Annotated in this window: 50 protein-coding genes and 1 pseudogene (1 of these 51 cut by a window edge); 28 read left to right on the top strand and 23 right to left on the bottom strand. The window is 69.5% G+C overall.

The window, feature by feature from the left end:
• The 6 genes in view from AB0L65_RS49995 to AB0L65_RS49970 are tightly spaced (at most 57 nt apart) and all read left to right on the top strand, a layout consistent with a single transcriptional unit that may run on beyond the window.
• Positions 1-701 carry the 3' portion of an acetylxylan esterase gene (locus tag AB0L65_RS49995; RefSeq protein WP_364261842.1) on the top strand. It extends 226 nt beyond the left edge of the window, so only the last 701 of its 927 coding nucleotides appear in the window; its start codon lies off the left edge, out of view; the stop codon is at positions 699-701.
• Positions 702-705: 4 nt separating this feature from the next.
• Complete coding sequence (locus AB0L65_RS49990) at positions 706-1551, top strand: acetylxylan esterase (RefSeq protein ID WP_364261839.1); 846 nt, start codon at positions 706-708, stop codon at positions 1549-1551.
• Positions 1548-2687, top strand: a complete 1140-nt coding sequence (locus AB0L65_RS49985) for a hypothetical protein (RefSeq protein ID WP_364261836.1) — start codon at positions 1548-1550, stop codon at positions 2685-2687. The genes AB0L65_RS49990 and AB0L65_RS49985 overlap by 4 nt, the downstream gene beginning before the upstream one ends.
• 57 nt (positions 2688-2744) lie before the next feature.
• Entirely contained in the window at positions 2745-6401 is a 3657-nt protein-coding gene (locus AB0L65_RS49980; RefSeq protein WP_364261833.1) for a CHAT domain-containing protein, read from the top strand.
• On the top strand, positions 6398-6796 hold the full coding sequence (locus tag AB0L65_RS49975) for a hypothetical protein (protein ID WP_364261830.1): 399 nt from the start codon (positions 6398-6400) through the stop codon (positions 6794-6796). The genes AB0L65_RS49980 and AB0L65_RS49975 overlap by 4 nt, the downstream gene beginning before the upstream one ends.
• Positions 6797-7690, top strand: a complete 894-nt coding sequence (locus tag AB0L65_RS49970; RefSeq protein WP_364261827.1) for a hypothetical protein — start codon at positions 6797-6799, stop codon at positions 7688-7690.
• A 27-nt stretch (positions 7691-7717) separates the two neighbouring features.
• Here AB0L65_RS49970 and AB0L65_RS49965 read toward each other — a convergent pair whose 3' ends face one another.
• On the bottom strand, positions 7718-8731 hold the full coding sequence (locus AB0L65_RS49965) for an AraC family transcriptional regulator ligand-binding domain-containing protein (RefSeq protein WP_364261824.1): 1014 nt from the start codon (positions 8729-8731) through the stop codon (positions 7718-7720).
• 328 nt (positions 8732-9059) lie between these two features.
• Here AB0L65_RS49965 and AB0L65_RS49960 point away from each other — a divergent pair, with 328 nt between their 5' ends.
• Positions 9060-9893 (top strand): oxidoreductase, encoded by an 834-nt coding sequence (locus AB0L65_RS49960; protein WP_364261821.1) that lies wholly within the window; start codon positions 9060-9062, stop codon positions 9891-9893.
• Positions 9894-10347: 454 nt separating this feature from the next.
• Here the strand turns inward: AB0L65_RS49960 and AB0L65_RS49955 are convergent.
• The 5 genes and pseudogenes from AB0L65_RS49955 to AB0L65_RS49935 all read right to left on the bottom strand — a co-directional run.
• A pseudogene (locus AB0L65_RS49955) lies at positions 10348-10458 on the bottom strand (IS5/IS1182 family transposase); the annotation flags it as partial.
• 70 nt (positions 10459-10528) lie between these two features.
• On the bottom strand, positions 10529-13747 hold the full coding sequence (locus AB0L65_RS49950) for a BTAD domain-containing putative transcriptional regulator (protein ID WP_364261818.1): 3219 nt from the start codon (positions 13745-13747) through the stop codon (positions 10529-10531).
• A gap of 229 nt (positions 13748-13976) precedes the next feature.
• Positions 13977-16007 carry an alpha-N-acetylglucosaminidase gene (locus tag AB0L65_RS49945; protein ID WP_364261815.1) on the bottom strand — a complete coding sequence of 677 codons (2031 nt, stop codon included), beginning with the start codon at positions 16005-16007 and terminating at the stop codon, positions 13977-13979.
• Entirely contained in the window at positions 16004-16519 is a 516-nt protein-coding gene (locus tag AB0L65_RS49940; RefSeq protein WP_364261813.1) for a GNAT family N-acetyltransferase, read from the bottom strand. The genes AB0L65_RS49945 and AB0L65_RS49940 overlap by 4 nt, the downstream gene beginning before the upstream one ends.
• Positions 16516-17214 (bottom strand): NAD(P)-dependent oxidoreductase, encoded by a 699-nt coding sequence (locus tag AB0L65_RS49935; protein ID WP_364261810.1) that lies wholly within the window; start codon positions 17212-17214, stop codon positions 16516-16518. The genes AB0L65_RS49940 and AB0L65_RS49935 overlap by 4 nt, the downstream gene beginning before the upstream one ends.
• Before the next feature lie 175 nt (positions 17215-17389).
• On the opposite strand from AB0L65_RS49935, the gene AB0L65_RS49930 reads away from it, so the two are divergent.
• Positions 17390-18595: a glycoside hydrolase family 16 protein gene (locus AB0L65_RS49930; protein WP_364261807.1), complete on the top strand. Its 1206-nt coding sequence runs from the start codon at positions 17390-17392 to the stop codon at positions 18593-18595.
• A 30-nt stretch (positions 18596-18625) separates the two neighbouring features.
• Here AB0L65_RS49930 and AB0L65_RS49925 read toward each other — a convergent pair whose 3' ends face one another.
• The 7 genes from AB0L65_RS49925 to AB0L65_RS49895 all read right to left on the bottom strand — a co-directional run bounded on the left by AB0L65_RS49925 (position 18626) and on the right by AB0L65_RS49895 (position 26871).
• Entirely contained in the window at positions 18626-19936 is a 1311-nt protein-coding gene (locus AB0L65_RS49925; RefSeq protein WP_364261805.1) for a serine/threonine-protein kinase, read from the bottom strand.
• Positions 19937-20086: 150 nt separating this feature from the next.
• Positions 20087-20764 (bottom strand): PIG-L deacetylase family protein, encoded by a 678-nt coding sequence (locus AB0L65_RS49920; protein ID WP_364261802.1) that lies wholly within the window; start codon positions 20762-20764, stop codon positions 20087-20089.
• Positions 20761-21582, bottom strand: a complete 822-nt coding sequence (locus AB0L65_RS49915; RefSeq protein ID WP_364261799.1) for a carbohydrate ABC transporter permease — start codon at positions 21580-21582, stop codon at positions 20761-20763. Before AB0L65_RS49915 ends, AB0L65_RS49920 begins: the two co-directional genes overlap by 4 nt.
• 31 nt (positions 21583-21613) lie before the next feature.
• Complete coding sequence (locus AB0L65_RS49910; protein ID WP_364261796.1) at positions 21614-22582, bottom strand: sugar ABC transporter permease; 969 nt, start codon at positions 22580-22582, stop codon at positions 21614-21616.
• A 225-nt stretch (positions 22583-22807) separates the two neighbouring features.
• Positions 22808-23944: an ABC transporter substrate-binding protein gene (locus AB0L65_RS49905; protein WP_364261793.1), complete on the bottom strand. Its 1137-nt coding sequence runs from the start codon at positions 23942-23944 to the stop codon at positions 22808-22810.
• Positions 23945-24087: 143 nt separating this feature from the next.
• Entirely contained in the window at positions 24088-25755 is a 1668-nt protein-coding gene (locus AB0L65_RS49900) for a hypothetical protein (RefSeq protein ID WP_364261790.1), read from the bottom strand.
• A 99-nt stretch (positions 25756-25854) separates the two neighbouring features.
• Positions 25855-26871: a LacI family DNA-binding transcriptional regulator gene (locus tag AB0L65_RS49895; RefSeq protein ID WP_364261787.1), complete on the bottom strand. Its 1017-nt coding sequence runs from the start codon at positions 26869-26871 to the stop codon at positions 25855-25857.
• A 122-nt stretch (positions 26872-26993) separates the two neighbouring features.
• On the opposite strand from AB0L65_RS49895, the gene AB0L65_RS49890 reads away from it, so the two are divergent.
• The 3 genes from AB0L65_RS49890 to AB0L65_RS49880 all read left to right on the top strand — a co-directional run bounded on the left by AB0L65_RS49890 (position 26994) and on the right by AB0L65_RS49880 (position 29189).
• Entirely contained in the window at positions 26994-28124 is a 1131-nt protein-coding gene (locus AB0L65_RS49890) for a mandelate racemase/muconate lactonizing enzyme family protein (RefSeq protein ID WP_364261784.1), read from the top strand.
• 10 nt (positions 28125-28134) lie between these two features.
• On the top strand, positions 28135-28359 hold the full coding sequence (locus AB0L65_RS49885) for a hypothetical protein (protein WP_364261782.1): 225 nt from the start codon (positions 28135-28137) through the stop codon (positions 28357-28359).
• 185 nt (positions 28360-28544) lie between these two features.
• Positions 28545-29189, top strand: coding sequence for a hypothetical protein (locus AB0L65_RS49880; protein WP_364261780.1), 645 nt, complete (start codon positions 28545-28547; stop codon positions 29187-29189).
• A 294-nt stretch (positions 29190-29483) separates the two neighbouring features.
• Here the strand turns inward: AB0L65_RS49880 and AB0L65_RS49875 are convergent, their stop codons facing one another.
• The gene (locus tag AB0L65_RS49875) at positions 29484-29993 is read right to left on the bottom strand and encodes a signal peptidase II (protein WP_364261777.1); all 510 of its coding nucleotides are present in this window, start codon (positions 29991-29993) and stop codon (positions 29484-29486) included.
• A 359-nt stretch (positions 29994-30352) separates the two neighbouring features.
• Here AB0L65_RS49875 and AB0L65_RS49870 point away from each other — a divergent pair, with 359 nt between their 5' ends.
• Positions 30353-30535: a Tn3 family transposase gene (locus AB0L65_RS49870; RefSeq protein ID WP_364261774.1), complete on the top strand. Its 183-nt coding sequence runs from the start codon at positions 30353-30355 to the stop codon at positions 30533-30535.
• Positions 30536-31159: 624 nt separating this feature from the next.
• Here the strand turns inward: AB0L65_RS49870 and AB0L65_RS49865 are convergent.
• Entirely contained in the window at positions 31160-31702 is a 543-nt protein-coding gene (locus AB0L65_RS49865) for a methyltransferase domain-containing protein (protein WP_364261771.1), read from the bottom strand.
• A gap of 424 nt (positions 31703-32126) precedes the next feature.
• Between AB0L65_RS49865 and AB0L65_RS49860 the strand changes: the two genes are divergently transcribed.
• Genes AB0L65_RS49860 through AB0L65_RS49830 form a run of 7 tightly spaced genes read left to right on the top strand, consistent with a single transcriptional unit; the run spans position 32127 to position 39607 of the window.
• Entirely contained in the window at positions 32127-32786 is a 660-nt protein-coding gene (locus AB0L65_RS49860; RefSeq protein ID WP_364261768.1) for a glycosyltransferase family 2 protein, read from the top strand.
• 1 nt (position 32787) lies between these two features.
• A complete protein-coding gene (locus AB0L65_RS49855) occupies positions 32788-33438 on the top strand; it encodes a TIGR04282 family arsenosugar biosynthesis glycosyltransferase (protein WP_364261765.1) in 651 nt (216 codons plus the stop codon).
• Complete coding sequence (locus AB0L65_RS49850) at positions 33438-34451, top strand: NAD-dependent epimerase/dehydratase family protein (protein WP_364261762.1); 1014 nt, start codon at positions 33438-33440, stop codon at positions 34449-34451. Before AB0L65_RS49855 ends, AB0L65_RS49850 begins: the two co-directional genes overlap by 1 nt.
• Positions 34448-35914, top strand: a complete 1467-nt coding sequence (locus AB0L65_RS49845) for a glycosyltransferase 87 family protein (protein ID WP_364261759.1) — start codon at positions 34448-34450, stop codon at positions 35912-35914. Before AB0L65_RS49850 ends, AB0L65_RS49845 begins: the two co-directional genes overlap by 4 nt.
• Before the next feature lie 38 nt (positions 35915-35952).
• The gene (locus AB0L65_RS49840) at positions 35953-37299 is read left to right on the top strand and encodes a molybdopterin-dependent oxidoreductase (protein WP_364261756.1); all 1347 of its coding nucleotides are present in this window, start codon (positions 35953-35955) and stop codon (positions 37297-37299) included.
• Positions 37296-37802, top strand: coding sequence for a hypothetical protein (locus AB0L65_RS49835; protein ID WP_364261753.1), 507 nt, complete (start codon positions 37296-37298; stop codon positions 37800-37802). Before AB0L65_RS49840 ends, AB0L65_RS49835 begins: the two co-directional genes overlap by 4 nt.
• Positions 37799-39607: a glycoside hydrolase family 15 protein gene (locus AB0L65_RS49830; RefSeq protein ID WP_364261750.1), complete on the top strand. Its 1809-nt coding sequence runs from the start codon at positions 37799-37801 to the stop codon at positions 39605-39607. The genes AB0L65_RS49835 and AB0L65_RS49830 overlap by 4 nt, the downstream gene beginning before the upstream one ends.
• A 139-nt stretch (positions 39608-39746) precedes the next feature.
• Here the strand turns inward: AB0L65_RS49830 and AB0L65_RS49825 are convergent, their stop codons facing one another.
• From AB0L65_RS49825 to AB0L65_RS49815, 3 genes are all read right to left on the bottom strand, one after another.
• Complete coding sequence (locus AB0L65_RS49825; RefSeq protein ID WP_364261747.1) at positions 39747-39878, bottom strand: hypothetical protein; 132 nt, start codon at positions 39876-39878, stop codon at positions 39747-39749.
• Between the two features lie 97 nt (positions 39879-39975).
• A complete protein-coding gene (locus AB0L65_RS49820; protein WP_364262059.1) occupies positions 39976-41187 on the bottom strand; it encodes an MFS transporter in 1212 nt (403 codons plus the stop codon).
• Positions 41177-42004 (bottom strand): HEXXH motif-containing putative peptide modification protein, encoded by an 828-nt coding sequence (locus AB0L65_RS49815; protein ID WP_364261744.1) that lies wholly within the window; start codon positions 42002-42004, stop codon positions 41177-41179. The genes AB0L65_RS49820 and AB0L65_RS49815 overlap by 11 nt, the downstream gene beginning before the upstream one ends.
• 479 nt (positions 42005-42483) lie before the next feature.
• Here AB0L65_RS49815 and AB0L65_RS49810 point away from each other — a divergent pair, with 479 nt between their 5' ends.
• A complete protein-coding gene (locus tag AB0L65_RS49810) occupies positions 42484-42852 on the top strand; it encodes a hypothetical protein (protein WP_364261741.1) in 369 nt (122 codons plus the stop codon).
• Positions 42853-43013: 161 nt separating this feature from the next.
• Here the strand turns inward: AB0L65_RS49810 and AB0L65_RS49805 are convergent, their stop codons facing one another.
• Positions 43014-43862, bottom strand: a complete 849-nt coding sequence (locus AB0L65_RS49805; protein WP_364261738.1) for an oxygenase MpaB family protein — start codon at positions 43860-43862, stop codon at positions 43014-43016.
• Positions 43863-43916: 54 nt separating this feature from the next.
• On the opposite strand from AB0L65_RS49805, the gene ubiA reads away from it, so the two are divergent.
• Both ubiA and AB0L65_RS49795 read left to right on the top strand, forming a co-directional pair.
• Complete coding sequence (gene ubiA, locus AB0L65_RS49800) at positions 43917-44795, top strand: 4-hydroxybenzoate octaprenyltransferase (RefSeq protein WP_364261735.1); 879 nt, start codon at positions 43917-43919, stop codon at positions 44793-44795.
• A gap of 47 nt (positions 44796-44842) precedes the next feature.
• Positions 44843-45193: a hypothetical protein gene (locus AB0L65_RS49795; protein ID WP_364262071.1), complete on the top strand. Its 351-nt coding sequence runs from the start codon at positions 44843-44845 to the stop codon at positions 45191-45193.
• A gap of 225 nt (positions 45194-45418) precedes the next feature.
• Here AB0L65_RS49795 and AB0L65_RS49790 read toward each other — a convergent pair whose 3' ends face one another.
• The gene (locus AB0L65_RS49790) at positions 45419-46021 is read right to left on the bottom strand and encodes a response regulator transcription factor (protein ID WP_364261732.1); all 603 of its coding nucleotides are present in this window, start codon (positions 46019-46021) and stop codon (positions 45419-45421) included.
• 719 nt (positions 46022-46740) lie between these two features.
• Here AB0L65_RS49790 and AB0L65_RS49785 point away from each other — a divergent pair.
• The 5 genes from AB0L65_RS49785 to AB0L65_RS49765 all read left to right on the top strand — a co-directional run bounded on the left by AB0L65_RS49785 (position 46741) and on the right by AB0L65_RS49765 (position 50707).
• Positions 46741-47637, top strand: coding sequence for an ABC transporter ATP-binding protein (locus AB0L65_RS49785; protein ID WP_364262056.1), 897 nt, complete (start codon positions 46741-46743; stop codon positions 47635-47637).
• 24 nt (positions 47638-47661) lie between these two features.
• Positions 47662-48381, top strand: a complete 720-nt coding sequence (locus AB0L65_RS49780; protein ID WP_364261729.1) for an ABC transporter permease — start codon at positions 47662-47664, stop codon at positions 48379-48381.
• A 141-nt stretch (positions 48382-48522) separates the two neighbouring features.
• The gene (locus tag AB0L65_RS49775) at positions 48523-48792 is read left to right on the top strand and encodes an alpha/beta hydrolase (RefSeq protein ID WP_364262053.1); all 270 of its coding nucleotides are present in this window, start codon (positions 48523-48525) and stop codon (positions 48790-48792) included.
• A gap of 20 nt (positions 48793-48812) precedes the next feature.
• Positions 48813-49349 carry a GPP34 family phosphoprotein gene (locus tag AB0L65_RS49770; protein ID WP_364261726.1) on the top strand — a complete coding sequence of 179 codons (537 nt, stop codon included), beginning with the start codon at positions 48813-48815 and terminating at the stop codon, positions 49347-49349.
• Positions 49350-49564: 215 nt separating this feature from the next.
• A complete protein-coding gene (locus AB0L65_RS49765) occupies positions 49565-50707 on the top strand; it encodes a histidine kinase (RefSeq protein ID WP_364261723.1) in 1143 nt (380 codons plus the stop codon).
• A 39-nt stretch (positions 50708-50746) separates the two neighbouring features.
• Here AB0L65_RS49765 and AB0L65_RS49760 read toward each other — a convergent pair whose 3' ends face one another.
• Positions 50747-51058 carry a hypothetical protein gene (locus AB0L65_RS49760; protein ID WP_364261720.1) on the bottom strand — a complete coding sequence of 104 codons (312 nt, stop codon included), beginning with the start codon at positions 51056-51058 and terminating at the stop codon, positions 50747-50749.
• Positions 51059-51065: 7 nt separating this feature from the next.
• Here AB0L65_RS49760 and AB0L65_RS49755 point away from each other — a divergent pair, with 7 nt between their 5' ends.
• A complete protein-coding gene (locus tag AB0L65_RS49755) occupies positions 51066-51470 on the top strand; it encodes a hypothetical protein (protein WP_364261717.1) in 405 nt (134 codons plus the stop codon).
• 47 nt (positions 51471-51517) lie between these two features.
• Here AB0L65_RS49755 and AB0L65_RS49750 read toward each other — a convergent pair whose 3' ends face one another.
• Together AB0L65_RS49750 and AB0L65_RS49745 are read right to left on the bottom strand one after the other, a co-directional pair.
• Positions 51518-56689, bottom strand: a complete 5172-nt coding sequence (locus AB0L65_RS49750) for a DNRLRE domain-containing protein (protein ID WP_364261714.1) — start codon at positions 56687-56689, stop codon at positions 51518-51520.
• 67 nt (positions 56690-56756) lie between these two features.
• The coding region (locus AB0L65_RS49745) for a hypothetical protein (protein WP_364261711.1) at positions 56757-57127 on the bottom strand (371 nt) is incomplete at its 5' end.

Below are 57127 nucleotides of genomic sequence, written 5' to 3'. Positions count from 1 at the left end.
CGCATCCGGCGTTGGTGACGATCCCCGGCTACATGTCCGAGCCGACGATCCCGAAGGAATGGTCCGAGCTCGGGTACGCCGCGCTCGCGGTGGCGCCGCGCGGAAAGCTGCGGTCGAACGACGTGTTCAACCCGGGCTACCCGGGATTGCTGACGCACAACATCGTCGACCACAACACGTACGGGTATCGCGGGTTCTACCTCGACGTGGTGCGTGCGGTCGAGGTGTTGCTCGATCGTCCGGAAGTCGACGATCTGCGGATCGGACTGCAGGGGTCGAGTCAGGGCGGTGGCCTCGGGATCTCGACGGCCGCGCTCATGCCGGACGTGATCCGGTGCGTCGCGGCGGGAGCGCCGTACCTGTGCGGAATCATGACCGCGCCGACACTGACCCGGTCGTATCCGTACGAGGAGATCAACGAGTACTTGCGGGTGCACCCGAAGGACGTCGACCGGGTGCGGGAGACGGTCGCGTACTACGACGGGCTCAACTTCGCGCCGAAGGTGCGGGCGCCGACGCTGCTGTACCTCGGGCTCGAGGACGACGTGTGCCCGCCGGAGACCGGGTTCGCGCTGCGGCGGGTGCTGACGTGTGAGACCACCTTGCACACCTACCCGCACTGCGCGCACCACGCCGGGCTGCCGGGCGTGATGCGGATCGTGGAGGACTTCCTTGCCGAACACCTCACCCCGGGATCGTGAACCGATGAACTTCGACAGCTACTGGTCCGCCGTCGACGAAGAGCTGACCGCGATCCCGGCCCGGCCCGTGCTCGACCTGGTGCCGGCGCGGACGACGGACGAGGCGACCAGCTACACCGTGCGGCTCACCAGCACCGGGCCGTACCGCGTCTTCGGTCGTCTCAGCATCCCGGCCGGTGACGGGCCGTTCCCCGCGCTCCTGCAGACGCCGCGCCACGGGAGCGTCAACGACATGCCGCACCCGAACGATCGGAGCCGGTACGTCGTGTTCGGCCTGGTGCACCGTGGTCAGCGGCTGGCCGACGAAGGGTTCTCGGCGGCGTACCCGGGATTGTTGACGATGGGCATCGACGACCCGGCGTCGTACATCTATCGCGGGATCGCGGCGGACTGCCTGCGGGCCGCGGAGTTCCTGATGAGCCTGGACGAGGTCGATCCGGCGCGGGTGGCCGTGCGTGGGAACGACCTGGCGGTGCTGACGGCGGCGCGGCGGCCCGGGTTCAGCGCGGTCCGGGTCTCGGAGTTGCTGTTCTACCGGGCGGCGGAGGCACGCCTGAAGTCGAGCCGCTATCCGCTCGAGGAGCTCAACGATCACCTGCGTGCCGGATCGTCGGCGCAGATTGTCGACAACACTCTCGCCTACTTCGATCCGGTCCGGCATGCGTCCGCGGTGACCGCCCGGACGTTGCTCGCCGTCGACGATCCCGACTGGTGTGCCGCACTGATCGAGGCGTTGCCCGCTGCGAGCGTCTACAAGCTGACCCACCTCGATGGCACCGACAACGACTTCCTGGATGCCTGGCTGGCCGAACTCTCCGGGGTGCCACCGATGTCGAAGTTCCTCGTATGACCAATCCGTTCGGGGTCCGGCCCGTCGTCAACGCCTCCGCGACACTCACCGCCCTGGGCGGCTCGCTGATGCCGCCTTCGGTGCTGAAGGCGATGACGGAGGGGGCGGCCCACTTCGTCGACCTGCCCGAACTCCACGACCACGTCGGTGAGCGCCTGGCCGCGCTCACCCGCAACGAGGCGGCCTGCGTGACGTCCGGTGCCGCGGCGGCGATCACCCTCACGGTCGCGTCGTGTGTCGGTGAGCCCGCGCAGGCGTTCCCGGCCGATGCCGAGGTCGTCATGTTCGCCGGCCAACGCAACGGCTACGACTACGCGGCCCGCCTGACCGGCGCCCGCATCGTCGAAGCCGGCCCGTCGGTCGAGGAGCTCCGGGCCGCGCTGGTACGACGCCCCGCCTGCGTACTGTGGTTCGCCGGCGCCCACTACGCGGCGGATGCCTTGCCGATCGAGGACGTGATCCGAGTCGCCCGGGAGCTCGCCTCGGCCGGCCCGACCCCCGCCGGTCCACCGGCTGTGCCGGTGATCGTGGATGCGGCGGCCCAGATTCCACCGGTCTCCTCGCTGTGGCGATTCACCACGGAGCTCGGTGCGGATGCCGTGATCTTCAGCGGTGGGAAAGGGCTGCGCGGACCGCAGTCCAGTGGGCTGGTGCTGGGGAAGCGGTGGATCGTCGACGGGTGCCGGGCGCATGCGTCGCCGAATCAGCAGATCGGGCGCGGGATGAAGGTCGGGAAGGAGGAGCTGCTCGGGCTGTACGCCGCGGTCGAGTGGACGTTGGAGCAGGACGAGGAGGCACTGCTCGCGGGCTATGAGCAGATGGTCGACCGGTGGATTGCCGGCTTGCGCGACGTTCCGGGTGTCGTTGCCGAGCGCGGGTACCCGAGTGAGGCGGGCCAGCCGCACGGGCGAGCCGTTGTCCGAGTGTTGACAACCAGCGGCTGGACCCGGGACGCGTTGGTGCAGGCTTTGTGGGACGGGGACCCGCGGATCGCGGTCGGGGTGTCCGGCGTACCCGACGACGCGATCGCGCTGAACCCGCAGACGATCGAGCCGGGGGAGGACCTGGTGGTTCTCGATGCACTGGTTCGGCACCTGAGCTCTGGATCGGCCGAGGAGGCGTCGAAGAGCCGATAATGCAATCAGGCCCCGCGTCGATCGTGGGGCGCGCGACGGTAGCCCCGGGAGGTCGCGATGTCAGCGGAGTCGTCACCCGAGGAAGGCGGCGAGCAGGACCCGGCTCTCGACGAGCAGGATCCGATTCTCGCCGAGCTCGCCGAGCTCATGAGCAGGCCCGACCTGGAGCGTGCCATCGCCTACCTCCAGGACCACCTCGGCCTGCTCGATCCTGCGCTCGACACGTGGCTGGTCCATGCCCTCGACCGCTGCGCGGCTGAGGGCATGGACGACTACGTCCCTCTGCTGACCTACTGGCGGGACCTCCTGCGCGACTGCCGCGAGCGCGGCTTCGTGGCCGCTCTGGAGGCCCGGGGGGCCGTGGTGCAGGGCACCGACTGGATCGTCCCCTACCTGGAGCGCATCGAGGAGCTGACGCCGCTCGCGGACCGTGGCGACGCCGCCGCGCTGGCGGAGACGGCAGGGATCTGGCTGCGCGTCGCCGAGACGGCCGAGGCCGGCGAAGACCACCCGGATCTGTGCGCGGCAGCCCGCAACAACGCCGCCCAAGCCATGATCCGCGGCTCCGGCGACCCGGCCGAGGCCGCCGCGCTCCTGCACGGAGCATTGGACCTGCTGCCTCCACGCTCTCCACAGAGACCAGGCATCCTGCTCAACCTGGCCCGCGCGACCGCCGCGCGCGACCCCGCCCGCGTGGCCGAGGCGATCGAACTGGTGCGGGAGGCGGTACGCGCTGACCCCGGCCTTCGCGAGGCGGCGGGAGATGCCCTGCGGGACGTCGCTTTTCACGTCTCCGCGGGCGACGGGCGCGGGCCGTCGATCCAGTCGATCGACGCCGCCCTCGCGATCGAGCGCAGGCTGCTGGCCGGCGAATATCCCACCGCGGGCGGGCCGGGTCTCACCGCCGCGATCATGGCCGGGTACCTGACCCGACGGCACGCCCTCTCCGGCGACGAGGACGACATCCGGCAGGCCGTCCTTGCGGCCGAGCAGGCCGTGGACCACACCCCCGAGGGGTCGGAGGACCGCGTGGAACGGCTCCACCGCCTGGCCGTCGTCCTGCGCGACCTGTCCGACGCCACCGGCGACGCCGACGCGCTCGACCGGGCCATCCGGCTGCACGAGGAGAGTCTCGACGGGCTCCCTCCCAGTGAGATGCGCGTTTACCACCTGCACGGTCTGGGCGTGGCCCGCCGCTACCGGTACCTATCACGGGGCCGTCGAGAGGACCTCGACGCCGCCGTGCGAGCGCACGAGGAGATGCACGCTCTCGCCGAGCCCGGCGTCGAACCGTATGACGCCGTACTCAACGTCTACGGCAACACGCTGCGACAGCGGTACCTGGCCTCGGGCGACGCCGCCGATCTCGACAAGGCGGTGCTCCTGCACCGCGAGGACGTCGCGAGGACCCGCGGCCCGGCACGGGTGACGTCCGTCAACGCCCTGGCCACGGACCTGCGGCACGTGTACGAGTCCACGGGGGACGTCGGGGCGCTGGAGGAGGCGGTCGAGTCCCTGCGGGAGGCCATCACCGCGAGTGTCGCCGGCCAGGAGCGGGACCGTGCGTGGATGACCCTCGCCAGCTGTCTGGTCCACAAGTTCCAGGCGTTCGGGGACGCCGGGTCCGGTGCCGAGGCGATCCGGATCATGGAGGAGGTTCTGAGCCGTACTCCGAGGTCCGCAACCGAACGCGCGGTGCGTGCCGGCAACCTGGGGGCGTTCCTCCTCGGGCAGACCCGGGAGGAGGAGCGGCCGGACGAGGCGCGGCTCGACCGGGCTGAGGAGCTCCTGACGGAGGCTGCGGCGAGTGCCGTCGGCATGGAAAGGGCCAGGCATCTGGTCAATCTGGGCACGTGCGTCAGCCGGCGCGCCGGCCACTCGGACTCCGAGCCGAGCGCGCGGCGTTTCGTCGGACTCTTGGAAGAGGCGCTCGACCTCTGCCCGCCCGACGCCCCCTTCGCCGCCGGCGCCCGGCTGAACCTGGCCGCCGCCTACCGGGACCTGCACCGGATCACCGCCGACCCCGCCGCCCTGACCCGCGGACTCGACCTGCTGCGCGACGGATGCGCGCTGGGCACCGCCCGGCAGCCGGAGGCCGTGCTGATGACGAGCAGGGGCTGGGGCGAGTACGCGGTCGCGAACGGTCTGCTGGAGCCGGCGGCGGAGGCGTACGGGTTCGCCTTGGACGCCCTTGACCGGGTCGTCGGCGGCAGCGTGCTCAGGGAGCACAAACAACGGTGGTTGTCGCAGGTGGAGGGGCTGGCGACGGCCGCCGCGGCGGCGTACGTGGAGGCGGGTGACGCCTGGAAGGCCGTCGTGGCGCTGGAACGCGGCCGGGCGCGGCTGCTCGCCGACGCGATCGCCGGTGACGCCGCCGAGACCGGCGTGCTCACCCTGAGCCATCCCCGGCTGGCCGGGGCGTACCGGGAGGCCGAGGCGCGGCTGCGCGATCTGCAGGGCCAGGCGCTCCAGCCGGTCGCCGGCGACTGGCTGCCGATGGCCGCCGGGTTCGACCGGGCGCGCCGCGACCTGGACGAGGCGCTGGCGCGCATCAGGGAGCAGCCCGGGTTCGAGCGTTTCCGGCTGCCCGATCCCGCGGGCGACGTCTTACGGGCTGCGCGGTCCGGCCCGCTCGCGTACCTCATGGCGGGCGACCGCGGCGGTTACGCGCTGCTGGTCGACGGCGGTTCTGTCACCGCCCACCCGCTGCCCGTCCGGCGGCAGGACGTCGTCGCGCGGCTGTCCGGCTACTTCGACGCCTACGAGCGGGCGGGCACCGACGTACGGCTCTGGCATCGGGTGCTCGACGAGACCACCCGCTGGCTCTGGGAGGCGGCGATGGGGCCGCTGCTCGACCTGGTCCCCGGCGAGCGACCGCTGACCGTGGTCCCGACCTGGGTGCTGGCCCTGCTGCCCTTCCACGCCGCCTGGGCGCCCGATCCTGAGGCCCCCACGGGACGGCGTTTCGCGATCGATCGCCGTCCGCTCACGTTCGCGCCGAACGCCGGGATCGCCGCCCGATCCGCGCCCGACGGTGCGAAGACCGAGCGCCTGCTCGCCGTCGAGGACCCGCAGCCGGTCTCCGCCCCTCCGCTGTCGTTCGTGAAGTACGAGATCGACGCCGCCGTCCGGGCCTTCCCCGAAGCCCGCCGCCTGTCCGGGCGCGAGGCCACCCGAGAGGCGGTGCTCGCCGGCATCGACGGCCACGGCCTGCTGCACTTCGCCTGCCACGGCTACGCCGACTGGGGGCAGGTGCTGAACAGTTACCTGCTCCTGTCCGGCGACCGGCCGCTGACGCTGCGTGACCTGCTGGTCAGGCAGGCACGCGGCCGGCTCGTGGTGCTGTCGGCGTGTGAGACGGCGTTGCCGCAGGCCGCGCTCGCCGACGAGGTGATCGGCCTGGCCACCGGCTTCCTGCAGGCCGGTGCGGCCGGGGTCGTGGGCTCGATGTGGCGGGTCTCCGACGCGAGCACGGCGCTGCTGCTCAGCCGGTTCTACGCGCTCTGGAAAGGCAGGGGCCACCCGGCGGTCGCGCTGCGGGACGCGCAGCGGTGGTTGCGCGACGCCACCAACGCCGAACTCAGCGCGGCCTATCCCGAGCTCATGAACCACTACGCGCCCATCCCGGAGCCGCTGCGCGCCGCCTGGGGGATGGGGCGCGACTTCTCGCATCCCGCCTATTGGGCGGCCTTCACCTACATGGGGGCATCATGACCGACAGTCCACCCTCGATCACGGAGCTGGCCGTCGCGATCAGGCCGCGGCTGCGCACGCTGCTCGGGGAGGAGGCCGAAGAAGTGGACGCCGTGCTCGGCGAGCTGCTCGCCCGTGGCGTGGCGGCCGAGCCCGAGATCCTGACGCTGCTGCAGCGGTCCGCGGCGACCCGCGAGTGGGCGTACGCGTTCCTGCGGCTGAGGGACGGCGGGGGCCTGCGCAACCCCCGCACGGCGTACTTCCCGCTGGGCGCCGCGGGTGGCTTCGTGGCCGGCGACGTCTATGGGTGCGAGGAATGCGAGCACCGATGGCACCGCCGCGCGGTCGGCCAGGCCGTACCGTCGTGCCCGCAGCACGACACGCCACTCGTCCGAATCCGCGAACCGGAGCTGTAGGTGCTGGAGGGCCTGTCGAAAGGTCTGGCGGACCGGGTCGCCGAGCGCTGGACCCGCGTCGTGATCCTGCCCGCCGCGCTGTTCTGGCTGGGTGGCGGGCTTGTGTGGTTCCTCGGCAGCGGCCGGGACGTCGAAGCGGCGGTCCAAGCGGTGACCAAGCAGGTGTCCACGTGGATGGTCGCCGCGTTCCTGGTCGTCGTGCTGTTGTCCGGGCTCCTGGCCAGACGGCTGGTCGACCCGGTGCTCGGCCTGCTCACCGGCCGCTGGCCCCGCTCGTTCGACTTCCTCGCCCGGCCCGCGGCACGACGTTGGTCGCGTAAGACCGCCGCCCGCGAGGCCCGCTGGCAAGTGCTGGCCGGGCAGGCCCGCGGCTGGTCCGAGGACCGCGAGCTGGCCGTCCTCGACACCTGGCTTCGCGGCATGCCCGCCGACCCCGCACGCTGCCTGCCGACCCGCCTCGGCAACGTCCTGGCGGCCGCCGAACGGTGGCCGACGGAGAAGTACGGGCTGGAGGCGTCGCACTGCTGGAGCCGGCTGTGGCTGGTCATCCCCGAGGAGGCCAGGAAGGAGCTGATCGGCGCGCGCGAGCGGCTCGACGGGCAGCTCACCGCCTGGATGTGGGGCGTGGCCTTCCTCGTCTGGACGCCCTGGGCCTGGTGGGCCGCGCCGGTGGGCGTCCTTGCCGCGGTCGTGGCCTACGCGGGCGCGGTCCGCTATGCGGGCGCGCTCGGCGACCTCCAGGAGTCGGCCTTCGACCTGTATCGGGGCGCGCTCTACACGCACCTGCGCTGGCCGCTGCCCGAGGACGCCGAGGCCGAGCGGGCCGCGGGACGGCTGCTGACGGCGTATCTGTGGCGGGGCTCCCATGACCGGATCCCGCTCCGGCCGGAATGACGGCGACGCTCAGCGCGCCCGTCGAACTCATGCCTCCTGGCCGGCGGCACCGGTGGCGGCGGTGGCTCGGAGGGTGTCCGGGGTTGTCCCGGTCCAGGTGCGGAACGCCCGGTAGAAGGAGTTGGAGTCGTCATAGCCCAGTAGGTAGGCGATTTCGGCGGTGCGCATCGCGCTGTGGTTCAGATAGTGGCGGGCGAGGTCCTCGCGAGTGCCGGCGAGGACTTCTTGGAAGGTGGTGCCCTCGAGTCGCAGCTGTCGCTGCAGCGTGCGCGCGCTGACGGCGAGATGGCGGGTGACCTCCGTCATGGAGGCGCCGCCGGCCGGCAGCGTCTCGTGCAGGGCCGCGCGCACGCGGTCGGCGACGCTGTCCGCGGCCCGCAGGTCGGAAAGGCGTCTGCGCAGTTCGGGTGCGAAGAAGCGCCACATCTGCTCGTTCTCGGTCAGGAACGGGCGGTGCGCGTCGTGGCGGTCGAAGGTGATGGCGTGGGCGGGCCCGGTGCGTACGCGTACCCCGAAGAAGCCCTCGAGTGCGAGGCGGTCTGCGGGCGGCTGCGGGACGCTGACGTCAACCGGCCGGACGTGGTGGCGGGTCGCGATCCGGGCCAGGGCGGCCCAGAACACCAGCTCGGCCGTGGCCAGCAGCTGCGGCGGGGTCATGCCCGCGGGCCAGTGGCAGGTGATCGTCAACCCGTCGCCGCCCTGGTCGAGCTCCAGCCGCATGGGGCCGATCAGCGGCTTGTACGTCGCGATGCGCTGCGCGGCGGTCGTGAGGTCGGCGCTGCACAAAGCGGCGAAGATGGGCGGGTTGAACATCTCGACCGAGATAGACCGGCCGATCGCGACAGCGAGATCGCGATCGCCGCCCTCGGCGTCGAGCGCCTCCCAGAACCGGAAGTACTCCTCGGGCGCGAGGGCGGTCGGTCCCCGGCCGAACAGGTCGGCCGGCAGTTGGGCGCGGCGCAGCACGCGCGTCGGCGATACGCCGAGATCGTTCAGCAGTGCCTTGATGCTCGGGTCGAGGGTGAATCGCCGGCCGCTCATCAGTCCAGCCTAGAGGCCGCGAGCTCCGATGTTGCTTACGGATCACGCCACCGCGCTTGCCGATCACGTCACGGTGCGCCGGCGTCTCGCTGCCGGTGAGGTCGAGCCGACCAGGGGCGCGAGGCCACCTCGCCACCGCATGTGATGGCCTGTGGCAGTGGCGCGAGATGCAAGTGGATCGGCGCGGTGTGCTAGTCGCTGAGCCCGGATGGGCTCCTAGCGTTGGTGGCGAAGGTCGAGATCCCCTCGGAAGGCCGGCGGGAGCGGCACGACGGGTGCGCCCGCGCGCCGACGACAACCAAGCTCCGACACGTTCGAAGGAACCACCATGGCTACCAAGGTCGCACTGGTCACCGGCGCCTCCTCCGGCATCGGCGAGGCCGCCGCGCTCAAGCTCCACGAGGCCGGCTACACCGTCTACGGCGCAGCGCGGCGGGTGCAGCGCATGCGGCACCTCGCCGAGTCGGGCATCCGCCTGCTCGCGATGGACGTGAGCGTCGACTCCTCCATGCAGGCCGGGGTCGAGAAGATCATCGCCGAGACCGGCCGGATCGACGTGCTGGTCAACAACGCCGGCTACGGCTCCTATGGCGCGCTCGAGGACGTGCCCATGGACGAGGCCCGCGACCAGTTCGAGGTCAACGTCTTCGGCGCCGCGCGCCTGACCCAACTGGTGCTGCCGCACATGCGCGCGCAGCGCTCGGGCACGATCGTGAACATCACCTCCATGGGAGGCAAGATCTACACCGCCCTCGGCGCGTGGTACCACGCCACCAAGTTCGCGCTCGAGGCGATCAGCGACTGCCTGCGCATGGAGGTCAAGCCCTTCGGGATCGACGTCGTGGTGGTCGAGCCGGGTGGCGTCAAGTCCGAGTGGGGCGGCATCGCCGCGCAGAAGGTCCGCGCCGTCTCCGGGACCGGCCCTTACGCGCCGCAGGGCAACGCCGTGGCCGATTCGCTCAGCTCCGAGGCCAACGAGCGCCGCCTCTCGGCACCCGAGCTGATCGCCAAGACGATCGTGAAGGCCGTCAAGGCGCGCCGTCCCAGGACGCGGTACGCGGTCGGCTTCGCCGCCAAGCCGATGATCTTCCTGCACGGTGTGCTGCCCAACCGCACGTTCGACGCGGTCATGCGCCGGGTCACCGGCGTGCCCGCGTCCTGAGGCACGGGTGGGCGACGTTCATCACTTCGAGGGGCGTCCAACAGCCGGGCCTCGGCCTGAGCCGGCGTATCCCGCGACCGCACCGGCCGGATGGGGGCGGGCACCCGATCCGGTGGCCGCGCAGTACGCGGGGGAGTAGTCGTCCGCCCCAGACCGGATTGGGCCGATCGGGCAGCACAGGCTGGTCAGGAAGAAGGGGACCTTCCCGCCAACCAGGGTTGGCGGCGATGGGGGCATCGACGCATCCGGCATCCTGGCAGGCGACTTTGTCCATGTCGATACGGTGTTCCTCAAACGCCTGTACGTGCTGTTCGTCATGGAGCTCCCCGGGTGAGTCTGCCGGTGACTTCAGGCACCGGTTGTCGGTCAGCAGTGATGCCGGCCCATGTAGCTGAGAAGCGATGTCGATGAGTTCTGACTCCATCGGCGGGGTTGCGATGACACGATGGACGTGCTTCTCCGGCGATGGAGGCCTCCCCCTTTTCCGCGCCCCGGCGGCATGCTGATGCGCTCGAGCGATCGCGGAGTCCACCGACACGTCCCACACGATCCGGCCTGCTCCATTGCGGCGGCCGACCCGGCTTCCGAGGCTGCGGCAGCAGCGGCTCCAGCACCGCCCACCGTCCAGCGCGCGATCAAATGTCCGGCGATTCCTGGTCGATTTCGGCCAGGAACCGCTCGGAGCGGCGCGCGAAGAGGTAGGCCCCGCGTTCGTCCGATCGGGCGCGGGCTGCTTCGGCGGCGGCTCGCACGACGTCGACGGGTCCGCCGCGGGCGTGCAGCAGGCGCGCGCGCAGCAACAGCAGGAGCCCTTCGGCGTAACGTTGGCCGTAGGTCGTGAGGGCCTGGTCGGCTCGGTCGAGGGCGGATGCGGCCGCGTCGGGCATGTCGGCGGCCAGCCACATCTCGGCGATCAGTCCGTAGTGGTATGCGATGCCCCATCGCGGCGGGTCGAGGAGGGTCGCGGCCAGGAGTTGTTCGGCCTCTGCCGCCTTGCCGGCCGGGTCGTCGCCGGTGAGTGCACAGGCCCAGTGCCAGTCCAGCCGGATGTAGTGCTCGTGCGCGACGCCGGAGCGGTCGGCGCCGGCCGCGATCCACCGCTCGGCCGCCCACATCACCCATCGCGCGTCACCGGCCATCGAGGCCGCCATGGTGTGGTAGTAGGCCCAGACCGACATCGCAAACAGGTCTTCGTCGGCTAGGTACGCCTTGTCGATCGCGGACCGTGCCGTCTCGACATCGCCGTGCAGCGCGGTGATCACGGCCAGCCAACCGATCCGTTCATTCGGCACCTTCCACGGTCCGAGGTCGCCGGCACCATGGCGCGGGCTGGTGTGGCCTTGCGCGCTGAGGAAGCGGTACGCCTCGCCGATGTTGCCGATGTCCCACTGGTACAGGCCCCAGGCATGCCGACCGTACGCCTGGATGATCGGGTCGGCGGACGCCTGTCCTCGCTCGTACACTCGGCGAGCCCACCTCCCACGGTCCTTCTCGATCGAGGTGTAGGCCCCGACGAGCCGAACGAACAGAAAGTGGACGGCCTGCGTCTCGCGGCCGAGCATGCGGGCCAGGTACTCGGCCCGCTCCAGCAGGTCGAACGCCGAACCGCCGTATCCCCCGTGCCTGCTGGCAACAAGGGTGAGCAGTGACAGCACCGACAGTTCCAGGTCCCGCAGGCCGGCCGTGCGCGCGATCTGGGCGGCCGATTCCAGGTGCCGGGCGGCGTCCGCGAACGCGAGCTTGGTCGCCGCACGGCGCCCGGCACGGGCCAGTGCCTGCGCGGTGCGAGCCGGGTCGGCGAGCGGGCCGGCGGCCCAGAGGTGGTAGGCGAGGCGTTCGGCGACAGACTCGTCGTCCACATGGGTGCGTTCGAGGGCGTCGGCGACCAGCAGATGCAGGTGGACGGTCTGCTGCCCCGTCGTGGTCCCGGTGACCGACTCGCGGACCAGGTCGTGCGCGAACCGTAGCGAGTGCGGGCTTTCCGGCTTGGTTTCCAGCAGACCGAGCGCCTGCAGCGGTTCGAGGCGTTCGAGGCAGTCCGCGACGTCGACGCCGCCTGCGGCGGCGAGCAGGGCGAGGTCCACGTCGCGGCCGATGAGCGCGGCGACATGCAGCAGGTCGCGAGCGCTGTCGTCGAGACCCGCCATCCGGTCGCGGATGACGTCTCGTACGGTGGCTGGTACCCCAGCCGGCACTGCTGCCTCGCCGTCGCGCAGCGAGCCGCCATCGCTCAGGAGCCGGGACAGCTCCTGGACGAAGAACGGATTGCCGGCCGTACGGGTATGGATGCCGCGGGCGACATCAGCGCCCGGGTCCTGGCCGATTTCGCGGCGGATGAGCTCGGTCACCTCGGTCAAGCCGAGCGGGCCGAGCCGGATCCTGCGGTGATCCGGCAGCCGACTGGCCGCGGCCAGGACCCGCGACAAGTCAGAGCCGGGTACGGGTGCGCGATCACGGAGCGCGCCGATGATCACCGTGCCGGCGGGTAGCCGGGCCGTGAGGTGGCCGAACAGCTGGAGCGAGGCGGTGTCAGCCCATTGGAGATCATCGAGGATCAGCAGCGTGGGCCGTTGCGCCGAGGCCTGCCCGACTACGGTGACGACCTGTTCGAACAGGCGGAACTGGGCGCCGCTGTCAGGAACCGTTGGCGCGGCCGCGCTGTCGTTTCGCGGTTCGAGGAGGCCGCCGAGATCACTGGCGAGCCATTTCTCCCGCAACGGCGCCGGCAGGCTGTCGAGGATCGGACGGAGCGCCTGCTCCCACGGCCACATCGGCGGTGTTCCATCACCTTCCAAGCAGGAACCCCAGACCACGAACGGGCCGAGCCGGCTCGCCTCGGCGGCGGTTTCCTGCAGCAGGCGGGTCTTGCCCACGCCCGGTTCGCCTTCGACGATGGCGAGCGCCGAGTGGCCGGTGAGTGCCATCTCGACGGCTTGCCGCAGGATGGCGAGCTCCTCGGCCCGGCCGACCAGCCCGGCCGCCGCTCGCGCCGACGCGCCGTCACCCCCGACGTCCGCACCCGTCACTACCGGCGACGTCGGAGGCTGCGCCAGTACCTGCAGATATGCGGCCTGCAGCGCCGGGCCGGGCTCGACACCGAGCTCGTCGGCAAGGCAGTCGCTGACCGTGCGGAACGCCGACAGAGCCTCCGCACGGCGTCCCGCGGCCCCGAGGATGGCGATAAGGCCGGCCTGCACCGGTTCATGGAACGGCGCCATCGATGCGGCCAGCCGCAACGCCGGCAGCACAGGCACCGGCCGGCGCAGCGACATCGCCAGTTCGGCCGCTGCGGCGCACGCGGCGTGGAACTCGTCGTCGAGGGCCGCGAAGATCGGCGACGCGGTTGGCCCATGCGTGAATCCGTCGCCCGCACGGCCCTGCCACAGGCCGAGCGCTTCGATGTAGCGATCAAGCGCCGTTTCGTGACGATGCTCTGCGAGGGCCTCTTTCGCGGTCTCGACGAGCTCCCGGAAGGCGACCAGGTCCAACATGCCGGAAGGCGCCGTGAACAGGTAGGCGTTGCCGCGGCGGTGCAGGTATGAGCCGGTTCTACGGGAGGGGATCGCGGGTTCGAGCAGCCGCCGCAACGCGCCGACGTACTTCTGGATGATGTTGAGCGCGCTGCTGGGGACGCCGTCGCCCCAGATCAGATCGATCAACTCGCTCGCGCTGATCGGCCTGCCCACCCGAGCCAGCAGCAAGGCCAGCAGATACGCCTGCTGTCGGGGCCCCGTATCCAGCTCGACACCGTCCCGCCACACCCGTAACGGGCCGAGGACCTGCAGGCGCAAACCAACGCCACCGACCGGCCGCCCCTCGTCGTCAGGCTGGACCGGATGAACTGGCAAGGCCACGCCGACCCCCGGGAACGTGACGGATCGTCGGCTGACCAGCCGTCGAACGCGGAGTTGTAGCGCGCACCAGCCTACCGGTCCAAATCCTGCCCAGAAACCCATCAAACGTCGATCCGACCAGGCACGCACCCCAGCCGGCCACCACCGTCGCCGAGTCGCCCAGGCCGGTGGTCTGGGCGGCTCGGGGTGGGGCGTGGCGAGCAGGGTGCCGCAGGCGCGTGCTGTGGCGCTACTCGATCGCCTGACACAAGCGGGCATTAAGGTCGAGAGCCACCCGGTAGGGGTCTGCTGTTGGATGTTCCGGATACGGGGTGCGGTCACGCGACCAGGCGTCCTCCACCGCGAACCAGTCGATCCCCTCGGGGTCGCCGCCGCCGAGCAGCGTGTCGAAGAACAGGCGCCAGCGCATCGCGTGGAAGTCGCGGACAAGCCCGGCCCACTCCCGGTTGGCGTAATCCTTCAGGTGCACGTCCGCGCCACGGGGACCCCACGTCGTGAGCAGGCACCTGGCGTCGTACTCCAGCCGCGCCGCCTCCTCCTCGTCCGCCGCCGCCGCGCGGGCGGCCGCCAGCCAGGGTCCGAGGAGGAAGTACGGCGAAGCGGACAGCACCCGGTCCAGCAGCTCCATGTCCTCCAGCCAGGTCACGGTCAGCCGGCGGAACCGCTCCAAGTCGCCGGACTCGAACGCGGCTCGCAACGCGGGCAGCAGCACCCACGACCGGTTGGTGAGCGCCTGCCGGGCGACGTCGACCAGGTCGAACTGGTATGCCGAGGTGCCGCGCAACGCCGGATCCACCTGGAGGAGCTGATCGAGCGCCGCGGCGAAGCGCTCGAGGTCGTAGCGCGGCGCACGCGGCGACCAGGTGGCCGCGTTGGCCGCGGTCAGCGACGGCCGCGCGAGGAACGGGCTGTCCTGCGGTTCGCTCCACCCGTCGGCCGGCAGCGAATAGGCCGTCGTGCGCAGGATCTCCCACGCGCGCGCCGCGTGCGGGTCGGCTCCGCCGTACCGCCGGCGAGAGAAGTCCGTGAACCACCCGGCGTGATCGATGGGCTGGTCGTGCCAGGCGAGCTCGGCGAACAGGGCGAAGGACGCGGGGTTCGTGCCGGTGCCTTCGGGCATGTACGCGATGCCGCGCAGCGACGGCCCGCGCCGCCACTCCGCGAAGCGGGTGACCCAGACGCCGGTGTTCGCCCCGATCGTGGTGTGGCCGCCGAAGTTGGGGATGGTTCCGAAGCAGTACGGCGTGCCGAGCCACCCGGTTTCGCGGTCGAGATCGGGGTGGCGGTCGGCGACGCCGTCGAGGATGAGCAGGCCGTCGGCGGCTTCGATCAGCTCGCGCACGGGGTTGTCGAGCCAGCCGAGCACCACCCAGGTGGCCCCCGGCCTGGCCTTGCGCAGCGCCTCCTGGACCGCTTTGACCGCTTCCGCGACCGGGACGTCGCCGGGCGTGCCACCCTCGTGCAGGAGGTCCATCTTGACCATGGAGCTCTTGCCGTACAGCTCGGCCTGGTGGCAATAGAACGCCTCCGCGACCTGGGCGAACATCGGGTCGCGCGGATCGAGCCAGTCGGGGCGCTCGAAGCCGACCCAGCCGCCCTGCGGGACCACGCGCCCGGGGAAGCCGGGCGGCACTGTCCCGAAATATCCGGGCATGACGGGGGTGAGGTCGAGCTCGCGCAGCCGGGTGACGATCTGCTGGGCCAGCCGTACCCGCTGGTCGAAGAGCTGCTCCGAGACCGGCCCGGTGAAGGCGGCCATGTTCTGCAGCAGCCACCAGGGCTGGTGGCCCGGCGAGGGGATCCAGGCGCGGAGCTGCTCGTCGGTGTACCCGAATTCGGTGAATGTCCGGCGATAGACCTCCTCCATGCCGACCGTGACGAGCACCTCGTTGATGCCGTGCAGGGCCATCAGGTCGATCTGCCGCTCCCAGGTGGCCCAGTCCCGATACGGCCCCGAATAGCCGTCGTCGGTGTCGTTCAACGCGAACCGGTGCTGAACGACGGCCTCTTTCGCGATATATGGCGCTTGGGGCAGCTTGTCGGGAAGGCGTGACAGGCTGTCTCCCGGCCACCCGGCGCTCACGCCTGCGACCCGCGTCAGATACCAGTGCACACCTGTGAGCAGGGCGGACGCCGACGTTCCGGTGATCGTCGTAGCTTCGACGCGGAACCGGTCGCCCGCCCCCCGCTGCTCGACGAGCGTCAGCTGATCGTGATGACCGGGAAGCAGGCGGCGTACGGCTCCCGCCACGGCGCTCACCAGGGCAGCCCACGCAGGTCGATCGGGCCGCCCTCGGGGAAGCCTTCGCCCAGCACCATGGCGGGGATCGAGGAGGCCATGCGCTCTCCCGTGTAGACGTTGCTCATCACGACCGGCGCGTGCACCTGGACCCATCCGGCGGCCTCGTAGAAGCCCTGCACGTGTGGGCCGCAGGTGAGGAAGCCGAAGCGTTCGGTGAGGACCTCGCGCAGCTCGTTCATCAGCGCGACGCCGAGACCTCTGCCGCGCATCGCCGGGTCGGTGCAGACGTGGCCGATCCCGGCGACGTAGACATCCTGGTCACCGACGCCGATGCGGCGGCGTTCCACACCGAGGTGGGCGATCGGGCGGTCGCCGTCGCTCAACCACAGCCGCCACTGCGGGCGGGCGAGCCACCAGGACTGGAGCGCGAAGTGGCCGGCCCTGTCAGGGAACGCGGCGGCGAGCAATGGACGTAGCGCGGCGTCCTGCTCCTCGGTGAGGTGGGTCTCGGCGACGAAGGTAGCGATCAACGGGTGGCCTCCTCGTAGCTGGGGCACGGACCCCATCCGTCCACGTCGGGGGTCTGGTCGCGGTAAGGCTCGGAGTCGCAGGTCGGCGTGTAGCCGAGGTTGTTGCGCGTCGACCAGACACTGCTGGTGTTGGCCGAGACGCCGTGGCAGACCTCGAAGCGGACGGGGGCCTCCAGGGCCAGGAGCACGAGCTGACCCAGGTCGTCAGGGGCGAGCCAGGCGGGCAGCGCCTGCTTGGCCGGCGGCTTGGGGACGGTCGCACCGAGGCGCAGGCAGATGACGGCTCCGCCGTACCGATGGCTGTGCATGCGCCCCGCGGCCTCGGCGAAGGCCTTGGCCGCGCCGTACCTGCAGCAGGGGCTGGGCGGCCAGTCGGGCTCGACGGGGCCGGCCCGGTACTGCCCCATCACGTGGACCGAGCTCGCCAGCACCACCCGCCTGGCACCGGCCGCGTCCAGGACGTTGGTCACGGCGCGCATGTTGGGCCCGGCGAGGTCGTCCCAGGAGGCGTCGGGGTTGGGGTTGGCGGCCAGATGCAGGATCGCGTCGACGCCGTCGGCCACCTGGCGGGCGAAGTCCGCGTCGGCCAGATCGCCGTCCGCGAGATCGGTGAGACGCAGCTCGTGGCGTTTTTCCAGGGCGGGGATGACCTGGCCGGCCACCAAACCACCGGCACCTGTGACAAGTACCCGCATCGTCCTCTACCTCCTGAAAGGTCGTCCCACATGCTGGCATAGCCCGATTCATACGGCAACGGTTGCAGAGGAGTTTCCATCCAGTTTCATGAAGTTTCCAGAAATGTCTTGACGCTTGGTGCAGTCCGGATCAATGTGGGCGGCAACATCATCCGCCTCACAAGGAGGGCCGTACATGCGCCAGATCTTGCGAGCAGCCATCGCGCCCGCGGCAATCGTGGTGCTCGCCGTCCAGGGGACCGCGGCCGCGACACCCGCGGGCGTGGTCGACTACACGGTGACGAACGCGGTGACCCTTCAGGCGTTAGGCCGTGACATCCAGTCCCCGACCGCCGACCAGACCATCACCTTCGGCGCCAAGCTCGTGGCCGACTCGGCGAAGAACTTGGACGAGCTGGTCTTCGTCATCCGCGACGCCGGCGACGCAAACTTCGACGTCGGCGACCGAGACGGCTACCAGCTCGGCACCTCCCAGCAGACCTTGACGGCCTCCCGTACGCTGCCCGCCGGCACCTACCGCGTGTGGGCGGTCTACAGGGTCGGCGCGACCTGGACCAACCTGACCCCCAACCCCGCCCAGACCTTCGCCGTCGGCTCCTCCGACCCCGGCAACGAGAACCCGCCCTCCGGCACACAACCCACCGGCGGTGGATCCGGCTGGAACCTCAGGTGGTGGGACGAGTTCTCCGGCACCTCCGTCGACTGGGGCACCAAGTGGCGCGGCCACTCCGGCGCCCTCGCCGACGCCGGCCGCGGCAACAAGAACAACCAGCAGCTCGAGTACAACCTCGACCGTAACTGCAGCGAGGCCAACGGCGTCGTCACCATGACCGCCAAGCGCGAGCGCTACACCGCACCCTCCGGCCAGGTCTACGACTGGACCTCGTGCCTGCTCACCTCCATCGGCACCAGCGGCTTCGCCCTCAAGCACGGCTTCATCGAGTCCCGCGCCAAGCTGGCCTTCAACGTCGTCGACGCGGGCGGCAACCCCGTCGCCGACAAGCGCGGCTTCTGGCCGGCCTTCTGGACCTGGCAGGCCGACGGCGTGAACTCCTGGCAGGAGACCGACGTCTACGAGCAGTACAGCGACAACCCGCGCAGGCTCTACCTCACCTCGCACGCCAACGCCGGCGGCGGCTGCCAGGTCGACCTCGACTTCGACCCGGGCGCCGACTTCCACACCTACGGCGCCGACATCTCAGCGTCGGGCACGAAGTTCTCCATCGACGGCAGGCAGGTCTGCAGCGTGGCGGGCACCGCCTCGGAGAACACCAACCTCATCGAGGACCTGTACGTCTACTCCCGCTCCGGCTACCAGCCGGCGGCTGCCACGGTCTCGGCCCAGAAGGCCGTCGACTACGTCCGCGTCTGGCAGAGGTAACCCGGAGGCCACGGGCCAGGTCGCCGGTCATCATGTCGCCGACGGGCTGTCGCCGCCGGGCCTGGAGCGCCGGAGCTTCCTCGACTCCCAGGTCCAGCCCGCCGCGACGAGCATGACGACGGTGATCACGAGCGGCGCGATCACTATGACCTCGTCGTCGTCCAAAGACGGGATGAGGCGCAGGAGAATCAGGCCCAAGCCGTCGAAGGCGAGAAACGCGGCGCCGGCACCGGCGAGGAACCCGATGACACCCACGACGACGGCAACGGTCTTCCCGGCGATCGGCGGCACGAAGCGGGCGATCTGCGCGCACAGTAAGCCGGCCAGACCGATGTCGGCGAGGACGGCGACCACCAGGGGGATCATGTCGTCACGGTCGAACTCATCCTCGAGTTCGTCCCAGGTGATGCCGAGGTGAGTGAGGCCGAGGAGACCGAGGGCGAAGACGATCGCCATCATCACCGCGACACCTTTGTGCTGCCACCCTTGCTGGGGGACCTGCCCGGGCGGGAGGATCCTGGTGCCGTCCCGTCCGTGGTCCCGGCCCGGCTGTCGCTCACCGAGCATGGCCAGTGCGCCCTCGACGGTCGGCCTGTTGCCGGGGTCCTTGTCGAGCAGCCGCGTGATGAGCGGCGCGAGCCGGCCCGCCCGTCGCGGCGCCGGGGGCTCTTCCAGCAGGACCGCGGTCAGTGCCGCCGGTTGGGTGTTGCGGCGGAACGGCGAGACGCCCTCGACGGCCTGGTAGAGGGTGACGCCCAGGGAGAACAGGTCGCTGGCGGGGAGCCCGTCGATCCCGCGCAACCGTTCGGGGGCCATGTACTCGGGTGAGCCGATGGTCATCCCGGCGGTCGTCAGGGTGGTGTCGGTGGTGTGGACGGCGATCCCGAAGTCGGTGAGCAGGACCTTCCCGTCCTCGGCGAGCATGACGTTGGCCGGTTTGATGTCGCGGTGCACGATGCCCGTCTGGTGGGCCGCGCCGAGCGCCTTCAGCAGCGCCGTGGCCAGCTGTGCGGCCCTGTCCACCGGCAGCGGTCCGCGCGTTTCGAGGTGCTCGTGCAGCGACTGGCCGTCGATCAGCTCCATCACGATCCAGGGCAGGCCGTCCGAGACGATGTCGTGGATGGCCACGACATTCTCGTGCGCCCGCAACCGGACGGCGTTGCGGGCCTCACGCGTGGTGCGCTCCAGCCGCTTGTCCTGCTCCGCCTCGGACATCCCCGGCAGCAGCTGCAGCTCTTTGATCGCCACTTCGGCGTCCAGGACCTCGTCATGGGCACGCCAGACGCGTCCGAAGCCGCCGGCCCCCAGTACCTCGATCAACCGGTAACGTTCGCCGACCATGTAACCAGGCTGCGCCGATGTCATGCCACCTCGCCCGTCTTGCCCCGTATGACAGTTGATCAGAGTAGATCACCGGCAGGAGCGCCGTAACCCCATAACGTGATCGGGAGCAGCCCGGCCTGCGGCGCAGGCGTGCGTCAGGCGGTCGAACTAGCGGCGTTTGATGACGGTGAAGGCCTCCGCCAGACGGCCCGCGGGGAGGCCGCCGCGGGCGGCGATGGCGGCGAAGCGTTCGCGGTTCTCGACTTCGCCCGTCCCCGGCTGGGTCTTGTGGGCGGTGAGTGCCGCGAGTTTGCGGTCGAAGGTGTCGGTGATGTCGACGTACAGGTCCGGCGCAGGGCTCTCGCTGAACCAGACCTCCGACACCTGCCATGGCGCGAGGTCCGCCAGGTCGGGGTGGACGTAGCGGTTCATGGCATCGGGGTAGACCGCGCAAGAGGCCGCCTGGCCCACGGCCGCGTGGTCGGGATGGTCCGCGTCCCGCAGGCCCCAGGTCCGCGTCGGAGAACTGGTCAGCAGGCGGTGCGGCCGCACCTGGCGGATGACGCGGGCGATGTCCCGCCGCAGGTCGAGCGAGACCTCGACACGGCCGTCCGCGTACCCGGAAAGGAAGTACACCTTCCGCGCGCCCACCGCCTCGGCCGCCGCTCGTTGTTCCGCCATGCGCAATTCCTGGATGCGCTCGCGTGGTTCGCCGTCGCCCGCCTCCCCGCGGGTGACGACCAGGTAGGAAACCTCCATTCCGGAGTCCACCCATTGGGCGACGGTGCCTGCGGCGTTGAAGTCGACGTCGTCCGGGTGGGCGAATACGGCGAGTGCGCGGGTCATTTGAGTGCTCCTGCGGTCAGGCCCTCGACGATGCGACGCTGGAAAACGAGGGCGCCGATGACGAGGGGAACGGTGACGGCGACGCCGGCGGCCATCTGGGTGCCGAACGGCTGGTCGAACTTGTACTGGCCGGTGAACAGCGCGGTGATGACGGGGGCGGTGCGCATCTCCTTCTCGTTGGTCACCGACAGCGCGATGATGAATTCGTTCCACGCCGCGACGAACGTGATGATCGCGCTGGTGAAGACCCCTGGCATGGCGAGCGGCAGAATCACCTTGCGGAATGCCTGCCAGCGGCTGCAGCCGTCCACCTGGGCGGCGCCTTCCAGCTCATGCGGCATCTGCTTGAAGAACGCGGTCAGGTTGAACACGGTCAGCGGCAGCGCGAAGCTGATGCTCGGGACGATCAATGCCTGGTAGGTGTTGATCCACTCCAGGCCGACGAAGAGTTTCAGCAGCGGGATCAGCAGCGAGATGCCGGGGAACATCGAGGTGGCGATGATGACGGCCAGGATGACGTTCTTGAAGGGGAATTCCAGCCGCGCGATCGCGTAGGCGGCGGTGATGCCGATCATCAGCGTGAGCAGTGTCGTCGTGCCTGCCACCACGAGGCTGTTGACCAGCGCCCGGCCGAAGCCGTTCTGCACGGAGAACGCGGCCGTGAAATTGTCGAACGACAAAGGGAAAGGAATCGGGGACAGGTCGAAGGAGTCGTCCGGTCGGCGCAGCGCCGTGGCGATCATCCAGTAGAACGGTGCCAGGCAGTAAACGACGATCAGCCCGATGCCGATGTTGTAGATCGTGCGCCCGGACATCATGCGGGTCCCTTCAGCGAGCTTGGAACGGCCATTACCCGCGTCCCTTGAGGCCGCGTCCGATGAGGTCGGCGCCGAGCATCTTGACGAAAATGAAGGCGATCACCGCGACGTAGAGGAAGAGCACGGTGGAGTAGGCGGCGGCCGGGCCGTACCTGACGTTCGAAAGCTCGTACTGCGCCAGCGTGGACAGGGTTTCGACCGAGTGCTTGTGCGCGCCGACGAGCACGAACGGCAGGTCGAACATCTTGAGCGCGTCCAGGATGCGGAACAGCACGGCGACCACCAGCGCCGGCCGCACCAGCGGCAGGGTGATCTGCCAGAACGTCCGCATGGCCGAGGCGCCGTCGACACGCGCGGCCTCGTAGACGTCCTTGGGGATGATCTGCAGCCCGGCCAGCACGAGCAGGCCGATGAACGGCGCGGTCTTCCAGATGTCGGCGATGAGCACCGCGGTGAACGGCGCCGACATGAAGCCCCAGACGGTGGCGTGGTCGGCGGTCCACACGATGTCCGTGTTGAGCACCGCGTTGGCCACGCCGTCCGTTTCAAAGATCCATTTCCACAGAAGTCCCGAAATGGCCGTCGGAATCGCCCACGGCACCAGCACGCTGGCACGCACCAGCGCCCGCCCGCGGAACGCCCGCTGCATCACCAGCGCCATGGCCACACCCAGCACGACCTCGGCGGCCACCCCGGCAATGGTGAACAGCGTGGTGTTCCAGAACGCGTTGCGGAACGCCTCGCCGGACGCGCCCGTGAACAGACCGGCATAGTTGCCAAGCCCGAACGACTCGGTCGCCTCGATCATGCCGGTCTGCTGGTTGACGCGGTTGGCGACCTCGATGAAGGACAGCCGCAGCGCCGCGACCACGGGATACCCGGCGACCAGGGCGAGCGTGAGCAGCGTGGGCCCGAGCATGAGCGCGGCCGTCCATGAGTCACCGCCCCGGGGGCGGAGCCGCGCCGCCCGCTTGACGGGGGCGGCAATGCTGATCGTCACGTTTCGTCCCTTCACGTACGGCGAAGCCGGAGGAACTCCGGATACCTCCCGCTTGGGCATCCGCACTTCCGGAGACCTGCGGTCCGGGACCCGGCCCCCGAGGTCCCGGCGTAGCTGCTCAAACGGGTAGGGCGAGCGGGGCAGCCGTCCGTGTCCCGGCTCGGTGGGAGTGGGGAGCGAGCCGCAGGCGGAGCCGGGCAGGTGGACCCGGCCCCGCCAGAGCTGCTACTGGTTTGCGATGATCTTGGCGAGTCTGTCCTGGAGGGCGGTCAGTGCCTGGTCGGAGGGCTTCTGGCCGCTGAGGGCGGCGGTGATCTCCTCCTGGATGGCCGCCGTGGCGTCACCGTACCGGACGACCGCCGGTCGCGGCGCGGCGTTGAGCAGCCCCTCCTTGAGCATCGGCAGGAACCCGAACTTCTCCACCAGCTCCGGGTCGTCGTACATCGCCGCGTAAGCGGGCGACTGCGACGACTCGAGCATCAGGTGTCTGGCGGTCTCCTCGCTCGTCATGAACGTGATGAAGTCCAGCGCGGACTTCTTGTTCTTGGCGAACTTGCTGATGGCCAGGTTGTTGGCGCCGATCGTGCCCTTGCCGAGCCCGTTGAGTCCGGGGATGGGGGAGACGCCGAACTTACCGGCGACCTTGCTGGAGCCGTCCTCCTTGTTGGCCAGCGTGTACTGGTAGGACCAGTTGCGGTGGAACAGCAGCTTGCCCGCCTGGAAGGCGCGGCGGCCCGCCTCCTCGTCCCAGGTGATGGACTCCTTGGGCATGTAGCCCTTCTTGAAGCCCTCGACGAGGAAGTCCAGGCCCTGCTTGGCCTCCGGGGTGGTCAAGGTCGGCTTGCCGTCGGCGCCGACGACCGAGCCGCCTGCCGAGTTGACGGCCTCGGAGATGTTGACGGTCAGCCCCTCGTACTTGTTGAACTGGCCGCCGTAGCAGTCCATGCCCTTGGCCTCGGGCATCTTCAGCACCTTGTCGCAGGCGGCCATGAGCTCGGCCCAGGTCTTGGGCTGCTCGAGCCCCGCCTTCTTCAGCAGGTCGGTACGCGAGTAGAGCAGGCCGGTGCCGCCGCCCCAGGGGGCTGTGTACAGCTTGCCGAAGTACGTGCCGCCTTCCACCAGCGACGGGATGATCTTGTCCGTCGGGAACTCCCCGAGAGGCAGCTCGTCGACCCAGCCGTTGGCGGCGAACTCCGCGGTCCACACGACGTCGAGGGAGACGACGGTGAAGGCGTCCGACTTGGTCTGGGCGTTCTGGATGAGCTGCTGGCGCTGCTGGTCGGCCTGCGGAGGCAGCTCGACGAGCGTGGCCTTCTCGGTGGGGTGCGAGGCGTTCCACTTGTCGATCAGACCCTGCAGCACGCCGCTGGAGTCCTTGCCGTTGGCGAAGGTGATCGGGCCGCGGCCCTCGTCGGCGGCAGGCTTGGCCGCCTGTGAAGGATCAGCGGAACCACAGGCGCTTACGATGATCGTTGCGGCAGCAAGGACCGCCGCGCAACGGAGTTTCACTGCACTACCTCCAGGAGGGCGGGATCGGCCAGCCGACGGCCGCGTGGATCGTGAACGGAGAGCTGGTAGGTGCCAGGGGTGTCGAGTGCGACGAGGGCGTCGAAGCGGGTCTGCCTGCCGGTGCCCACGCCGAGCGGCATGGTCATGGCCACGTCACCTGAGGCGTCGATGACGCGGAGCAGGACCGGGCCGGTGACCTTGAGCCCGGCGGTCACGTCCACGTTGCGCGTGGCCTTGACCTTGGGGTGGGAAACCCGGACGGCCGGCCTGCCGACGCTGAGCCAGGCGGTCGTGGTCTGGATCGTGTGCCCGTCGCCGGTGTAGAGGACGGCCTGTGCGAGCTGGGTCGTCCCCCACGCGGGCGGGGTGAAGGTGAGCGGGAAAGAGGTGCCGGAGGCGACTCGGACGCCTTCGAGGTAGAGCTCGACCCGCTCGACATGCGAAGGAAGCCGGTCCACGGAAGCGGTCCCGTCGCCGAGCATCAGCCGTGGTGCGCGCTCCGTGGGTGAGGCGCCGGTGAGCTCGGCCAGCTCGAGGTAGGTGCGCGTGGGCTTGGCGGGATATTCCAGGAGTGTCCAGCCGCGCCATTCGTCCTCCGGACGCGTTTCGGACCAGACGAACCATGACAGGCCCGAAACGTAGGGACGCTGGGCTGCCAGCTCCATCGCCCGACGCAGGTAGAACGCGCGCCGATCGTCCGGCACCAGGCCCATCCACGTCCGTATCGAGGAATAGGAGAACTCGCCCAGGTAGATCTGCTTGTCGGCGTCGCCTTGCCGTACCATCTCCGAATACAGCCGGTCGATGCCGAGGAAGTTGTCGTCGAACTCGCCGCCGGCGGCGTTCTCACGTACCTTGCCCGGGTCGTGGTCGTCGGGGTGACGGTCGTCGGTGTACGGGTGAGCGCCCATGAGGTCGAAGAAGTGGCGGCTCTTCAGCGCGTCCGGATATTTCCGGACCGCGGCGTACACCTCGCGCACGAACCCGGGGTCCGTCCGCGTGGTCCCACCGAAGATCACCTTGGCTCGCGGGTCGGCGGCCTTGACCGACAGATAGCCGGAGCGCAGCAGCTTGGCGTAGTCCGCAGGGTCCTCGACGGGCTTGTAGAAGTCGCGCCAGTTCTCCTCGTTCCAGATCTCGTAGCTCTCGACCTTGCCGCGATAACGACTCGCCAGCGTGGTCACGAACGTCTCGAACTCGGCTAACTCCTCCGGCGTCCTGGTCGGCGGGTACCAGATCCGCTCTCCGGGGTTCTCCACCGTGTCCACCAGGTCCGGGTGCACCCAGTCGGGCGTGGAGTTGATGTGCACAGCGGTGGAGATGCCGCGCCTGACCGCCTTGGCGAAGTACGCGTCCAGCTTCGACCAGTCGCATTCATCCCGCTTCTGGCAAATCCCGGTCCACGACGCGACGATCTGGGCCCGGCGCACCCCGGCCTCGGCCATCTTGTCGAGCGAGGCATCCAGGTTGTCCGCCGAGGGCTGGACGAAAGCGACGGCCAGCTCCCGCATCCGCTGCGGCGAAACTGCCTGGTCACGGGCCGGCACGGGCATGCCGACCCCGGTTCTGTTCTGGTAGGGCACATCGACTGCCTGGGCCGGTACGGCTTGTCCAAGCACGGCGGCTGCGGTGAGCGCGATCGGCAGAAGTGCTCTCTTTCGCACCTGCCAGCTCCTTCCTCTTACAAGGCCCCCGAGCGTTTTTCTGCACGCCGGCATCGCCGCAGGTCGCAGACCAGCGGATACCGGAGATGTGGGTCGTGGTTAGTCCAGGGTGGGCAGCGGCCTGGTCGGCCAGGTGATCCTTTCCGTGGCGGGGCCCGTCGAGTCACGGACCATGAGCTGGGTGTCCACCTCGACAGGGCCGCCCTCGCCCTTGTCGCCGGAGTGGAGCATGCCGATGAGCAGATCGACCGCGATCGACCCGATCTCCTCGACCGGTATCCGTACCGTGGTCAGCGCCGGCCTGGCCACCATGGCCAGGTAGGTGTCGTCCACGCCGACCACGCTGATGTCGCCGGGCACGGACAGCCCGCGGTTGGCGAGCTGGAGCAGCAGCCCGACCGCGGTCATGTCGTTGTTGGCGATGGCCGCGGTGACGCCGTGCGCGACGACCATGTCGGCGGCCTGCACGCCGCCCTCGATGGACTGTGCGAACGGGCCCAGCTCGACCAGCTCCATGCTGAGCGCCTTGCAGGCCCGCTGCACCGCGGCGCGGCGGTGCTGGTTCGACCAGACCGTGCGCGGCGCGTTGACGTAGGCGCACCTGGTGTGCCCGAGGGCGTACAGGTGCTCGACGGCCTGCCGCATGCCGTCCTCGCTCGAGGCGACGACCGTCGGCACGCCGGGCGCGCCCCGGTTGACCAGCACGGTCGGCACCCGGGTGGCCACGTCGGCCAGCGTGTCGGCCGGCAGCCGCGATGACCAGAAGATGAGACCGTCTACCTGTTTGGACATCATCGCCACAGCCTCGGCCTCCTCGCCGGGGTGCGCGTCGCTGTCGGCCAGGTAGACGCCGTAGTTGCGAGATCTCGCCCGCCGCTGCACCGCCTTGATCATGGGCGGGAAGAACGGGTTGACGATGTCCGGCACGATCAGGCCGATCGAGCCGGTCCTGCTGGAGCGCGGCGTCGGATCCGGCGCATAGCCGAGGCGCTCGGCCACCTCCAGGACACGGGCCCGCGTCACCGCGTTGACCCGGTCCGGGGTGCCGAACACACGCGACACGGTCGCCTTGGACACGCCGGCCTCTGCCGCCACGTCCGCGAGGGTCACCGCCATGCTGCCTCCCACAACGTTTGCGCTAGAGACTGCACCCGCCACGGTGACAAGTCAATACATCTCGGAAACTCTTGGCAAAGTTGCTGCAACACGACAGAATCACCTCCAACGGAGGAGGCCTTTTGAAGATCGTTGACGTTTCGCTGTACGCCGTCCCCGACCGCGGGCAGAACATGCTCCTCGTCGTGGTGGACACCGATGCGGGCATCTCCGGCGTGGGCGAGGTGGGAGTGCGCGTCTCGCCCGAGGTCAGCGGGGCCGTACTCGATCGCCTGCGCGAGGTGCTGGTGGGCCAGGACGCCGACCGCATCGAGCACCTGTGGCAGACGATGGCGCGCGGCGACTTCTTCCCGGCAGACCGGTCGACCACGTGCGTGATCTCCGCGATCGACATCGCGCTGTGGGACCTGCTGGGCAAGGCGCACGACGCTCCGCTCTACCGGCTCATCGGCGGACGGGTGCGCGATCACGTGACGTGTTACACCCATGTGCACCCGGAGGGGTTCGACACCCAGGCGGTGATCGACAGCTGCCACCGGCTGGTCGAGGAGGGCTGGCGCTACCTGCGGCTCGTGGTGCCGACCTCGGGCGATGTCCTGGAGCCGCGCGAGGCCATGCGGGTGGCGATCGCCCAGTTCCATGCCGTACGGCAGGCGGTCGGCGACGACATCGAGCTCATCATCGACGCCCACACCCGGCTCGACCTGCCCGAGGCGGTCACCCTGTGCCGGGAGATCGAGCCGGCCCGGCCGTACTTCGTGGAAGATCCGCTGCGCTGCGAGAACCTGGACGCCTATCGCATGCTGCGGCTGCGCACCGGAGTGCCGCTCGCGGCGGGGGAACAGCTCAGCTCCAAGTGGGAGTTCCGCGCGCTGATCGAGGACGAGCTCATCGACTACGCCCGCCTCGACCTGGGCATCGTCGGCGGCATCACGGAAGCACGCAAGATCGCCGGGCTGGCCGAGACACACCACATCAAGATCGCCACGCACAACCCGCTGGGGCCCGTCTCCTCGGCCGCTGCCCTGCACTTCAACCTGACCTGCCCGAACTTCGGCGTGCAGGAGATGCCGCCGGGGCCGGTTCCGGCCGGTTTCGGCTTCGCTCCCGTACCGGTGGACGGCGTGCTCGTCGCCGACGAGCGGCCCGGACTGGGCCTGGACGTCGATCTGACGCTGCTGGCGGGCCAGGCGCCGGCCACCGGACGCACCCCCCGGGTGAACCGGCGCGACGGCGCCTTCACGAACTGGTGAGGTCAGCCGCATGTTCGCTCTGATCCCGGCGGAGAACGGAGTCCGGGCGCCCGACCCGCGTGACGCGCTGGAGGTGATCAAGCGCGCACGGGCCAAGCTCGGCGCGGACGCCCTGCTGGGCGCCGATACCGTGCTCACACGGGCGCTTCCTGGCCACTCCGTCGGTGCGCTCACCGGCTGGACACCAGCCGCCTCCTGTGCCCGCGCCAGGAGCCCCCGCGCCGCCGTTGGCTGACTGTCGCGCGTGACGGCCGTCCACCGGGGAGAAGGGCCGAGGAGTTCGTCGCGGCGCAAGCTCGCGACGGGGCTGCCGCCAGTGCTGCTCGACGAGCTATCGTGTCCGCATCCATCGGGCGAACCGGGGTTGCCCAGCCGGACAGATGGTTGCATCTCCGGCGATCGCGGCTAACCTCCCGTTCCATGATGTACGGCCCGCAACAGCCGCAGTTCAACACTTCCGACAACCCCTCCGCCTTCGCACCGCCTCCCGTGGTGATCGACGTGGGCGGTGATGCCAAGGTGAAGGCGTTGATCGGCGGCTCCGTGGCGGGGCTCATCGGGCTCGTCTCGATCTTCGCCTCGTTCACCGGGCACGCGCCGGGCTCGCGCACCGCGGTCATGGAGCTGACCTTCGGGCTGATCTTCCTGTTCATCGGGCTGCTGCCGGTTCTCGCCTGGCGCAAGATCAGCCGGCCGCGCCGGCTCGTCTTCGACGGCTTCGGCGTGCGCTGGGACGACCCCCGGGGCACGCCGTGGGCGGCCCCATGGAACGAACTGTCCGGGGTGAGCATCTCGCGTACGCAGCCGCGCCGGGTCAAGCCGACCGACTACCTGATCCGCCGGACGAAGGTCCGCATCGACCTCTTCCCCGCCGATCCGGGCTTCCGCGCGCGCCATCCGGACATGGAGCACCTGTGGGAGTTCCACACGGTCCAGAACGGCTACCGGCTCCCGCTGGGCTCGAACCCCAAGTACATCCCGGTCATCGAGCACGCCATGCGGCGGTACCGCCCGGCCATCTACCTGGGCATCCGCGACGAGGGCTCCATGGCGGGCCTGGCCTGACGTCCTTCGACAGTCGCTCAACCGAAGTCTGGGAAAACCGTCTCCTCGCCCGGCAGGTGGATGCCGAACCGGTGGTCGCCCTCGGCACCAGCGTCAGCGTGACCAGCCCCAGCCGTCACCCAGAGACGACGACCTTTCACGGGCACCGAGGGTGTCCGGGCCAGGTCCTTGAGCCGGCAGCGGGCCCCGGCCAGGCCAAAGCGGCACGTTCACGGCATACGGGGAGCCTCGCCGATCATGAGGCAGGTTCCTGGCATCGCTTGCTGTCACCTGCCGATGGTCCTGCTCCAGAAGCTAGGCGGACTCTTCGCCCGGCACTTTGGCGAGCGGCACACCACGCAGGCTGATCAGTACCATCGCAACGCACCCGCAGGTGAGTGCGATGTCGGCGACGTTACCCACGAACGGGCCGTAGTCGATGAAGTCCACGACATGCCCGCGGGCGAAGCCGGGCTCGCGGAAGAGCCGATCGCCCAGGTGAGACACCGCCCCGCCGAGCAGCATGCCCAGCACGAGCGCCCAGCCGGGGGAGGCCAGCCGACGCGCGGTGTAGAGAATGCCGACCACTGCGGCTGCCGCTGCAAGGGCGAACACCCATGTCGCGCCGGTGCCCAGGGAGAACGCGGCGCCGGGGTTGTACAGCAGCCGGAAGTGAATCAGAGGGGGGATCACGGCGACGCGCTCACCGTCGGACAGCGTGGAGACCGCCCAGAGCTTGGTGAGCTGGTCCACGACAAGGACCACCGCGGCCAGCATGAGCATCATGCCGTACAGCCGCCTCGAACCCCGCTCCAACCGCATCATTCATGGCCTCCGTGCTGTCCAACCAATACTTCCCTGAGACTACTGGGGCGCCCAATGAGGCACCCATGCGCACGCTTCATGATCGGTGAGGCATGCCTCGCGTCGCATGAGACCGAACAGCACCGAAGTGATGGCGATCGGTCGGCGTGAGCAGGCGACAGCCCTTGACAGCGTCCATATGAAACAGCGACCTGGTCTATGGCATGTTCGCCACGTGCGGCTACCGGTTCGCGCGGACATCTCCGACACCCAGCTGTGGTGGATCGACACAGCGATGCCGGAAGGTGGGCTGACCATCGGGCCGCGCCTTCAACAGCCTGGGACTGGGCTGCGTCTCGATCCCTACGATTGTCCTGCATGTGGAGGACTACCGCAGGATGATCGGCGCGCAGCTGAACGTCGGCGAGTCCCGCCACACCCTGGCCCGGCGGAGATTCGTCGGCGACCTCGGCCGGCTGGTGCGCGGCTACGAACGCGGGATGGAGGACCGGGCGGGCGCGCTCGGGCTCGGGATCCGGGTTCTACCCGTTCAACCGCCCTGAACTGGGCGGCGGGTTGCGCGAACCACGCGATCCGACCACCGCCGATGAGGCGGGATGATCATCGTGAGCAAGCTCCGCGAAGACCTGGGTCTGGCGGGCGGTGGGGCCGGCGCGTGCCCAGTTCACATGAGAGCGACACGAGCCGGCCGCCGGCGGCACCTTCGTTTGGAGGCCGAAATATACGTGCTCGAACACGATCCGCGATGTGTGGTGGTGATCGAGTGCGTAGCCGGCAGCCTTTCCCGCAGTTGAGAATGTCACGCGTCCCGTCTGATGACGAGTCGGTTCTCTTGGTGTCGCTCAGCGTCGCGGGGTGCTGTTTCTATCGCTGTGGCGGAATTCTCCCCGCCGTCGTGTCGGGAAGTGATGGTGGATGCTGCGCCGTACCGCGTGCACGCGAGCAACCACGCGTTCTTGACCATTGGCTGAGCCATTTGTCCCCGTCTCAGGAGGGTGGCGTGTGGCCGGCCTTCTCGAGTTTCCGTCGATCTCGGATACGGTACACGGGCTGCTTGAGGTGTATGGACGCAATTCCTGGAAGGAGCAGAGTCCGCCAGGTCATTGGTGGCAGCGCGCCCGATGGGCGGACCCAGGACCCACGGGTTATGGTCGCGGCCGGGTGAGTCATGAGAGGGACGCGAACCATCGCCCCGCCGCGTTCCAGTGCTCGACGGTGGGGAACCCGGATCGCCCGGCAAGGGGGGCGATATCGTCGATCGCGACGGTCGCCCAGGTGAACCAGTCGCCCGTGCGCCCGGCCTGGCGCAGCCGTACGGTGTGGACCCCGCTCTGTACACCCGGCGGCGAGAGTTCGGCGATCACCGTTCCTCCTGACCTGACCAGTTCGCGCAGGCGCCGGAGGAGGGCTGCGGGGTCGCCGCCGATGCCGATGTTGCCGTCGACCAGGAGCGCCTCGGCCCACCGCCCGGTTCCTGGAAGGGGTTCGAAGACGCACCTGCGCAGCGCCAGGCCGCCGGCGCGGCGGGTCAGCTCCACGGCCAGGGGTGTGATGTCGATGCCCAGGGCGGGAACCCCCATCCGGGTAAGCGCCACGGTCAGTCTTCCGGGTCCCGAACCGACATCGAGAGTGGGTCCGCAGCATCGGGCCAGAATGTGTTCGTCGCCCTCGTTGTACCGGAGCCAGCGCTCGGCGGAGAGTGGCCGCATTCGGCCGTCGGCATATTCAACGTATACGTTTCTGCCTTTGAGACCTTCTTCGTAGAAAGCGCCGATCACGCGGCTCTTCCATTGTGGCGGAAGCTGGGAAAGAGGGCTGCCGGAATGCTCACGCGACTGCTTGTGATCATGCAGGCTCATTACCCCGGCAGGTCGGTGACGATCCTTACGAAGCTGTTAAGGACGGGGAGCCGCGACCGCCTGGCAAAACCGCGCCCATCACGCCCTCGGCGAACTGTCAAAATATGGTAGAGCAGGACAAGTCGCACGCTCTGCCGGGGACGCGGGGGCCAGTGGCCCAAACCACGGGTTCGGCCATGAAGCCGTATTTCCGCGGACTCGAACTGGTCATTTCTCGGAACGACGTCATCCTTTCGTAAGAGAAGGGGCGCTGTTGCCGCGTTAGCGTCGGCCCATGGAGATCGACGTGGTTCTGCCCTGCCTGAATGAGGAGGCGGCCCTGCCGTGGGTGCTCGGGCGGATGCCGCCCGGCTTCCGCCCGATCGTGGTCGACAACGGTTCGACCGACGGATCCGCGAGGGTCGCGGCGGAGTTCGGCGCGATGGTGGTGGCTGAGCCCCGGCCCGGATTCGGGGCCGCGTGCCACGCGGGGCTGACGGCCGCGACGGCGGACGTGGTGTGCTTCATGGACGCTGACGCGTCCCTCGATCCCAGGCAGTTGCCGCGCGTCACGGGGCCGGTCCGGGCGGAAGAGGCCGATCTGGTCCTCGGTCGCCGCGTCCTTGGACCGGGCGCCTCCTGGCCGGTGCACGCCCGGCTCGGCAACGCCGTGCTGGCTCGCGAGCTGCGCCGCCGTACCGGTGCCGACCTGCACGACCTGGGGCCGATGCGGGCGTGCGGACGTGCCGCCCTGATGGCCTTGGAGCTGGCGGACCGGCGGTTCGGCTACCCCCTGGAGATGGTGCTGCGCGCCGGTGCGGCCGGCTGGCGGATCGCCGAGGTCGAGGTGGACTATCTGGCCCGTACGGGGAGGTCGAAGGTGACCGGTACGGTGCGCGGTACGCTCCGGACCATCGGTGACATGCGCCGGGTCATGGCCGACAGGGCGGTATGACGTGAGTTCGCACCATATCGACGGCGCGCAACTTCTCGTGATCGCCAAGGAGCCCGTACCGGGAAAGGTGAAGACCCGCCTGACCCCGCCCTGCACTCCGCGCGAGGCCGCGGCACTGGCCGGCGCCGCGCTGGAGGACACGTTGCGGACGGTCGCCCGGGTTCCGGTGGCCCGCCGCGTGATAGCTCTCGACGGGGCTCCCGGGGCGTGGCTGCCCGCCGGGTTCACGGTCGTTCCGCAGCGCGGCGACGGCCTGGACGAACGGCTCGCCGCCGCCTTCGACGACGCCCACCGGCTGTCGCCCGCCCCGATCGTGCTCATCGGCATGGATACCCCGCAGGTGTCCGTCGGCCTGCTGGCTGAAGCCGTGTCGTTGCTCGGCGCCCACGACGCGGTGTTCGGCCCCGCGACGGACGGTGGGTTCTGGCTTCTCGGGCTGCGCGCCCCCGACCCCGATCTGCTGCTCGGTGTGCCGATGTCCGAGCCGACCACAGGAGAGATCCAGCTGAACAGACTGATTGAGGCCGGAATGAGCGTCGCCCGCCTGCCTTGCCTGACCGATGTGGACACCATGGAGGACGCGGTGGAGGTGGCGGCGCTGGCTCCCCACTCCCGATTCGCCGCCGCGCTCGCCGGAACGGCGGTGTTGTGATGACTCCTTCTCGCGAGGCGAAAGTGCTGGTCACCGGCGCGGCCGGGTTCATCGGGAGCCATGTGACGGAGGCGCTGGAAGCGGCCGGACACGAGGTGGTTCGCCTCGACCTCAGGACCGGCGACGACGTGCGCGACGCCGCCACGCTCGACCGGTTGATGGCGGGGGTCGACGTCGTCGTGCACCAGGCGGCCAAGGTCGGGCTCGGCGTGAATGTGGCCGACCTGCCGGACTACGCCTCGGTCAACGTGTACGGCACGGCCGTGCTGCTCGCCGCGATGGCCCGGCAAGAGGTCGGGCGGCTGGTGCTGGCCTCCTCGATGGTGGTCTACGGCGAGGGCGCCTACGACTGTCCGAGGCACGGCCGCGTACGGCCAGCGCCGCGTTCCGCCGCCGCCTTGGCACGCGGGCTCTTCGAACCTCGTTGCCCTCGGTGCGACTCGGAGGTGGTCCACGCCACCATCGAGGAGGACGCGCCGGCGGATCCCCGCAACGCGTACGCCACCAGCAAGCTGGCGCAGGAGCATCTGGCCGCCAACTGGGCGCGCGAGACCGGCGGCACGGCCGTCGCGTTGCGGTACCACAACGTGTACGGGCCCAGGATGCCCCGGGACACGCCGTACTCCGGGGTGGCGGCGATCTTCCGGTCCGCACTGGAGGCCGGTCGAGCACCCAGGGTGTTCGAGGACGGCGGGCAGTTGCGGGATTTCGTCCACGTCCGCGATGTCGCTCGTGCGAACGTCGCCGCGCTCTCCGGCGGCCGACCGGGCCTGCTGGCCGCGTACAACATCGCCAGCGGGGAGCCGCACAGTGTCGGTGACATGGCCGTGGCGCTGGCCACGCACCATGGCGGGCCGGAGCCGGTGACGACGGGGGAGTACCGGCTGGGCGACGTCCGCCACATCGTGGCCGCTCCGCACAAGGCGGGTGCGGAGCTCGGCTTCCACTCCCGGATCGGGTTCGACGAGGGGATGAAGGAGTTCGCCACCGCACCCCTGGCTTGCCCGGCGTGACCTGCCGCGCGGCGGGAACGGCCGTCCTGCTGGTCGCCCTTGTCGGCACGCTCGCGCCGGCGATCGGCGGGGACGTCGTTCCCGTCGATCGCCACGGGCTGTTCTGGCCGTACGCGCTCGCGTGGGCGTTCTTCTGCGCGGCGACGTGGGCTGTGCGCGGGCTGCCGACGCGCCAGGCGATGTGCCTGGTGATCGTCGGAGGGATCGCCGTGACCGCCACCGGCCTCCTCGCTCCGCCCACCACCAGCACCGACTCCTACCGCTACGCCTGGGACGGACGGGTGCAGGCCGCCGGCGTCTCGCCCTACGATCACGCCCCGGCCGAGGCGGCGCTGGCGCCGCTGCGCGACCTCTGGCTCTTCCCCCGCGGCGCCGGCTGCGAAGGGTCCGATCGTTACCCGATCCACTCCGGAGACTCGGTCACGTCGTGCACGCGGATCAACCGCCCCGGCGTGCACACGATCTATCCGCCTCTCGCGGAGGCGTACTTCCTCCTGGTACACGGACTCTCGCCCGAAGGGGCACGGCACAAACCGCTGCAGATCGGCGGTGCGCTCCTGGCGTTCGCGACCTCAGCAGTGCTGCTGATCACGCTCAGCCGCCGAGCCGGCACCCGGGCCAAGGCTCCGGCGTACACCGCCTGCTACGCGTGGTGTCCCGCCGTCCCGCTCGAACTGGTGAACAACGCCCACGTCGACGCGCTCGGCGTCCTGCTCGCCGTCATCGCCCTGACCACGGTGAACAGGCACAGGGTCCTCGGCGGCGCGCTGCTCGGCGCGGCGACCGCCGCCAAGTTGCTGCCCGCCGTCACCGTACCCGGAGCGCTCTCCGGGGTCCTCGCGACAGGCGGAAGGACGCCGGCGCGCCGGATGCTCGACACCCTGGCCGTCCTCGGCCCCGCCGCTCTCGTCGTGGCGCTCGCCTATCTGCCGTACGTGCTCGCCTCGCGCGGATCGGTACTCGGATACTTCTTCGGTTACTTGACCGAGGAGGGTTACGACGACGCCGGCAGCAGGGACCGGTACGCGTTGCTGAGACTGGTCCTCCCTGACTCGTGGGCGTTCCCCGCGGCCCTCGTCATTCTCGGGATCGCGATCTTCCACGTGCTCCGCCACGGTGACGCGGACCGGCCGTGGCAGGGCGCCCTGCTGGTGGCCGGGGTGGCGTTCCTCGTGTTCACGCCCGGCTATTCCTGGTACGCCGTACTGGTCGTCGCGCTGGTCGCCCTCGACGGCCGGTGGGAGTGGCTCGGCGTCCCGCTGGCGAGCGGCGCGGCGTACATGGGCACTGGCTCCGGGACCATCGCCTACGCTCTCGCCGCGCTGGCTGTGGCCGCCGGGCTTGTCGCACGCGCGATCCGTCCCTCAACCGGCAGCGCGTACGACGCCCCGAGATGGCGAAGAGCGGCCGGACATTGCCGAATGGGTGCCGGGGCGTGGCTTTGGAAAGACCGTTTCCGGTAAGGAGACCGAACAGCCGACATTGGATTTCGGGGGGATCTGTGCCGGATACGTCGCGGGGGCGCGATCGTGAGGTCAAGCCCGACAAGAAGGGCCGCCTGGCCGCGCGCCTCAGGGGGTGGAGCGGGCCGCCCGGGCCGTTCCGGCCGGAGTTCTGGCGCAGCCCGCTCCGCGGCCCCTGGCTGACCTCGGTGCTCGGACTGATCCTGCTGGCAGGGATCACCCTCGTCGCGATCACCGGGCTGGTGTCGTACGCCGCCTACGAGCCTCGCCTGCCGGGCAACGACACCACCCCCGGCAGGGGCCTGCTGGGCTTCTATCTGTTCGACTGGCCCACGGACCCGGTCTGGTTGTACCGGGTCACCCAGGGCGCGCATGTCGTCGGCGGGCTGACACTGGTGCCGATCCTGCTGGCCAAGCTGTGGTCGGTCATCCCCAAGCTGTTCTCCTGGCCGCCCGCCCGTTCCGTGTCGGAGGCCGTCGAGCGGGCCAGCCTGCTGCTCCTGGTCGGCGGCGCGGTATTCCAGTTCGTGACCGGGATCCTCAACATCCAGCTCTTCTACGTCTTCCCGTTCTCCTTCTACCCGGCCCACTTCTACGGCGCATGGATCTTCCTGGCCGCCTTCGTCGTCCACGTCGTCATCAAGCTGCCCCGTGTCATCCACACCCTGCGGACGTACGGCCTGCGCGACTACCTGCGCACCTCTGTGGCGGACACCCGTCCGGAGCCGCCGGACCCCGATGGCCTGGTCGCCGTTGACCCGGGGCCCGCCACGATGTCCAGGCGCGGCCTGCTGGCCTTCGCCGGCGGCGGCTCGCTGGTCATGTTCGGCCTGTCCGTCGGCCAGTGCATCGACGGGCCGTTGCGCCGTACCGCGCTCCTCGCTCCCCATGGACGCCTCTACGGGACGGGCCCCAACGACTTCCAGGTCAACAAGACCGCAGCCAGCCTCGGCGTCACACCGGACCGGACCGGCGAGTCCTGGCGGCTGGCACTCGTCGGACCGAACCGGATGGAGCTCTCCCGCGCGGACCTGCTGGCGATGCCCCTGCACACCTACGCCTTGCCGATCGCCTGCGTGGAAGGCTGGTCGACCGTCCAGACCTGGACCGGCGTACGGCTGGCCGACCTCGCCCGCCTCGCCGGGATCCGGGCCGGCTCGACAGGCGTCACCACCAGGTCTCTGCAACGTGGAGGCTATTTCGGCCAGGCCTCGCTCAGCGCCGCGCAGGTCGCCGACCCGCGCTCGCTGCTGGCGCTGCGGGTCAACGGCGCCGACCTGTCCCTCGACCACGGCTACCCGGCGCGGGTCATCGTCCCCAACGCTCCCGGCGTGCACAACACGAAGTGGGTGCGCGAGCTCGACTTCACCCAAGGGCGATCTTGAACGGCCACAGCCGGTGGGCCAGGACCTACGGCGCTCCTTCATGGCACCTGCTCGCGCTCGCCCTCTGTTTCCTGGTCGCCGGCTATACCGCCATCCGGGTGGTCGAAGTGGGGATCTGGCCGGGCTTTCTGGTGTGGTTCGTGGGGGCCGTCATCCTTCACGACCTGGTGCTGTTCCCTCTTTACTCCGCCGCCGACTCGGTTGCCCGGTCCGCCACCGCCCGTACCCGTCGTCGTACGGCTGCTCGGCCTCGGCCCCGACCGGCGGGGCGGCGGCCGGCTCCGATCAACTACCTGCGCGTGCCGACCGCGTTCTCGGGTCTGCTGCTGCTGGTGTGGTCCCCACTCATCCTGCGCGGTGCCGAGCCCAACTACAGGGCGGCGGTCGGTTTGAGCACCATTCCGTATCTCAACCGATGGATTCTGGTCACCCTGGTGCTCTTCGCCGCCTCAGCACTGCTCTACATGGTGCGACGCCTGGCCGCGGGGCGGGTCGGCCGTTGAGCGCCCGGCCGATCGGCGACTACGCGATGTTGTCGGACTGCCGGTCCGCCGCGCTGGTCACGTCCGACGGCTCTGTCGACTGGCTGTGCCTGCCGCGTTTCGACAGCCCGGCGCTCTTCGCCCGGCTGCTGGACGAAGAGGCCGGCTTCTGGGCGATCCGGCCGGCATGTCCGGCCGAGGTGACCCGACGGTACGTTGAGGACACCCTTGTGCTGGAGACCACGTTCCGGACGCGCGACGGCACCTTGGTGCTCCTGGACGCTCTCGCGCTGGGCCGTGGCGAACGTGGGCACGCGCTGGGCACGTCATCCCCCGGCCTGCTCCTGCGCCGGCTCGCCTGCACCGAAGGGCGGGTGTCCGTGGAGATCGTGTATGCGCCCCGGCCCGAGTTCGGGCTCGTCCGCCCCCTGATGCAACCGGTCCGCGGCGGCCTCATCGCCCGCGGAGGCGCCGACGTGCTCACCCTGTCCAGCCCGGTGGAATTCCGGACCGGCGGCTCGGTCGCGGACACCGCCCTCACCCTGCGCGCGGGACAGAACGTCGGCCTGGCCCTGCAGGCCGGCCGGGCCTGGGCGCCCGACCCGCCGCGCCGTACCTCCTGGGCCGTCGCGCGCCGGATCCGCGACACCGTCGCGGGATGGCGCTCCTGGTCACGCGGGCACGCCGACTACGAGGGACCCTGGCGCCGGCAGGTCAACCACAGCGGCCGGGTTCTGCGCGCGATGACCTACGCCCCGACGGGAGCCATGGTGGCCGCGGCCACCACCTCCCTGCCGGAAAGCATCGGCGGGGAGCGTAACTGGGACTACCGCTACACATGGGTCCGCGATGCCAGCTTCACCCTGCACGCCCTGAACACGGCCACCTGCGAGGAGGAGGAAACCGCCTTCTTCACCTTCCTGTCCCGCGCATGCGCGACCCAGGTCGACACCGACCCGGACCTGCAGATCATGTACGGCATCGGCGGCGAGCGCGACCTGAGCGAACGGCGGCTACCGCATCTGCGGGGGTGGCGGGACAGCGCCCCCGTGCGGGTCGGCAACGACGCCTGGCGTCAGCGTCAGCTCGACGTGTACGGCGAACTGCTCGACGCCGCCCACCAGACCTATCGGGACATCGGCCCATTCGACCCCCTCACCCGCTCGCTGCTGATCGGAGTGGCCGAGACCGCCGCGCGCCGCTGGCAGGAGCCGGATCAGAGCCTCTGGGAGGTCCGTGGCCCCAGCCGGCACTTCACGCACTCCAAGCTGATGTGCTGGGTGGGACTGGACAGGGCGATCACCCTGGCCCCGGTGCTGGGGGCCGCCTCCCGGGTCGCCGACTGGACGCGCGTCCGAGACGAGATCCACGCCGCGATCCTGACCCACGGATGGAACGAGCAGGCGGGTGCTTTCACCCAGACGTTCGGTGGCACCCAGGTCGACGCCGCCACCCTGATGATGCCCCTGGCCGGATTCCTGCCGCCGGACGACCCGAGAATCCGCTCCACGGTGCAGGCCGTCGCCACCCGGCTGACCGACGCGAGCGGGCTGGTGTACCGCTACCGTTCCGCGGACGGGCTGGCCGGACAGGAGGGCCCGTTCCTGCTGTGCACCTTCTGGCTCGCTCACGCGCTGGCCCTCACCGGTCAGGACGCCGCGGCCAGGCGGGCGTTCGAGACCGCCGCCTCCTGCGCCAACGATGTCGGCCTGCTCAGCGAAGAGGTGGACCCCACCACAGGAGAGGCAATCGGCAACTACCCTCAGGCCCTCAGCCACATCGGCCTCATCAACGCCGCCCGCGCCATCGGGGACGCCCGGCGTTGAGGTCTCCCGGCACTTCATCGAAACGGTCACGCTCAACGGGCGGCGGCGCAGCGTCCTGGCCACGACGGCGATGACAACCGCGATCAGGGCGTAGCAGGTCAGTGCGGCACCACCTGCCGGCGCGGACAGCGATCGGGTCTCAGCGGTGCCGGTCTGCGCCCACAGCGACGCCCAGCAGGGTGCAGACGGCCATGGTCGGTGCGCTGCGGACCAGCAGGGCCGCGACCGGCACGGTCGGGAGACCAAGCGTGATGCCCTTGAGCGTGGCCACGCCGAAGTGATGGTCCGGTGCCGATAATCCCAGGACACGGCGATGGTGCCCGGCGAGGGATCCGCTGCCCGGCGCAGAATTCGTCGGGCAAAGATCGCTAAGCGGCGCGAAAATTTCTGGAAGTGAATGCCAGCAACCCGACCAATACCAGCAGGACGCCGTTCGCGGTGGCCGCAATTACCGGTCCCGCGATCTCTCCCAACACCCCAAAACCACTTATCGAAGATATTACGCCCAGACTTTGCACCAGAGTCATCATCGCAGAGATTCTGGACGTATGTGATTCCGGTGCCGACTGAACGACCAAGGGGGTCAAATGCATGGCAGCAATGCCGTACCCCAATCCCACCAAAGCCGTAGAGGCGAGCGCAAGGGGCATGACAGGCGACATGGAAAGCACCGCAGCCCCGACGCCGGTGATGACAATACCAGTAGCCGAGGCGACACCAGGCCTCTTGGAGGTGCCATAGCGTGATGTCATTAACGCTACCGCGAAAAATACCATATCCTGGACCCCCAGCAGCCATCCGACGTCGTAAGGGCTCCAACCGCGCATTCGAGCCAGAAGTGGCACAAAGAGTGTGGCGATCGGTGCGATAAAGGCCGCACCGCCAGCCATCACTGACAATCCGACCTGTAGGACAGGAACCTTTGCCGCAAGCCTCAAGCCGTCGCTCGCCTCATGGATCAGCCCTGCTCTCTTCCCTTTTTCGGGCGATTCAAAGGGTGGGCGCACGAACGCGAGGACGACAAGTGTCAGGACGAAGCTGAAAGCATTCACAATCGCCGCGCCAGAAATTCCGAAACCGACGGTGAGTACTCCGCCGAGCGGTGCGCCGACAAATCCTGCCACCTGACGACCGGCCTGCTGAACGGCCAGGGCTCTGGAAAGTTGCTCCGGAGCCACCAAACGACGCATTATTGAGGTGGCCGAGGGAAGATGAAATGCATTGATCAGCCCAGTGATCAGGCTGAATCCGGCCAGCAGCCACACCTGCGTACCGAAAACAGTGGCAGCAGCGGCCAAGAGCAGCGAGTTCAGTGTCATGGCGCCAAGGGTGAACCCCATGACCCGCCGAGGACCTGCTCGATCGGCGAGAGCTCCACCGACCAATAGTAGGGTCGCCTGCGGTAAAATTCCGACAGTCAGGGTGATGCCGGCGGCCGCTCCACCGTGGGCGGTCGCAGCCCATGTGAGAGCCACGGTGAAAGCCATACTTCCTGTCGTGGACACCACTGCGGCACAAAGCCATGCCTTGGCGCGGAAAGGGATCCCAGGCTGCACCGCCGTATGCGAACTACCTGGCATGACGAGCTGGTTTGATCGTTGATACGAGTGCGCGTCCTGCATCCGTCAATGGCAGCTCGTTCTGCACGGTTGTGTACGCAGCCGCCAGGTCACGCATCGCACGCTCGGCTCTCTCGGGTACCGCACGTGTACCCAGTCGTGCATGCCAGTCGTGCAGGCGGGCCAGGACAAAAAGCTGATGCAGTAACCCCGCAGCGGGCCGGGGGTCCTCACGCAATGGTGTTTGATATAGTCTGCCATTGTCGTCCTCTAGGCATGGCGTGCTTGCCAGAATCCCATTGAGCCGAACGTGTGACGACTCATGGATGATCTCCTCGGCGAGGACGGTCACATTCGCCAAGCTATCGGCTCGTAAGCAGATCAGGCCGTGTGTGCAAATGTCTGCGAAGCCGATGGCATTTCCGGCGGTGAAGAACGATAGACAGGTCACCGTCGTCTGAATTTCTTGGGCCATGGCCGGCCAGCGGTCGACGATGAGCCCATGGGCTTGCCTCAGGAAGCCATGACAATTCAGCTGCTCGGGTGAATGGAAAACCAGCGTCTCTACATCTCCCGCCTGCCGGGCTATACGTATGTGTCGCTCAACGGTAGGTGCGACCACCGGTTCTTCCAGCGGAGTCAGATCAACCGCGAATCCGGCTCTTCTCGCCGCATCACCGGCGCGTCGGCGACTCTCTTTGACCGTCCTGATTAGGCCGTTCTTCGAAAGCGCCGGAGGAGCACCGTTCGCTTTCGCCCAGGCCAGAGCGAAAGCGGCAGGGTGGGAGAGATCCCCGCCGAGTTGCCGTTCGAGCTCGACGGCGTCGCACTTCAACATGTCCGCCAGCTGTGGCCCGAGGAACTGGGAGAGTGCAGCTCTCTCGAGCTGTGCTCTCCCAGCGTCGGGCTGCCAATGCAGCTCCATCAGTCGACTCAGCCGCCGAAAACGTTACCCATGAGTCTCTGCTCGGCGAGTGGGACTTCGGGAAGCTTCGGCACGGTCAGCTTCGGCTCGTCTCTCATTTCTCGTTCCTCCAGCTTCTTGACTTCGCCGGTCGGAGCGATTCGCGGGTACCTTGGCGATAGCAGGACCAGGCTCCTTGAATCTGGAGCTGACATCTTGGTCGATTTCTGTCAACCAGTGGGTGGCCTCATCGACAGGATGCCTGCACCTTCACGCAGCAATCGACAGGTCCGTCGCAGCCAAACGTGAGCAAATCGCCCGTCTTATAGAACCTCTGGCGCCAAATCAATTCTGATCTGCCGGCCTTCCCCATGACAATCCCAAATCCGCAACATCTGGTTCGTTTTCTGGATATGATTCAGCCTGTCGGGCCCGAGCTGCTGATTCAACTGGCGGGATCACGGCTCATGTCGGCCTCGTTGTCATACCTGGCAGCGATTCGGATCGGCCAATTCCGGCTGCTGCAGTTGCGTACTGACACCGGCGAGGACATCGAGATCATCGTCCTGCGCCGCCGGGTCGGTCCGATGCGGCCGGCGCCGGCGGACCGGGCGCTGCCGGCGATGCCGTCTCGGCTGCTGCCCCGGATCCGGTGGCCGGCGTTCGTGATGACCCCGGCCACGCTCTTGCGCCGGCACCCGGACGTGGTCGGACGACAGTGGACCTGTCCGCGGAGTCGGCTCGTTCCACAACGAACATCGGCCACATCGAGCGCTTCCTGAGCCCAGCGCAGACTCTGTCCCGATCGCGCCGCTTGACATTCGCCGACGCGACCGACTGGGCGGTGTCCTGAATAAGTACCACCATGCGGCTTGACCTGGCCGGATGAATGATCGGCAGCCGCACCGTCGATCGGAGGATCGGCAATCCGTGTCCGCGGCCGTCAGCCGCGGCCGGCTCGTTCCAGCGCCGCTCGACGCATGGGTGGGACGCGATATTTCGGCGGTAGAGCCGCCCGGACCAGAAGCCGGGTTCCCCGGGCCGACAGTCCGGCGATGACGTCGGTCGCCGGACCGCCCCGACCGCCGTAGAGCCGGCGGGCCCACGGCGGTAGGAGACCGACAGCGGTCGCGGCCAGGACCCGGTAGGCCCCGCGCGACGGAGCGCTCGCGAGCGCGCGCCGAAGAGCCCGGTTGTTCCATTCCACCGGCACGGGCGGGCAGGTGGCCAGGAAGGTCGCGATGTCGGCTGCTTCCGTAGTCAGGCTCAGTTGCGAACGAACGGCCTCGTAGTAGGCCGCCACATCCGCTGCGGTGCCGGGGACCGAGGTGGGGTCGAGGCCGATCAGCTCGGCGCTCCGGCGCTGTTCGGTGTAGTAACGGTCGACCTCGGCACTGGTCAGCCGGAGACCGGCGCGGCGAACCGTGGTCACGAACGACTCGGCCTCGGCCACGTGCACCCAGCGCAGCAGGTCGGGCTCGTCGATACGGAACACCTCGCTGGTACGCCGGTCCGTTGCCCGCATCCCGGCGTGCAGGCGCCGGACCTGGCTCGCGGCGGCCTCCGCCTCGGCGATCGTGCCGTACAGGATGGTCCGCAGGTAGACCCAGGTGCGAATGAGCCGGCGCCACGGGTCGGTCCGGTACGAGGAGTTCTGGGCGACACCCGCGACCGCACGCGGATGCAGCGCCTGCAGGTACAGGCTGCGCAAGCCGCCCAGCGCGACGATCGGCTCGCCGAAGACCTTCCAGCTCACCGAGTCGGGCCCGAACACACCGATGTCACGGTTCATGAGAGATAGGCAATCCTTGCCGAGGCGCCACGGTGGGCAACGGGATCATCCTCGATGGCGATGGTACATCGAGCGATCGTCCGGATCGGCGCCTACGCGCGGTTGGTCCGGTTGGACAGGCCCATCGGTATCTGGCTGTTGATGTGGCCGGCGCTGTGGGCGTTGTGGCTGTCGTCCAACGGCGACCCGGACGAGCGCGTGTTCCTCGTGTTCATTGCCGGGACGGTGCTGACACGTTCGGCGGGCTGTGCGATCAACGACTTCGCGGATCGTCAGTACGACGGGCACGTGGCGCGCACCAAGGGCCGTCCCCTGGTCACCGGCGAGGTGAGGCCGGCCGAGGCGGTCGGGCTGTGCTGCGTCCTGGGCGTCGCAGCGCTCGGACTCGTATCCACGCTGAATCGGCAGACGCAGGTGCTGGCGCTGGCCGGCGGTGTGCTGCTGCTGACCTATCCGCTCATGAAGCGTTTCTTCCCGGCGCCGCAGGTATACCTCGGCGCTGCCTTCACCTGGTCGGTTCCCATGGCCTTCGCGGCTCACGACGGCGGAATGCCACGGGCGGCTTGGCTCCTGTTCGCCGCGGGGCTGGTGTGGACGGTGGCCTACGACACCATGTACGCGATGGCCGACCGCGACGACGACCGAGCCCTCGGCATCCGTTCGACCGCGATCCTGTTCGGCGACGCTGATCGCCTCGTCGTCGGCATCATGCAGGCGGGGATGCTGATCGCCATCTGGCTGGCCGGCCGGGAACTGCACCTCGGAGCATGGCATGCGGGGGGCGTGACGGCCGCCGCCCTGTTCGCGTTGCACCAGCAGTTCCTCATTCGCCGGCGCGGTCGTACGGAATGTTTGAAAGCGTTTGCGAACAACAACTACGTCGGCATGGTGATCTTCGTCGGTATCGCACTCGAGTACCTCTTCCGGAGCTGACGGCGGGACCGTCGTCCTTGACCTCGGCTATTCGTACGCTCTGTCCGGTGCCAGAACTGATGAACCTGATTTTCCAGGCTTGTCTCGTGCTGTTTCGACTTGTGTATCTGCTGGTGGTCAGGGTGTTCGGCCGGCTGGTGCCGCTTGCACGGGGGAGGCTGTTACCCGCTCGCCTTCGACTGCGTCGCATCGTGGCGTCCGGCACGCTGCTTGTCCGGCATCGCAGGCTGGTCAAGGAGAAGTGGACCTACCCCGCCAAGCAGAGCCGGCCGCCAATTTCCGAAGAGATCCGCGAGCGATCCCAGCTCGCGCGCGAGCCTGCATGCGTGCGGCTCGCCAGGCGCTCAGTGCCGGTTCGACCGACGCCCAGCGGGCATCGGACAGGTCCGAGGGGGTAGGGACGGCGTGAGGTCGTAGTCGCTGTGCCGGCAACTGTCGCTGTAGAAGGCCCGCATCTGTCGAGTCGGGCGATTCAAGGGGCATCCCGAGATCGGACGGGCAGGAGGTGTCTCGTCAGGCGAAGTGCCGGCTCGATTCGAGAAGGCGGAATGCCGCTCGGTCCACACATTTTGGTCCAGGACGAAAGCGGGACGAACGATGACAAGTAATCATAAGATGCCCACCTACAGCCAGTCGTGTTCGCGTGCGTACCGCGCCGCCTCGTGCCGGGTCCGGGTCTGGGTTTTCTGCATCGCGTTCGAGAGATAGTTGCGCACCGTGCCCTCCGCCAGATGGAGTTGGGCGGCGATGTCGGCGACCGAATAGCCTTCGCCGGTCGCCCGCAGCACGTCGATCTCGCGGTCGGTGAGCGGGCAGTCGTCGACGAGGGCGAGGGCGGAGACATCCGGGTCGATCCATCGCCTGCCCTCGTGCAGGGTCTTGATGACCGAGACGATGTGCGCCGGCTCCGCGGACTTGCTGACGAAGCCCTGGACGCCGAGCTTGAGCGCCTTGCGGAGCACGCCAGGCCTGGCATGGCGGGTCAGCATGAGGATTGTCTGGTCTGGCCGCGCCTGACGGATCTCCATGACGGCGCCGAGCCCGTCCACACCGGGCATCTCCAGATCGATGACGAGCACGTCGGGCCGGTGCAGCAGTGTGGCCCGTACCGCCGCCTCGCCGTCTCCCGCTTCGGCGAGCACGGTGATCTCGCCCTCGAGCGGCAGCAGTGACGCCAGCGCCTTGCGGAGGAGGGCCTCGTCGTCGGCGAGTACCACGGTGGTCATCGGTTCTCCTGTGCTTCGGAACGTCGGTGCGGGAATGCCGCGGTCGTCAGGAAGCGCCCGTCTTGCTGCTCCACCGTCAGCTCGTCCCCGTTGGCCATCACTCGTTCCCTGAGGGTAGCGAGGCGCCGGAGGTCGGGAAGCGGAGCCTCCTGCGGGCCGTCGTCGATGACGGCGATGCCCGGCTGGGAGCGTGATCCGTGCCTGCGCGTGCCGCAGGATGTCGGTGGTCGTCCTCCCGGAGGACCTGGCCGAGCAGATCGCCCTGTGACGCCACCGGGGCCCCGCCACACCCGCTGCGGCGACGAAGGCGATCAGCCCCAGGGCGGCCGCGCTCAGGACGGCGGCATCCCCCATGTCCGGGCGCCGAACGCCACCAGCAGCGCTCCCACGAGGCCGAGAGCCGCGAGCTGCGTGCGGACATTGAGCCGGTGCATGTGCCGCTGCGTCCTGTCAGGCTCTCCACCGGGCGGGCTCACCGATCCTCAGCCGGGTGCTGTGTGTCGGGGCTGAGCGGTCATGTCGGCCGTAGGCAGAATGCGCAGGGGTCTGGTGTCCATGTGTGGGCTCTCCGGGATCGAACGGCAGAGTCCGCCAGTATTCTTCACGTCCCGTGGCGGCACCAGTGACACCACGTCATGCGTTCACGCCAAGGATGTCATGGCGAGGTCATGACGTGGTCGCACTGGCAGATGCGTGCGGCGACGGCTGAGATCGACGGCATGTCCTCGACACCAGTCATCGACGTCGACCGTCTGAACCTCACCTACGGCGACTTCCGCGCCGTGCGGGACCTGTCCTTCCAGGTACGGCGCGGGGAGTTCTACGCTCTGCTCGGCACGAACGGGGCGGGGAAGACCTCGACCCTGGAGATCATCGAAGGCCACCGCACGCCCACCTCGGGCACCGTACGGGTCTTCGGGCAGAGCCCGCGCGACCGGCGGGCGGTGCGGCCCCGGATGGGCATCATGCTGCAGGAGAGCGGATTCTCGCCGGATCTGACGGTGCGGGAATCGCTCCGGCTGATCGGAAGCCTCACCCAGCGCATCGACACGGTCGAACGCCTGCTCGGCATCGTCGACCTCACCCGCAAGGCCGGCACCAAGGTGTCCCAGCTCTCCGGCGGCGAGAAGCGGCGTCTGGACTTCGCCACCGCCGTGTACGGAGCGCCCGAGCTGATCTTCCTGGACGAGCCCACCACCGGCTTGGACATCCAGTCCCGGGACGACCTGTGGGACGCGGTGGACCGGCTGCGCGAAGACGGATCCACCATCGTTCTCACCACGCACTACCTGGAAGAGGCTCAGCAGCGCGCCGACCGCATCGGGCTCATGCACAAAGGCACCTTCCACCGGGAAGGGACCGTCTCCGAACTGACGCGTACCCTGCCCGCCGCCATCCGCTTCTCCGTGCCGGGCCCCGCACCCGCGCTACCGCTGCAGGCCACGCGCGAGGGTGACGGGAAGTACCTCATCGAGACCTTCGGCCTGCAGAAGGACCTGCACACCCTGCTCCGCTGGGCCCAGGACCACGCGGTGGAGCTGCGGGACCTCCAAGCCGGCCCCACCCGGCTCGACGACGTCTTCCGCGCGCTCGGCAGCGACCAGCCCACTCCCTGAATTTCCAAGAAAAGGACCTTTGCCATGCTCTCGATCGCTCGCAGCGAGCTGGTCCAGATCTTCCGGAACCGGCTGGTTCTGGTCACCTGCCTCGTCATGCCCGTGGCGGTCAGCGCGTTCTTCATCTCCCGGCACGAGGTGTTCGCGGCTCTGGGCAGTCTCGGATACATCGCGGCGGTGGTGCTGTTCACGGTGGCGGCGTTCACGCTCTACACCACCACGGTGACCACGCTGGCCTCGCGCCGGCAGAACCTCTTCCTCAAGCGGCTGCGCTCCACCGCGGCGGGCGACACCGGCATCCTCCTGGGGCTGCTGCTCCCGGTCACCGTCATCTCGCTGGTCCAGGCCGCCGTGATCATGACCGTGCTGGGCGCGGTCACGGGCGCGCCGGACAACGTACTTCTCCTGGCGGCGGCCGTCGTCGCGACGATGATCATGATGCTGGGACTGGCACTGGCCACCGCCGGAGTGACGAACTCCCCGGAGCACGCCCAGGTGACCACGCTGCCCATCGCCATCGGCACCATCGTCGTGGCCAGTTGGGTGGGGATCGCCGGCACGGAGGATCTCACGCTGCTCAAGCGGCTGCTTCCCGGCGGCTCGGCCGCCGAACTGGTCGTCAACGCCTGGAACGGCGGCGTACCGATCGCTGACTCGCTGATTCTGCTGGCACCCACGCTGAGCTGGGTCGTCGTCGCCGTCGCGCTGGCTTCCCGGAGCTTCCGCTGGGAGCCGCGCCGATGACGTCCGGGTTCGTCCCCAACCAGCGCCGTTCGTCATGTCATGAGGAGGAACAGGACGCGGGAATCCATCGTGACCGTTCTCGCCGCCGCGGTGTCGGCGGTGACGGCATCGGCACCTTGAACTGGGGCAGATGCCCGGAGGCTGTCACCGGGGCCGGCCTGGAGCGCGCGACACCGGCGGCCCGCGTCGAACGTACTCATCCTGCGGAACCTCCGCGACCCGGCGACGCCGCCGGCCGGGGCCCGGCACCTGCGGAGGGCCTTCGGCGACCGGGCCCGGATGGTGACCGCCGACCAGGGCGGGCACCTGGCGTACCTGTTCACGAAGAACCGGTGCGCCAACGACCTCGCAACAGAGTTCCTGGTCACGGCAGGACGTGGCGTGTCCGGACTGACCACCGAGAGAAGGTAGGGACATACATGCGGAGCGACATGCTGATCGTCGAGGATCTGATGCTGCTGATGCTCGACGACGAGACGGGGGCCATAGCCGGAGCCGGCACCCTGCACTACAGTCTCGGCGGCGCCGTACTCGTCGAACTCGCCCTTGATGGCAGGATCGAGACCGACGGGGGCCGCCCCGGGCTGAACGGTCCCAAGGTCATCGCGGCCGGGGACGGCCCACTTTCGGACCCCCTGCTTCAGTCCGCCTACGAGAAGGTCGCCGAGCGACCTCAGAGGGTACAGCCGCTCCTGCTCGCCATCGGCGGTGGCCGTGCCGTACTGGTAGACGGCGAGAGTCCCGACGCCCGCACCGCGGCGGTGATCGCGCTGCTCTCGTCAAGTGGCACCCTGCCGGCTCTCCGGACGCCCCTCGCGTGGTCGGCCAAGGTCCGCGAGCGCGCGAAGGAGCTCGAGAACGGCAGCTGGGGCGCCGCGGCCGTGAACACCGCAGTGACGCGCACCGCCGCGGCGATCGCCGCGTCGAGCGCTGCCGTCAGTGTCGCCGTGATCACGGCGGTCACCTGAGTTCCTCGCGATGCCGAACGGCGGCGCCCCGCCCGATGCGGTCTCGCGGTGACGTCATGACGTGGTGTCACTGCTGGCACCGTGGAGCAGGAAGAATACTGGGCAGACGCTGCTGTTCGACCCCGGAGAGCCCTCATGTCAGACCAGCGCGCCCGGCGTGCACGGCCACGGTCCTACGGCGTGAACCGACCGTCCGGCAACCAGGTGAGGAACCCGTGAGCCCGACACACCCGGTGTCCGAGGACAACGAGCCGGCGCAGGGGAAGCTGCGCAAGCTCAACCTCACCATGTTTCTCCCGCTGCTCGTCGTCGCCGGGGCGGTGGTGGTGGCGACGGACGCCCGGTCCTGGTGGGACGCCCTCGTCCTGGGCGTGGGCGTGGTGGCGGCCCTGGTCTCCTTCGTCCGGTGGGCGGGGGGAGACGTCCTGCGCGTCGCGCTGCCCTGCATGATCGTCACCGCGGCCGTGTGGCCCTACTCCGTGCTGGTGGCCGGCGGCAGCGCGGTGTTCTTCGCCGTCGCCACCGCGGGCGCCTTCGTCATCCCCCAGCTGCCGCGGCGCCGGGTCATGTGGGCCGTCGCGCTGACCGTCTATGTCGCCGCGGTGGGCGCGTCGAGGCTGCTGGTCGCGCACGAGGACGTTCCCGGCGTGCTGTTCCGGTACGTCCTCATCCCCACGGGCATCACGGCGGCGATCATCGGGCTCAGATTCCCCAACAAGCGCTTCTACGACGTCGTCACCGAGCTGGAGGCGGCACGGGAGCGGGAAGCGGAGCTGGCCGTGATCCGCGAACGCGTCCGGTTCGCCAGCGACCTGCACGACATCCAGGGCCACACCCTGCACGTGGTGAAGCTGAAAACGGCGCTCGCCCAGAAACTGGTCGACAGCGACACCGAACGCGCCAAACAGGAGCTGCGGGAGATCCATGCCCTGGTCAGCGACACCATCACGCAGACCAAGGCGCTGGCCTACGCACAGCGGCGGCTCAACCTGTCCGCCGAACTGGAGAACGCCAGGAACCTCTTCGAGGCCGCGGGCATCGGCGTACGCATCGACCGGGAAGCGGACGTCGACCCGGGCGCGAGCGAACTGCTCGGCCAGGTGCTGCGCGAGACCACGACCAACATCCTGCGCCACGCCCAGGCGACGCGGGTGCGGATCACCCTGTCGGAGTCGAGCATCACCATCGTCAACGACGGCGCCCAGCAGTCACCGCTGCCCGAGCTCCGGGGCCTGGCCGCGCTCGAACAACGCGTCACCGCCGACGGCGGCGAACTGACGGTCGAACAGAAGGACGGGCAGTTCCTGACAGCGGCGGCATTCCCGCACCGACGGTCCGAAGCACAGCAGCACCGATGATCGCCGGCGCTGGGGAAGACCTCGACGAATGGTCCTGGTTCAGAGAGGGAGGACCGCCGATATGGCGGTCAGCGCGGCTTGCAGGATAACGATGCTGACGACTGAGCGAAGGAGCATGAGTTTCCAGTGAAGGGCTTGATTCGCCCGCTGGGAAATATCGCGTTCGTCCGTGACCGGGCCCAGCAGGAACGTCCCGGAGTCAGGCCGCCGCCAGAGCGCCGCGAACAGCAGGAATGCCGCGCCGACCGCACACGCCTGCGCCACCAGGTTCAGCACCGTCGCGATCCCGCCGGCGGCCGGCACGTCGCGAGCGGCCAGGAACAAGGCCCCGGTAGCGACGAGTAGGAGCACGGCGACAATGTCCGCGTACAGAATCTTACGACGATTCGGCTCGGCCACATCGCGACCGTACGTACCAAACCGGCCGAGATCAAGGGCCGTAACAGCCGGCCCGGCCGCCCTGACCACCGCCGCCACCCTCGCCGCCCAGCCCGCCACCGCCGCGAGCCAGGCCGCGGTCGTCTGCCCGACCGGTTACCTGTGCCTGCAGCCGAGCGCGTCGTCGGCCAGGGTCGTGCTCGTCGAGCAGGGGGACAGCCGGTCCTTCTCCGGCGGGCTGCAGGTCAGCCAGGTGTCCAATCAGACCGGCGTGGCCTACTGCGTCAGCGGCACGCCCTACGGCTACACCTTAGGCGCCAGGAAGACGGAGACCCGCACCCACACCGTGCTGTCGGTCAAGCCGGCCGGAGTCTGCGCGGCCTGAACGTGACAAAGCCCGGGTGTGGACCACCCGGGCTTTGTCATGTGCGGTCAGTACGGACGCTGGAGGTAGCGGCCGAGCGCCGGGTCGTACACGCGGCCCGACACCAGGACCCTCCCGTCCAGCACGGTCGGGTGGTACGCCCCGCCGAGCCAGCCGTGACGGACCGGCTGGGAGGGCACGCCGAACTCGTCGTACCCGACCACCGTGGCGAGGCCGGTGCCGAGCTCCAGCTCGGTCCCGACGCTCCCCCCGACGGTGAGCAACTGCAGGCGCACCGATCCGGTCGCGCCGGTGAGCGCGGCCAGCTCCCCGCCGATGCCGGCGACGTTGCGGACGATCGTGCCGTTCGCGGCGGTCCAGGAGGGTTTGTCGCCGTCCGAGCCGTAGTGGTGAACGGTGACCGCGCCCGCCTCGTTCGTCTCCGATCGGATCCGGCCCGCCGGGTCGCGGGTCCAGGTCAGGCTCTGCTCGCCGGAGGTCATCTTGGCCGGCAGCCCGTCGGCGAAGTAGCCGACGGTACGCCCGCCGGGCAGCGACGTGGTCCGGCCCGCCGCGTCGTAGGCGTAGCCGTCGCCGGTCAGCCTGCCGTCGGAGGCGTAGCCGTAGCTGGTGATCGACGCGGCCGAGTCGTCGGCGACCGGGCAGTCCTCGTCCGACGACTGCACCGCCAGCCGGGTCCGGTTGCCGGCCCCGTCGTGGTCGTAGCGGCGCAGGGTGCACACCGGGAACGCCATGTCCAGCGCCGACGCGAGCTGTCCCGCCTTGTCGTAGCCGAGCTGCCGCTCGGCCATGAGATCGGTCCGCATGCTCAGCAGCTCCTGGCCGTGGACGTTCCGGGCGACCTGGTCGATCATCACCGGGGCCTCCAGGCCGTCCCGGGTGTAGATCCGGGCGTAGCTCTGGCCGCGTTCGTCGTAGCCGACCTGCAGGTGCAGGCCGCCCGGCAGGTCGCCCTCGGTCTGGCGTCCCTCGGCGTCGTAGCGCGCGGTGAACGTGCCCGCGACCGAGTCGGTCACCGAGGTGGCCAGGCCGCGCGGCTCGGCCTTGGCGTCGTAGGCGTAGGTCCTGGTGGACGGGGACGAGTCCGTGACCTTGACCGGGCGGTCGAGGTCGTCGTACTCGGTGCGGGTCAGGCCGCCGTCGGCGTCGGTGTGGGAGATCATCCGGCCGAGCCTGTCGTAGGCCGTGACGACCTTCTCCGTGCCGCGCCAGCGCTGGGTGGGCCGGCCGGTCGCGGAGTCGTACCCGAGGCCGATCTCGGCCTCGCCGCCCGCCTTGGTGGCGGTGAGGCGGCCGGCGGTGTCGCGCTTGAAGGTCGTGGCCGTGTCGCCCTCGGTCACGGTGGCGGCCAGACCGGAGGCGTCGTACGTGTACGTGCGCCCGCCGTCCTGGCACACCAGGCCCGCCCAGTCGGATCGCCCGCCGCACGGCGCGCTGCCGGTCGCGGTGTAGAGCACGGGGTTGGCGGCCGTGGTGGTGACCGCCTTGCCGGCGGGGTCGCGGACCGTCTTGACCTGCCGCCCCGTGGCCCAGTCATAGGTGATGGCGGTGGTGCGGACGTCCGCGTCCGGCTTGGACTCGCGCCCGACGATCACCGCGCCGGTCTTGACGGTGGTCGGCAGGTCGCGCGCCACCGCACCGGCCGGGCGGCCTTCGTCGTAGGTGCTGACCGTACGGGTCCTGGCGCCGATGGCGTACCCGGCGGGCAGGTCGTCCACGTCGGACTCCAGGTTGATGATGTGGACCGGGCTCAGCTCCTCCAGCTCGCGCCGCCCGGACACGTCATAGACCGAACGGGTGGACAGCAGCTCGGCGCGCTCCTCGGGCTCGTAGCCGGTGATGGCGAGTTCGGCGAGGCGGAAGTCGGTGATGTCGCGCTGCGACAGCTCCCGGTTCGCGGCGGTGAGCTCCCGCACGACGTGGCCGAACCGGTCATAGCCGGTGGCGGACAGGTGCCCGCCGGGCGTCAGGACGTTGACCGCCCTACCCGACTCGTCCAGGTACGTCACCGTGGCGGCCAGCCCCGGCGGCTGCACCGACGTCGCGGTCACGGGCGCCACGGCCTGGCCCCACGCCGCCACCTCCTTGGCCGTCACGTCGGCGGGGCCGCCGGCCGAGGTGGTGAGCGGCACGCCGTACACGACGGTGGTCTTCGCCTCGCCGGCGACCTGGTCCGCGGTGCCGGCCTTGAGCGTGGCCCGGGTGACCGTGCGGAGCCGCCCGTCGCTCTCGTACGCGAAGGTCCACGGCAGCTCGCCGGGCGGGGTGAGCGTGGAGACGCGGCCGGCGGAGTCGTACCCGTAGACGGTCTTCAGCGCCGGGCTGATCCGCGGGTCCCACGCCTCGGAGAGCCGGCCCGCGCTGTCGTAGCCGTACTGGGTGATCACCGTGCCCTGCAGAGAGACGCTGGACAGGCGTCCTGCGGTGTCGTAGCCGAGCTCCAGCGGGTGCCCCGACTTGGTGATCGACTTCAGCCGGCCCTGGTCGTAGGCGTGGCCCTCGGGGGCGTACAGGTCGCCTTGCCTGGTGAACGTGGTGGCCTCGCCGCGCGCGTCGGTCAGCGTGTACGTGCCGGTGAGGGCCAGGTTCTCGGCCCCTGGCTCCGGCTTCCAGCCGTCCGCGGTCTTGGTGAACTGCACCGGCCTGCCGTCGGCCCGCGTCACCTCGACCGAGGTGGCCGAGGTCTCCTTGAGCACGGGCACCGGGAGCGACCAGCCAGCCTCGCGGGAGGAAACCGTGCGGGTGAGCGTCAGGCCGAAGAGCCCGCCTGCGGTGGTCTGGAGGCGGTAGTCGCCGGTCTGGAGGTTGAGCACGCCCGGCCCGACCTCCTTCGTGGCGGCCCGGGTGGCGCGGCGGTCCACCACGACCTCGACCGGCTGGGACTCCGCCGTGGTCGTGCCCGTGACGACCGCGCGCACCTGCACCGCGGCGTCGCCGAGCTGCGTGCCCGCGTCCCAGGTCAGGCCGGACAGCCTGCCCGGGGCGGCGACGGGCCACGCGGTCAGCGGCTTGCCGTCGGCGCCGGTGACGTTCGCGACGGGCAGGTCCGCCCAGGCATCGGTCTCGGAGCGCCGGTACTGGAACCTGGCCTGCGTGAACGCCGTGCCGGTGACGGCGAGGGGCACCTTGGCGGTGCTGCGCAGGCCGTTCACGGGCGCGGTGAGCGAGGCCACGGCCGCGCCGGTCCCGACGTTGAAGGTGTAGGCGGTCGTCGGGGAGGCGTTCCCGGCCTTGTCGATGGTGTAGACGCTGAGCGTGTGGGCGCCCGTCGTGGCCGGGGTGAGCTTGGCGGTGACGGCCGCGCCGGTGGTGAGCACCTTGGTCACGGCGTCGCTGTCGAGCTTGTAGGCGATCCAGCCGGCGTCGGTGTTCGCCGGGGTGAGGGTGAACGTGCCGGCCTTGCCGGCGTCGCCATGGTAGGTCCCGTCGTTCGGGTAGTCGGTGGAGGCGGCCTTGGGGGCGGGCGGCTTGACGGTGTCGACGGAGAAGTACGCCGTCTGCCAGAGCTTCGAGACCAGCGAGCCGTCGTGGGCCCACGACCGGAACATGTACGACTTTCCGTGGGCCAGCTTGCCCGCCGGCACGTTCGCGCCGGAGAAGCCGTTGCTGGCCACGAACGCGCCGTAGAGGTCGTCGATCAGCATCGTCGAGCCCTCGTACAGGTCGAACTTGCCGCGGACGTTGCCGCCGTCGGGATCGCGCACGTGGTTGCGCAGCTGCGGGGTGAGCGTGTTGGTCCAGAGCGTGCCGTCGTAGTCGGTGAACGGCGACACCCAGGTCGAGACCGGGGTGCTCGGGTAGGAGTTGTACGTCACCGAGACGACCGGCACGTGCGACGAGGCGTTGCCCGAGTTGAACCGCTTCCAGGCGTACTTGTCCGACTCGTTGGCGGCCCGCAGGCCCATGCCGGACTCCTTCCAGCCCTGGTCGGCGTAGTGCTGCACGAGCGAGGTGACGTTGGCGGTGACCCAGCCGTCGGCGCAGCCGCTGCCGTAGCCCTTCGTCTCGCTGGAGGAGGCGTACTTGGCGGCCATGTGCGGGCCCGGGTAGCGCGACGACGTCGAGGCGCGGTCGGCCGACCAGACCTCCCACGAGCGGGCCTCGCACGACCACGAGTGGAAGTTCCAGAGCTTCAGCGTGGCCGAAATGATCTTCCTGCCCGCGATGCCGGGGGTCTTCCACGTGATGAACGACTTGGCGACCTGGCCGCTGCCGTTGTTGCCGATCTTGAGCTCGGTGGCGCCCGACTGGTCGGTGCCGTAGCCCTCCTGCACGAACGTGTCGAAGACCTGGCCCAGGTTGAGCGTGGGGTCCACGGTGACGGGATACGTCGTGGCGGGGTCGTTCAGGAAGGCCGCGTCGGGGGTGAAGACGAGGTCGCGGCCGGAGACCTTCATCCCCACCGGAGCCCGGCGCAGGTGCTCGCCGGAGATCGGGTGCGTGGAGGCGTCCCACATCTCCGGCGCGGGGATGGTGACGGCGACCTTGCCCTTGGCGTCCACCAGCTCCGCCCCGCCGTCCTTGGCCTCGCGCGGAGTCAGGCCCGGCGCCTTGAGCGTCAGCGTGTACGACAGAGGAGCCGCCGGGCGCGACTTGAGCAGCAGGAACTGCTCGGCGCCGGTCCGGGTGGCGGTGACGACCAGGTCGGCGCCCGGCATGGCCTCCGCGTACGTGGCCGTCTCACCGGCCAGGCCCGGCACCGGCAGCGCGCCCTTCCACTGCAAGGTGACCTTGGCGGAGCCCTCCCCGATCGTGATCAGGTCGGTCGCCGCGGTGTTCGCGGTGGCCTGCCGGGCGCTCAGCCCGGCGCGCCCGCCGCCGAAACGCAGCTTGCGGCCGTGACCGCGCGGCACGATCTCGCCCGACGCGGTCCTGGTGAGCGCGATGTCCACCGGGGCCCACCCGCCGTCGCCGCGGTAGCGCACCGGACCGGCGAACGAGTCGACCGTCAGCGTGCCGTCCGGGTTCGCGTAGGTGGTGGTGGTCTCGGTACGGGCGTCCGCGACCTCGACCCGGCGGCCCGTCAGGCGGGCGGACAGGCGGGCGGAGGCCTCGTCGGGCGCGCTCGGCTCGGCGGCGACCCGGGCCGGGTCACTGGGGTCGTCCACGGCCTGGGCGGCGGCGGGCGGTTCTGCGGCGGCCGGCGAGGGGGGCACGGCCAGCGGAAGAAGTAAGAAGGCGAGACCACCGGCGAGGGCCCGCGGCAGGAGGGCAGACATGGGGAGCTCCGAGGTAGAGCGACGCCCCCGCCGGCTTGACGGGGGCGTCAGGTTGTCACAAGGGGATTTACTTGCTCTGGCAGCTCTTCTTGCGGACCTCGCCCCAGACGATCGGGCCCGGCCACTGCATCCGCAGCGCGAAGCACTGCTTCTTGTTGGCGGCTTCCCGAATCTTGTAGATGTACTGGGCGATGCCCGCCGCGAACATCACCTTGCAGGCCAGCTTGATCTTGCTGTTCTTGGACTTGTCGCAGGCCGCGTCGGCCACCTTGACCGCGCCGGCCGCCCCGGCGTACAGCCAGGAGCTGTGGATCTGGGCCGTGAGCTTCTTCGAGAAGATCACCCGGCACATGGCCTTCCACCACTCGCACTGCAGCTTGAGCGCGGGGTCGGCGACCACGGGGTAGGCGGCGCCCGCGTGCTCGACCGTCTGGATGA

This window comes from Nonomuraea sp. NPDC052116, assembly GCF_040680035.1.
GTDB classification, from domain to species: Bacteria; Actinomycetota; Actinomycetes; order Streptosporangiales; family Streptosporangiaceae; genus Nonomuraea; species Nonomuraea angiospora_A.
The sequence above is the reverse complement of the archived record's forward strand: the minus strand, read 5'-3'. Positions and strand labels throughout refer to the sequence as shown.

What these genes read in the sequence shown, in the direction of transcription:
- AB0L65_RS49930 (WP_364261807.1), top strand. Translation starts at nt 17,390, where the DNA reads ATGCGCCAGATCTTGCGAGCAGCCATCGCGCCCGCGGCAATCGTGGTG.
- ubiA (WP_364261735.1), top strand. Translation starts at nt 43,917, where the DNA reads ATGGCGATGGTACATCGAGCGATCGTCCGGATCGGCGCCTACGCGCGG.
- AB0L65_RS49780 (WP_364261729.1), top strand. Translation starts at nt 47,662, where the DNA reads ATGCTCTCGATCGCTCGCAGCGAGCTGGTCCAGATCTTCCGGAACCGG.
- AB0L65_RS49815 (WP_364261744.1), bottom strand. Translation starts at nt 42,004, where the DNA reads ATGTTGAAGTGCGACGCCGTCGAGCTCGAACGGCAACTCGGCGGGGAT.
- AB0L65_RS49935 (WP_364261810.1), bottom strand. Translation starts at nt 17,214, where the DNA reads ATGCGGGTACTTGTCACAGGTGCCGGTGGTTTGGTGGCCGGCCAGGTC.
- AB0L65_RS49860 (WP_364261768.1), top strand. Translation starts at nt 32,127, where the DNA reads ATGGAGATCGACGTGGTTCTGCCCTGCCTGAATGAGGAGGCGGCCCTG.
- AB0L65_RS49810 (WP_364261741.1), top strand. Translation starts at nt 42,484, where the DNA reads ATGATTCAGCCTGTCGGGCCCGAGCTGCTGATTCAACTGGCGGGATCA.
- AB0L65_RS49750 (WP_364261714.1), bottom strand. Translation starts at nt 56,689, where the DNA reads ATGTCTGCCCTCCTGCCGCGGGCCCTCGCCGGTGGTCTCGCCTTCTTA.
- AB0L65_RS49975 (WP_364261830.1), top strand. Translation starts at nt 6,398, where the DNA reads ATGACCGACAGTCCACCCTCGATCACGGAGCTGGCCGTCGCGATCAGG.
- AB0L65_RS49820 (WP_364262059.1), bottom strand. Translation starts at nt 41,187, where the DNA reads ATGCCAGGTAGTTCGCATACGGCGGTGCAGCCTGGGATCCCTTTCCGC.
- AB0L65_RS49885 (WP_364261782.1), top strand. Translation starts at nt 28,135, where the DNA reads ATGTTCGCTCTGATCCCGGCGGAGAACGGAGTCCGGGCGCCCGACCCG.
- AB0L65_RS49805 (WP_364261738.1), bottom strand. Translation starts at nt 43,862, where the DNA reads ATGAACCGTGACATCGGTGTGTTCGGGCCCGACTCGGTGAGCTGGAAG.
- AB0L65_RS49915 (WP_364261799.1), bottom strand. Translation starts at nt 21,582, where the DNA reads ATGATGTCCGGGCGCACGATCTACAACATCGGCATCGGGCTGATCGTC.
- AB0L65_RS49755 (WP_364261717.1), top strand. Translation starts at nt 51,066, where the DNA reads ATGTCCGCGTACAGAATCTTACGACGATTCGGCTCGGCCACATCGCGA.
- AB0L65_RS49770 (WP_364261726.1), top strand. Translation starts at nt 48,813, where the DNA reads ATGCTGATCGTCGAGGATCTGATGCTGCTGATGCTCGACGACGAGACG.
- AB0L65_RS49785 (WP_364262056.1), top strand. Translation starts at nt 46,741, where the DNA reads ATGTCCTCGACACCAGTCATCGACGTCGACCGTCTGAACCTCACCTAC.
- AB0L65_RS49895 (WP_364261787.1), bottom strand. Translation starts at nt 26,871, where the DNA reads ATGGCGGTGACCCTCGCGGACGTGGCGGCAGAGGCCGGCGTGTCCAAG.
- AB0L65_RS49865 (WP_364261771.1), bottom strand. Translation starts at nt 31,702, where the DNA reads ATGCGGCCACTCTCCGCCGAGCGCTGGCTCCGGTACAACGAGGGCGAC.
- AB0L65_RS49875 (WP_364261777.1), bottom strand. Translation starts at nt 29,993, where the DNA reads ATGATGCGGTTGGAGCGGGGTTCGAGGCGGCTGTACGGCATGATGCTC.
- AB0L65_RS49880 (WP_364261780.1), top strand. Translation starts at nt 28,545, where the DNA reads ATGATGTACGGCCCGCAACAGCCGCAGTTCAACACTTCCGACAACCCC.
- AB0L65_RS49980 (WP_364261833.1), top strand. Translation starts at nt 2,745, where the DNA reads ATGTCAGCGGAGTCGTCACCCGAGGAAGGCGGCGAGCAGGACCCGGCT.
- AB0L65_RS49985 (WP_364261836.1), top strand. Translation starts at nt 1,548, where the DNA reads ATGACCAATCCGTTCGGGGTCCGGCCCGTCGTCAACGCCTCCGCGACA.
- AB0L65_RS49990 (WP_364261839.1), top strand. Translation starts at nt 706, where the DNA reads ATGAACTTCGACAGCTACTGGTCCGCCGTCGACGAAGAGCTGACCGCG.
- AB0L65_RS49920 (WP_364261802.1), bottom strand. Translation starts at nt 20,764, where the DNA reads ATGACCCGCGCACTCGCCGTATTCGCCCACCCGGACGACGTCGACTTC.
- AB0L65_RS49960 (WP_364261821.1), top strand. Translation starts at nt 9,060, where the DNA reads ATGGCTACCAAGGTCGCACTGGTCACCGGCGCCTCCTCCGGCATCGGC.
- AB0L65_RS49925 (WP_364261805.1), bottom strand. Translation starts at nt 19,936, where the DNA reads ATGGTCGGCGAACGTTACCGGTTGATCGAGGTACTGGGGGCCGGCGGC.
- AB0L65_RS49790 (WP_364261732.1), bottom strand. Translation starts at nt 46,021, where the DNA reads ATGACCACCGTGGTACTCGCCGACGACGAGGCCCTCCTCCGCAAGGCG.
- AB0L65_RS49850 (WP_364261762.1), top strand. Translation starts at nt 33,438, where the DNA reads ATGACTCCTTCTCGCGAGGCGAAAGTGCTGGTCACCGGCGCGGCCGGG.
- AB0L65_RS49965 (WP_364261824.1), bottom strand. Translation starts at nt 8,731, where the DNA reads ATGAGCGGCCGGCGATTCACCCTCGACCCGAGCATCAAGGCACTGCTG.